55 protein-coding genes and 2 tRNA genes are annotated in these 57,229 nt (G+C 61.1%); 40 read left to right on the top strand and 17 right to left on the bottom strand.

All coding sequences use genetic code 11. From position 1 onward, the window contains the following. Positions 1–670: 670 nt before the first annotated feature. From GYH35_RS29980 to GYH35_RS35545, 3 genes are all read left to right on the top strand, one after another. A complete protein-coding gene (locus GYH35_RS29980; RefSeq protein WP_161830324.1) occupies positions 671–1,222 on the top strand; it encodes a plasmid mobilization relaxosome protein MobC in 552 nt (183 codons plus the stop codon). After that, entirely contained in the window at positions 1,203–2,198 is a 996-nt protein-coding gene (locus tag GYH35_RS29975; protein ID WP_161830323.1) for a relaxase/mobilization nuclease domain-containing protein, read from the top strand. Before GYH35_RS29980 ends, GYH35_RS29975 begins: the two co-directional genes overlap by 20 nt. A 584-nt stretch (positions 2,199–2,782) precedes the next feature. Next, positions 2,783–3,034, top strand: a complete 252-nt coding sequence (locus tag GYH35_RS35545; RefSeq protein ID WP_407700232.1) for a DUF2971 domain-containing protein — start codon at positions 2,783–2,785, stop codon at positions 3,032–3,034. 266 nt (positions 3,035–3,300) lie between these two features. Here GYH35_RS35545 and GYH35_RS29970 read toward each other — a convergent pair whose 3' ends face one another. The 3 genes from GYH35_RS29970 to GYH35_RS29960 are packed head-to-tail and all read right to left on the bottom strand — an operon-like array spanning position 3,301 to position 5,241. Next, complete coding sequence (locus GYH35_RS29970; protein ID WP_161830322.1) at positions 3,301–4,104, bottom strand: ImmA/IrrE family metallo-endopeptidase; 804 nt, start codon at positions 4,102–4,104, stop codon at positions 3,301–3,303. Further along, positions 4,104–4,469 carry a hypothetical protein gene (locus tag GYH35_RS29965; protein ID WP_161830321.1) on the bottom strand — a complete coding sequence of 122 codons (366 nt, stop codon included), beginning with the start codon at positions 4,467–4,469 and terminating at the stop codon, positions 4,104–4,106. The genes GYH35_RS29970 and GYH35_RS29965 overlap by 1 nt, the downstream gene beginning before the upstream one ends. Then, a complete protein-coding gene (locus GYH35_RS29960) occupies positions 4,453–5,241 on the bottom strand; it encodes an RNA polymerase sigma factor (RefSeq protein WP_161830320.1) in 789 nt (262 codons plus the stop codon). Before GYH35_RS29960 ends, GYH35_RS29965 begins: the two co-directional genes overlap by 17 nt. A 62-nt stretch (positions 5,242–5,303) precedes the next feature. Between GYH35_RS29960 and GYH35_RS29955 the strand changes: the two genes are divergently transcribed. The 9 genes from GYH35_RS29955 (at position 5,304) to GYH35_RS35540 (ending at position 11,965) form a co-directional block, all read left to right on the top strand. Continuing rightward, on the top strand, positions 5,304–6,209 hold the full coding sequence (locus GYH35_RS29955) for an AAA family ATPase (RefSeq protein ID WP_161830319.1): 906 nt from the start codon (positions 5,304–5,306) through the stop codon (positions 6,207–6,209). Next, the gene (locus GYH35_RS29950) at positions 6,206–6,691 is read left to right on the top strand and encodes a hypothetical protein (RefSeq protein WP_161830318.1); all 486 of its coding nucleotides are present in this window, start codon (positions 6,206–6,208) and stop codon (positions 6,689–6,691) included. The genes GYH35_RS29955 and GYH35_RS29950 overlap by 4 nt, the downstream gene beginning before the upstream one ends. Next, a complete protein-coding gene (locus GYH35_RS29945; RefSeq protein ID WP_161830317.1) occupies positions 6,688–7,188 on the top strand; it encodes an HORMA domain containing protein in 501 nt (166 codons plus the stop codon). Before GYH35_RS29950 ends, GYH35_RS29945 begins: the two co-directional genes overlap by 4 nt. Further along, entirely contained in the window at positions 7,188–8,087 is a 900-nt protein-coding gene (locus GYH35_RS29940) for a CBASS oligonucleotide cyclase (RefSeq protein ID WP_161830316.1), read from the top strand. The genes GYH35_RS29945 and GYH35_RS29940 overlap by 1 nt, the downstream gene beginning before the upstream one ends. Positions 8,088–8,100: 13 nt before the next feature. Further along, positions 8,101–9,621, top strand: a complete 1,521-nt coding sequence (locus tag GYH35_RS29935; protein ID WP_161830315.1) for an SAVED domain-containing protein — start codon at positions 8,101–8,103, stop codon at positions 9,619–9,621. Positions 9,622–10,090: 469 nt separating this feature from the next. After that, positions 10,091–10,438, top strand: a complete 348-nt coding sequence (locus tag GYH35_RS29930; RefSeq protein ID WP_161830314.1) for a hypothetical protein — start codon at positions 10,091–10,093, stop codon at positions 10,436–10,438. A 7-nt stretch (positions 10,439–10,445) separates the two neighbouring features. Beyond that, positions 10,446–10,745 carry a hypothetical protein gene (locus GYH35_RS29925; protein WP_161830313.1) on the top strand — a complete coding sequence of 100 codons (300 nt, stop codon included), beginning with the start codon at positions 10,446–10,448 and terminating at the stop codon, positions 10,743–10,745. 18 nt (positions 10,746–10,763) lie between these two features. Then, the gene (locus tag GYH35_RS29920; protein ID WP_161830312.1) at positions 10,764–11,162 is read left to right on the top strand and encodes a helix-turn-helix domain-containing protein; all 399 of its coding nucleotides are present in this window, start codon (positions 10,764–10,766) and stop codon (positions 11,160–11,162) included. 32 nt (positions 11,163–11,194) lie between these two features. Next, complete coding sequence (locus tag GYH35_RS35540) at positions 11,195–11,965, top strand: alpha/beta fold hydrolase (RefSeq protein ID WP_161830311.1); 771 nt, start codon at positions 11,195–11,197, stop codon at positions 11,963–11,965. Between the two features lie 10 nt (positions 11,966–11,975). On the opposite strand, the gene GYH35_RS29910 is transcribed toward GYH35_RS35540, so the two are convergent. Both GYH35_RS29910 and ispB read right to left on the bottom strand, forming a co-directional pair. Then, positions 11,976–12,052: transfer RNA gene (locus GYH35_RS29910), tRNA-Pro, on the bottom strand. 66 nt (positions 12,053–12,118) lie between these two features. After that, entirely contained in the window at positions 12,119–13,087 is a 969-nt protein-coding gene (gene ispB / locus GYH35_RS29905; protein WP_161830343.1) for an octaprenyl diphosphate synthase, read from the bottom strand. 318 nt (positions 13,088–13,405) lie between these two features. On the opposite strand from ispB, the gene rplU reads away from it, so the two are divergent. From rplU to cgtA, 3 genes are all read left to right on the top strand, one after another. Then, a complete protein-coding gene (gene rplU, locus GYH35_RS29900) occupies positions 13,406–13,720 on the top strand; it encodes a 50S ribosomal protein L21 (RefSeq protein WP_161816222.1) in 315 nt (104 codons plus the stop codon). Between the two features lie 31 nt (positions 13,721–13,751). Beyond that, positions 13,752–14,009, top strand: coding sequence for a 50S ribosomal protein L27 (rpmA, locus tag GYH35_RS29895; protein ID WP_161816221.1), 258 nt, complete (start codon positions 13,752–13,754; stop codon positions 14,007–14,009). Positions 14,010–14,094: 85 nt separating this feature from the next. Further along, positions 14,095–15,132: an Obg family GTPase CgtA gene (gene cgtA, locus GYH35_RS29890; protein WP_161830310.1), complete on the top strand. Its 1,038-nt coding sequence runs from the start codon at positions 14,095–14,097 to the stop codon at positions 15,130–15,132. Positions 15,133–15,210: 78 nt separating this feature from the next. On the opposite strand, the gene rpsT is transcribed toward cgtA, so the two are convergent. After that, complete coding sequence (rpsT, locus tag GYH35_RS29885) at positions 15,211–15,480, bottom strand: 30S ribosomal protein S20 (RefSeq protein WP_161816219.1); 270 nt, start codon at positions 15,478–15,480, stop codon at positions 15,211–15,213. Between the two features lie 240 nt (positions 15,481–15,720). On the opposite strand from rpsT, the gene murJ reads away from it, so the two are divergent. From murJ to ispH, 5 genes are all read left to right on the top strand, one after another. Continuing rightward, positions 15,721–17,304: a murein biosynthesis integral membrane protein MurJ gene (gene murJ, locus GYH35_RS29880; protein ID WP_161816218.1), complete on the top strand. Its 1,584-nt coding sequence runs from the start codon at positions 15,721–15,723 to the stop codon at positions 17,302–17,304. Positions 17,305–17,371: 67 nt separating this feature from the next. Next, positions 17,372–18,298, top strand: coding sequence for a bifunctional riboflavin kinase/FAD synthetase (locus tag GYH35_RS29875; RefSeq protein ID WP_161816217.1), 927 nt, complete (start codon positions 17,372–17,374; stop codon positions 18,296–18,298). Positions 18,299–18,305: 7 nt separating this feature from the next. Next, on the top strand, positions 18,306–21,110 hold the full coding sequence (ileS, locus tag GYH35_RS29870) for an isoleucine--tRNA ligase (protein ID WP_161816216.1): 2,805 nt from the start codon (positions 18,306–18,308) through the stop codon (positions 21,108–21,110). Between the two features lie 10 nt (positions 21,111–21,120). Further along, positions 21,121–21,669, top strand: a complete 549-nt coding sequence (gene lspA / locus GYH35_RS29865) for a signal peptidase II (protein WP_161816215.1) — start codon at positions 21,121–21,123, stop codon at positions 21,667–21,669. Between the two features lie 2 nt (positions 21,670–21,671). After that, positions 21,672–22,625, top strand: coding sequence for a 4-hydroxy-3-methylbut-2-enyl diphosphate reductase (gene ispH, locus GYH35_RS29860; RefSeq protein ID WP_161816214.1), 954 nt, complete (start codon positions 21,672–21,674; stop codon positions 22,623–22,625). On the opposite strand, the gene GYH35_RS29855 is transcribed toward ispH, so the two are convergent. Together GYH35_RS29855 and GYH35_RS29850 are read right to left on the bottom strand one after the other, a co-directional pair. After that, positions 22,618–23,061, bottom strand: a complete 444-nt coding sequence (locus GYH35_RS29855; protein WP_161816213.1) for a type IV pilus modification PilV family protein — start codon at positions 23,059–23,061, stop codon at positions 22,618–22,620. The two genes, ispH and GYH35_RS29855, sit on opposite strands and share 8 nt — an antisense overlap. A 36-nt stretch (positions 23,062–23,097) precedes the next feature. Continuing rightward, positions 23,098–23,655: a GspH/FimT family pseudopilin gene (locus GYH35_RS29850; protein WP_161816271.1), complete on the bottom strand. Its 558-nt coding sequence runs from the start codon at positions 23,653–23,655 to the stop codon at positions 23,098–23,100. 175 nt (positions 23,656–23,830) lie between these two features. Here GYH35_RS29850 and GYH35_RS29845 point away from each other — a divergent pair, with 175 nt between their 5' ends. Both GYH35_RS29845 and GYH35_RS29840 read left to right on the top strand, forming a co-directional pair. After that, positions 23,831–24,307, top strand: a complete 477-nt coding sequence (locus GYH35_RS29845) for a Fur family transcriptional regulator (RefSeq protein WP_161816212.1) — start codon at positions 23,831–23,833, stop codon at positions 24,305–24,307. 101 nt (positions 24,308–24,408) lie between these two features. Next, positions 24,409–24,484 (top strand) — tRNA-Thr (locus GYH35_RS29840). A gap of 50 nt (positions 24,485–24,534) precedes the next feature. On the opposite strand, the gene GYH35_RS29835 is transcribed toward GYH35_RS29840, so the two are convergent. Further along, complete coding sequence (locus GYH35_RS29835; RefSeq protein ID WP_161830309.1) at positions 24,535–25,605, bottom strand: acyltransferase family protein; 1,071 nt, start codon at positions 25,603–25,605, stop codon at positions 24,535–24,537. 264 nt (positions 25,606–25,869) lie between these two features. Between GYH35_RS29835 and GYH35_RS29830 the strand changes: the two genes are divergently transcribed. Beyond that, the gene (locus tag GYH35_RS29830) at positions 25,870–27,003 is read left to right on the top strand and encodes a S1C family serine protease (RefSeq protein ID WP_161830308.1); all 1,134 of its coding nucleotides are present in this window, start codon (positions 25,870–25,872) and stop codon (positions 27,001–27,003) included. 21 nt (positions 27,004–27,024) lie between these two features. After that, a complete protein-coding gene (locus tag GYH35_RS29825; RefSeq protein ID WP_161830307.1) occupies positions 27,025–27,762 on the top strand; it encodes a lysophospholipid acyltransferase family protein in 738 nt (245 codons plus the stop codon). Here GYH35_RS29825 and GYH35_RS29820 read toward each other — a convergent pair. Further along, positions 27,759–28,733 (bottom strand): cation diffusion facilitator family transporter, encoded by a 975-nt coding sequence (locus GYH35_RS29820; RefSeq protein ID WP_161830306.1) that lies wholly within the window; start codon positions 28,731–28,733, stop codon positions 27,759–27,761. The genes GYH35_RS29825 and GYH35_RS29820 overlap by 4 nt on opposite strands. A gap of 65 nt (positions 28,734–28,798) precedes the next feature. Between GYH35_RS29820 and GYH35_RS29815 the strand changes: the two genes are divergently transcribed. Continuing rightward, on the top strand, positions 28,799–29,536 hold the full coding sequence (locus GYH35_RS29815) for a glycosyltransferase family 2 protein (protein WP_161816207.1): 738 nt from the start codon (positions 28,799–28,801) through the stop codon (positions 29,534–29,536). 297 nt (positions 29,537–29,833) lie between these two features. Further along, a complete protein-coding gene (locus GYH35_RS29810) occupies positions 29,834–32,524 on the top strand; it encodes an EAL domain-containing protein (protein ID WP_161816206.1) in 2,691 nt (896 codons plus the stop codon). On the opposite strand, the gene nadC is transcribed toward GYH35_RS29810, so the two are convergent. Both nadC and GYH35_RS29800 read right to left on the bottom strand, forming a co-directional pair. Further along, positions 32,521–33,372, bottom strand: coding sequence for a carboxylating nicotinate-nucleotide diphosphorylase (gene nadC, locus GYH35_RS29805; protein WP_161830305.1), 852 nt, complete (start codon positions 33,370–33,372; stop codon positions 32,521–32,523). The two genes, GYH35_RS29810 and nadC, sit on opposite strands and share 4 nt — an antisense overlap. Positions 33,373–33,439: 67 nt before the next feature. Further along, the gene (locus GYH35_RS29800) at positions 33,440–33,898 is read right to left on the bottom strand and encodes a urate hydroxylase PuuD (protein WP_129643615.1); all 459 of its coding nucleotides are present in this window, start codon (positions 33,896–33,898) and stop codon (positions 33,440–33,442) included. 150 nt (positions 33,899–34,048) lie between these two features. On the opposite strand from GYH35_RS29800, the gene GYH35_RS35535 reads away from it, so the two are divergent. From GYH35_RS35535 to rnt, 4 genes are all read left to right on the top strand, one after another. Then, positions 34,049–34,399 (top strand): DUF1289 domain-containing protein, encoded by a 351-nt coding sequence (locus GYH35_RS35535; protein WP_308683820.1) that lies wholly within the window; start codon positions 34,049–34,051, stop codon positions 34,397–34,399. Positions 34,400–34,428: 29 nt separating this feature from the next. Then, positions 34,429–34,752 carry a Grx4 family monothiol glutaredoxin gene (grxD, locus tag GYH35_RS29790; protein WP_161816204.1) on the top strand — a complete coding sequence of 108 codons (324 nt, stop codon included), beginning with the start codon at positions 34,429–34,431 and terminating at the stop codon, positions 34,750–34,752. Between the two features lie 82 nt (positions 34,753–34,834). Next, complete coding sequence (gene pyrC, locus GYH35_RS29785; RefSeq protein WP_161830304.1) at positions 34,835–35,881, top strand: dihydroorotase; 1,047 nt, start codon at positions 34,835–34,837, stop codon at positions 35,879–35,881. Between the two features lie 38 nt (positions 35,882–35,919). Further along, complete coding sequence (gene rnt / locus GYH35_RS29780) at positions 35,920–36,513, top strand: ribonuclease T (RefSeq protein WP_161816202.1); 594 nt, start codon at positions 35,920–35,922, stop codon at positions 36,511–36,513. 35 nt (positions 36,514–36,548) lie between these two features. Here rnt and GYH35_RS29775 read toward each other — a convergent pair whose 3' ends face one another. Then, positions 36,549–37,223, bottom strand: coding sequence for an alpha/beta hydrolase family protein (locus GYH35_RS29775; RefSeq protein WP_161830342.1), 675 nt, complete (start codon positions 37,221–37,223; stop codon positions 36,549–36,551). Between the two features lie 150 nt (positions 37,224–37,373). Here GYH35_RS29775 and GYH35_RS29770 point away from each other — a divergent pair, with 150 nt between their 5' ends. Together GYH35_RS29770 and GYH35_RS29765 are read left to right on the top strand one after the other, a co-directional pair. Then, positions 37,374–37,796 (top strand): VOC family protein, encoded by a 423-nt coding sequence (locus tag GYH35_RS29770; protein WP_161830303.1) that lies wholly within the window; start codon positions 37,374–37,376, stop codon positions 37,794–37,796. Between the two features lie 155 nt (positions 37,797–37,951). Beyond that, entirely contained in the window at positions 37,952–39,184 is a 1,233-nt protein-coding gene (locus GYH35_RS29765; RefSeq protein ID WP_161816199.1) for a M48 family metalloprotease, read from the top strand. A gap of 60 nt (positions 39,185–39,244) precedes the next feature. On the opposite strand, the gene GYH35_RS29760 is transcribed toward GYH35_RS29765, so the two are convergent. Further along, a complete protein-coding gene (locus GYH35_RS29760; RefSeq protein ID WP_161816198.1) occupies positions 39,245–39,946 on the bottom strand; it encodes a glutathione S-transferase family protein in 702 nt (233 codons plus the stop codon). 114 nt (positions 39,947–40,060) lie between these two features. Between GYH35_RS29760 and GYH35_RS29755 the strand changes: the two genes are divergently transcribed. Next, on the top strand, positions 40,061–40,399 hold the full coding sequence (locus tag GYH35_RS29755) for a winged helix-turn-helix transcriptional regulator (protein WP_161816197.1): 339 nt from the start codon (positions 40,061–40,063) through the stop codon (positions 40,397–40,399). Positions 40,400–40,434: 35 nt separating this feature from the next. Here GYH35_RS29755 and GYH35_RS29750 read toward each other — a convergent pair whose 3' ends face one another. Together GYH35_RS29750 and GYH35_RS29745 are read right to left on the bottom strand one after the other, a co-directional pair. After that, positions 40,435–40,839, bottom strand: a complete 405-nt coding sequence (locus GYH35_RS29750) for a GFA family protein (protein ID WP_161816196.1) — start codon at positions 40,837–40,839, stop codon at positions 40,435–40,437. A gap of 4 nt (positions 40,840–40,843) precedes the next feature. Then, positions 40,844–42,304, bottom strand: coding sequence for a M17 family metallopeptidase (locus GYH35_RS29745; protein WP_161830302.1), 1,461 nt, complete (start codon positions 42,302–42,304; stop codon positions 40,844–40,846). A 151-nt stretch (positions 42,305–42,455) separates the two neighbouring features. Between GYH35_RS29745 and aceE the strand changes: the two genes are divergently transcribed. The 6 genes from aceE to GYH35_RS29715 all read left to right on the top strand — a co-directional run bounded on the left by aceE (position 42,456) and on the right by GYH35_RS29715 (position 53,643). Continuing rightward, positions 42,456–45,125, top strand: a complete 2,670-nt coding sequence (gene aceE / locus GYH35_RS29740; RefSeq protein WP_161816194.1) for a pyruvate dehydrogenase (acetyl-transferring), homodimeric type — start codon at positions 42,456–42,458, stop codon at positions 45,123–45,125. Between the two features lie 18 nt (positions 45,126–45,143). Next, a complete protein-coding gene (gene aceF, locus GYH35_RS29735; RefSeq protein ID WP_161830301.1) occupies positions 45,144–46,883 on the top strand; it encodes a dihydrolipoyllysine-residue acetyltransferase in 1,740 nt (579 codons plus the stop codon). Beyond that, positions 46,880–48,772, top strand: a complete 1,893-nt coding sequence (gene lpdA, locus GYH35_RS29730) for a dihydrolipoyl dehydrogenase (protein WP_161830300.1) — start codon at positions 46,880–46,882, stop codon at positions 48,770–48,772. Before aceF ends, lpdA begins: the two co-directional genes overlap by 4 nt. A 348-nt stretch (positions 48,773–49,120) precedes the next feature. Further along, complete coding sequence (locus GYH35_RS29725; RefSeq protein WP_161816191.1) at positions 49,121–49,708, top strand: RNA polymerase sigma factor; 588 nt, start codon at positions 49,121–49,123, stop codon at positions 49,706–49,708. A gap of 50 nt (positions 49,709–49,758) precedes the next feature. Further along, positions 49,759–50,817: a FecR family protein gene (locus tag GYH35_RS29720; RefSeq protein ID WP_161816190.1), complete on the top strand. Its 1,059-nt coding sequence runs from the start codon at positions 49,759–49,761 to the stop codon at positions 50,815–50,817. 6 nt (positions 50,818–50,823) lie between these two features. Beyond that, a complete protein-coding gene (locus GYH35_RS29715) occupies positions 50,824–53,643 on the top strand; it encodes a TonB-dependent receptor plug domain-containing protein (RefSeq protein ID WP_161830299.1) in 2,820 nt (939 codons plus the stop codon). Between the two features lie 592 nt (positions 53,644–54,235). Here the strand turns inward: GYH35_RS29715 and GYH35_RS29710 are convergent. Next, entirely contained in the window at positions 54,236–55,609 is a 1,374-nt protein-coding gene (locus GYH35_RS29710) for an MBL fold metallo-hydrolase (protein ID WP_161830298.1), read from the bottom strand. 195 nt (positions 55,610–55,804) lie between these two features. Between GYH35_RS29710 and GYH35_RS34715 the strand changes: the two genes are divergently transcribed. Next, positions 55,805–57,229 (top strand): TM0106 family RecB-like putative nuclease (locus GYH35_RS34715; RefSeq protein ID WP_202624844.1); only part of this gene is annotated, 1,425 nt, incomplete at its 3' end.

The raw sequence follows: 57,229 nt of genomic DNA, 5'->3' as shown, positions 1-57,229 counted from the left end.
TCACCATCCACGTCACTGCCGGCAGACCAGATTGCGCGCTACAGGCGAGTCGTCTCGCGCGCTGCTTCGATAGTCTCCCGATGTCGGGACGAATAAGAACGGTGATCGGATGAGCTTGTAGGAAAGCGACCCAGAGCCGCCTGCGGACAGCTTCCTGCCCGCCGCCCAGCCCACAACTGGCCCCGTAGAGATGGGCATCGCCTGGACGGGGCCCGTCGGCCACGATGCGAGAACGAGTCCCGCTGCTGTATTGGTGACTGGGCAGGGTCTCTTCCTCGCGCAAGCGGCCCCTCGTATGGCCCGTGATGCCAGGCGTCCGACGGGGTGGTGAGCCAAGATCGAGAGGAGCGCTCTGGGTGATCGTTACACAGGCGTCGCGTCGTCTGCATTTCGATGAAGACAGTACGCCGACAAACGGCGGAGCACACCCGGCGATATATTCCAGAACTCATGCGCACCGAATCTCAGTCTCACCATAAAACACACGCGCTCGAGGCCAAAGATCACCGGCCTCGAAAAAATTAGCAAATATCGCCAACGGTCGAACTCTTCCTCCTCGAACTGCCACGCACTCCGCTGGAATCAGCGACTGCGAATGTTTGAGTTTCGATCAAAAAAGCGGCTAATTGCAGGATTGGCCTGCGGCTGCTTTTGTTTAACACTCTGGTCCATGGGCACCACGCACCTCATCGCTGCTCGCGTCTCTGCGGAGACGAAAGCGCGGTTCCGCAGCCTCGCGGAACAGCAGCAGATGACCGAGTCGGCGTTGCTGAAACGGCTCGTCGATATGGCCGTACACACCGGCGGCGTGAACGATGCCGATGTTCTGAAGTCGCCAGAGCGACGCCTGCGAGGCGCTCGGCTGTGTGTCCGACTGCACCCGGACGATCATTTGTTGCTGGCGGAAAGGGCGGCAGCTCGGCAGATGCCGGCGGCCACGTACGTCTCCGTCCTGGTGCGCGCCCATCTGCGGACGCTGTCGCCGCTTCCCAAGGCGGAGCTGATGGAGCTAAAGCGCTCTGTCGCCGAGCTCAGTGCGATCGGTAGAAACCTCAACCAGCTGGCTCGTCTGGCGCACCAGAGACCGGGCTCGGTCGCACCCGGCGGGGATGTTCTGCAAATGATGCTAAAGGTATGCGAAGGGATGCGCGCTCATACCAAGGAGCTGATCAAAGCCAATGCCAGGAGTTGGGAAGCAGGTTATGCGAACGATCAGACTTGAGACAGGTCGACCGATCCTCGACATCATCAGCTACGGCCGTGCAGGTCCCGAAAATCGGCTTTCCCTGACCCCGGCTCAGATCGCGCAGATCCACCGGACGGTCTCGCGAGCGCCTGAAGTAGTGGTCAAGGTGACGGGCGGTGGCGGTTCGACCACTGGCCGAGGCGTCAATGCACATTTTAGCTACATCGGCAGGCGCGGCGAGTTGGAGATCGAGACCGACGACGGCCAGCGCTTGACCGGCCGGGGAGTAGGGCGGCAGCTCGTCGACGATTGGGACTTGGATCTGGATGAAGATCGCAAGCGGCTCGACCTGTTCGCGACTAATCGGCGAAAGCCGCCGAAGCTCGTCCACAGGCTGATCTTCTCCATGCCGGCCGGCACGCCGCCGCAGAAGGTACTGGCGGCTGTTCGCGACTTCGCGCGCGAGGAATTCGGGCTCAAGCACCGATACGCCATGGTGCTGCACACGGATGAGCCGCACCCGCATGTGCATGTGGTGGTGAAGGCTCTCAGCGAAGATGGCGTGCGGCTCAATATTCGCAAGGCGACTCTGCGGCATTGGCGGCAGGAGTTTGCACGTCAGCTTCGGGCGCATGGCGTTGAGGCGAACGCCTCGGAGCGCGCCGTTCGCGGGCAAAGTCGTGCACCGAAGTTGGACCCGATTTTTAGGGCAGCTCAGAGGGGAGAGTCGTCGCACATGGTCGCCCGGGTGAGCGATGTCGCGCTTGAACTGAAAGCGGCGTCTCTAAATAGATCCGGCGCCGCTCGGCTCCATAAAACCAGAATGGAAGTCGTGCGCGGATGGAAAGCTGTGCGGGATGTTCTGCTCGTCGAGGGACGGCACCAACTTGCCAATGATGTTGCAAGATTCGTCAGCCAAATGCCGGCTCCGCGCACCGAAAAGGAGAGGTTGGCACATGAGCTGGTGGAACTGGCTCGTGCGCGTAACAAAGATATGCCCCTCGTTCGCTGATACATTGCGATACCGCAAGGCGCAAACCCAAACTTCTGAAATGACGGGAGTTACAGCAGTGTTCGTGGTCGTGGTCTGCTCGACCGATGTTTCACACGCCTGGCTCAAAGCGGCCATCCTGATCGAGGTTGCCGGGTACACATGCTTGCACGACGTAAGGCTCGTTACTGAAAGCGCATCGGACAGGTCACCGATTTTGGCCTAATGAACACCCGAGAATTGTGGAATTGCATCTCGAGTACACTTTCGAATTGATATATTGCTGCGACCAGTCGCCCATATCGATGGGTAGGAGCGAAGCACGCGTGCGTATCATTGATAATCGGGCGCTCGATATGGCTGAGCCCCTGTGGCGCTACTTCAAGCCTGAACGTTTTGCGGCCCTCATGCAGACGGGTTGCCCGCACTTCGCGTCCGCCCGCCAGTTCAACGACCGCTTCGAGGGCGCCGTCGCAGTACTTCCCCCGGGCTTTCCCGTTGATCCGCGATATGTGTAGCTAGACGGGGCAGAGCGCGCATTCGAGCAGCTCAAGCGCCTTACTGAGATTAGTCGCTGGCACCGCGCTACATGCGAAAGCGACGCGATGTGGCACCTCTATGCCGGCTCACATAAGGGCATTGCCATACGGACCAATGCCGAGCGAATTCAGGCTGCCGCTAAGCCTTTTCGGCTCCACCCAAGCTATGGAACAGAGGATCTGTGGGCTGGCAATGTCAACTATGTTGACCTTCTGAAGGAGCGCTTGCGGGTAAGCATGATGGATCGCTTCTGGTACAAGCACATGGCCTTCTCTTGGGAAGGAGTTTCGGCTCGCGATCTCAGTCCGCATGGCTGAAGAGTTTGGCGTGCAAGTTCCAGAGCTGGGCATCGACGTGGCTTTCAACCTCGATGCTCTTATTGACCGCATATACTGGGGTCCGCTGTTGGGCGACAAGCAAATCGAAGCTATCCGATCAACTGCAGAAGAGGCTGGACTGGGACGGCGCGTTAGAGTTTCCAGTCTGCTTGGGACCCCACGATACACGTGATAGTGCAGCATCAATCTGCCGCACAGAGATGCCGGTCGCTGAACTTTGCGTTGGTGCTACGAAAAATCATCCGTTATCGCTCGGAATAGAGAAGCGTGATCACTCCATAAGCGCCGAGACTCAATACATCTTCAATCATGATGAAGTCCTGCAGACTTCCTCGCCTGACTCTCGGGAACCACGTGCTCAGAGTCGTTCCGCGAGGCTTTGCAGTAAGAGTTGGGTCACCCAGGAGTCGCACCGTCTCTGCATCGCGGGGCAGCCGAGATGGATCCTTGAATGCCCAGTTATTTGTCAGATCGTAGAAGTCTCGGGAAGACCAGCACCACCGCCTAAGCGCTGATGTCCAGCACATCACAATCACCGGCGAGACATTGCTGCGTGCGTATCGAATTGCGGTGCTTGAGAGCGAGGTTCCGAAGGCATCCGCTAGGGTGCGAATCGCAGCAGAGCCCTTGGAGCACGTTCGCGCGTAGCTCAAGAATCGTTGGTTCGGCATCAGCAGGTAGGAAGCGAAGTGATCCGCCTCTCGCTCGACCGACATGTCTGATTGAAAATCAGTCAGACAGGCGACCGCCGCCGATCCACTCTCAAGGGAAAGACGATGCTCATCGATATAGTAATGACCCAACTCGTGGGCAAAGGTGAAGCGCGCTCGGGGGTATGATTCGTCCCGTATCCGATCAGCATTTCCATAGATGTGAAATGCGTGGTCCCGATACTCGAGTAGCCCGTCGAAGGCGTCTTCGTAGTGACCGAAGTTGTAGCTGATCCCGTTCGCCTCCGCCAACTTGTATGGATCGATTTTGTCGTTCGGAAAATAAGAGTCCGCGACGAATCCCGCCAATTCTTCAATTTCGTCGCAACGCGATGTCATCAGGAACGTCTCTTCTGTATCGCCGCGCGGTCTGCGTGCATCCGCGCAAGCAGAACATCATTGAGCTTTCCACCGTTGCGCGCCGCAAGTGCAAACTCGCCATCAACATGCGAATCTTGTTGACTCGACGTTCCTGGCATCAACGACAAGCCTTCCTTCTCTACGCGACGACCACGCTTTAACAGCTCGGCTGGATCTCTAAGTTGCTCCGGCAACTCTTCTAGCTCGACGTATGCTCGAGACGCGACAACCATTTCCTCCGTCGTTGGCAACAGCAAGCCGGAGTGTTCCAACGCCTGCTCAAGCTTTTCGAAGGCTAAATGAATCGCTTCTAACTGGTTTCGGAGCTTATCTAGCTGTGCCATGTTTAGCTCCTTTCGAAGGCATGCATTGCTGCAGTTTCTCACTAATCGCCTTCATCCCTTTGTAGCGGATGCGGCGCAGATTCTCGGGCGTGATTCCCAGTCGTTCAGCAAGCAGGGCAGCGGTTCCGCGATACATGTAGGACTGGCCGGGTGATTTCGACCGCTGCAGCAATGTCTCCAGCAGCACTCGCTGGCACCTCTCATCGAGTTCTTGGAAGGCCGCAGCCACACGCGTCCAATGCTCCCTTGTCGCAAGTGGACTTTCGAACTGGTGATACAACGAAGCAAAGTCTTGAGCTGAATAGATCTCAGCCCCCAGATCGGAGTCTGACCCGCTACCAATGCTGCTCGGTCGATGTGGGTTCCGATGGGCGTCAATGAGTGCATTGCGAGCAATCTTGCACAGCCACGCCATGGTCCGCGCTGACGTTCCTGGTCCGCGGTAGGTCTCTGCCCGGTCGAGTGCACGGGTTAGCGTCAGCGATACCAGGTCCTCAGCGAGGCTCGTGGGTTGACCCAACCGCCGACACAAATCGCGACAGCGCGAGTAGAGTTCGGCGGCGTAGCGACGATGAACTTCGGCGAAGGCTGCCTCCGCAACCGGCCGGTCCGATGCGTTGTCGATGAACGACATATATACGAACAGATCCTCATCGGACTGTTCCCTCATGTCGATCAATCCCGCCATTTTCTTCTGCCCACCCAAATCCCGTCGGGGCTGTTCTTCTTGGACACCAGCATATACGCCGAAGCGTGATTTCGCTGCTTTCACGCTTGAGCGTAATTCGGTCTGAGAGCCGGAAAGTGTGACTGAGTTATCAATAAAGGAATTATGTGAAATCTGAAGACGCCGCCCAAGCCAAAGGCATCCACCAATCACGAAAATTGCCTGCCCCGGAGCTCGCTGAACTCTGGGACTCGATCGTCCTGGACCCGGCGATCAAGGACCAGTTGCTGTCCCAGGCCGTCGTAAACTTCACAGTCCGACCGAAGGTCGCCCGCACGGTCTTGCCGTTGCACGGCGCGATCCTTCTGGTCGGTCCCCCGGGCACAGGCAAGACTTCGCTCGCGAGGGGATTGGCGCAGCGAACAGCTGAATCGTTCAAGGGCTCTCGTTTCACATTGCTCGAGGTGGACGCGCACGCCCTTGGCAGCTCCATGATGGGGAAGACGCAGAAGGCAGTATCCGATCTTTTTTCACAGTCGATCGCCGAATCGGCAATGGCCGGCGGCTACACCATCGTTCTGCTGGACGAAGTCGAGACGCTCGCCGCGGATCGAGCGAAGCTGAGCCTGGAAGCCAATCCCATCGACGTCCATCGAGCAACCGATGCTGTCCTCGTGCAACTCGACGCACTGGCTGAGCAGCATGCCAACTTGCTGTTTGTCGCCACGAGCAATTTTCCACAAGCGGTGGATTCGGCGTTCACCTCACGTTGTGATCTCGTGCTAGAGATCCCATTGCCCAACAAAGCGGCATGCGAGCAGATCCTCGCCTCATGTCTTGAGGGATTGGCGGCCACATTTGCACCCATCAGGCGCTTACCAGCGAGCGAGGGGTTCTCCAAGGTGGTCAGTGAGCTCGTCGGCCTCGACGGGCGGACAATCCGAAAGGTGGTCGCGAATGCGTTGACGGTACGCAAGCAGGTGGCACTGCGCCCAGAGGAATTGACAATGTCCGATTTGCTTGAGGCGGCACGAGCGGCCAAGGCCGCCAGATCAGTGCGGAGGTCATCATGAGCGCCACAGTCGCAAGCCGGGTCATCCGTAGCTCACCATACCGCGACACAACACAAACATGGACCGCGATAATCGAGTTACTCACTCGAGGAAAGGCGGGAGCGGAGCGCGATGAACTGCTCTCGGTCGCAGGAGTCGCGAGTGCGTTGATCGCCGAGCGCAGTCCGAAGGACGCTGCGATCGTCGTGATCTGCGACGGCCCGCGCACGCGCATCTATTGTTCCTACGACGAGGACGCGATTGCCGGCCATGACGCCCGGGAAGACGCTCTGGGATATGACCCGCTTTCCGGAAACTGGACGATCTCTTTGCCATGTCCCGCCGACGACCTGTCCTGGGTGCAGCGTGCGCTCAAGACGAAATCATCGCGCATCACGGCTAGAGACGCCACCCAACCAGTGAATGCCGCGACGTCGGATGAAAAATCCTTCGTGAAAGATCAAGACCTGGCCATCGACACCGAGGCATTTCTCCGCTCATGAGCACCGTCGCCGTCTATTCTTATACGCATTCGGTCACGTACGTTGCCGACAACATCCTGAAGAGCCTCAAGGACATCATCCGGCTAAGTGGACTTGATCCACAGAAGTTGATAGGCGACTGGGAGGTCTTACTGCGCGGGATAAGCCGTTGGATTGAGTCGCAGCACTTGCGGAGTGTGACCTTGGAGATTTATGAGCCGTCCACGAACAAGCTCATTACCCGCTGGGATGTTAGCGTCTCGTACCAGTGGGATCTCAATGCTGGGACCTTTTGGACCGACACAGATCAACTCAGGTACGCCATCAAGAAATCCGGTCTTCTGCCCGCACAGGCTCAGTATCGCGTACTCGTGCAGAACAAGCCGGGAGAACCCGAGGTTGCTGGTTGGTCGAACACGTCCTACCTATCCACGGACGGCATGGTGCGTCAAAGCCTCGGCACAACCATCGAGCACAATGGACTCGGCGCCAACACAAGCTACTGGAGAAAGCACTGATGCTCACGATCGACGAAGCCTTCCGAAAGTTCAAGAGCCGGCTCGAACTCACGAACGGTGAGCAGAAGAACGCAACCAAGCGGCACAACGAAGTGCGCGAGTACGTTCGCACCAGGTACGCGATTGACCGGGACTTCCTCACTGGCTCATATGCTCGATACACCAAGACCAAGCCGCTCAAGGACATCGACATCTTCTTCGTCATGAAGGAGAGCGAGAAGCACTACCGTGGCAAGGCCGCCGGCCTGGTGCTTGATAACTACAAGGCTGCGCTGAGCGAGAAATATGGGGAAAAGGCCGTACGCAAGCAAAGTCGCTCCATCAATATCGACTTCGGGGTGAGCGTCGATGCGGAGGACAACGCCAACGAACAGATCTTAAGTGTCGATGTCGTGCCCGCCTTCAATAGTGGCAACGACTACGAAATTCCAGACGGTGATACGGGCAAGTGGATCAAGACGAACCCTGACATCCATGCGGACAAGGCGACGCAAGCACATCAGGCGTACGGAAATGAGTGGAAGGGACTAGTCAGAATGGTCAAATACTGGAATAACAATCCGAAGCACGGCGAGAAGCCGATTAAGCCGTCCTTCCTGATCGAGGTGATGGCACTCCAATGCCTGTTTTGCGGTTGGGGCGGGCAATATGATCGGGAGATCCAAAGCTTCTTTGCGACGTTGGCCGATCGCATCGGCGACACGTGGCCGGATCCTGCGGCGCTGGGGCCGCCGATCAGTGCGTCCATGGATCAGAAGCGCGTCGATCGCGCCAAAATTCTATTGACCACCGCGGCTCGTGAGGCAGGTCTCGCCATCCATCACGCGCGCCAAGGAAGAGGCGGCGAGGCTCTTAAGACCTGGCGACAGCTATTCGGCCCCCTTTTCCCACTTTCCTGAGCGCACGCAAGTCATGGCGAACGCTATCGGCGCACGGCGCGATGGAGATGATTTCCAAGCGAGGTTGTTCTGGCTCAAGGCAGCACACCTACTGGACGACGAAGGCCCAATACAACGCGTTGGCTTTGAATGCGGCCCGCGCGGATTCGACGATCTTTGGGTCGAATACGATCCGTCGCATCGCCCCAAAGACCAGTACGGGGTACCACTCGCGAAAGAGTTCTTTCAGTGCAAGTGGCACGTCTCTCCAGGTCTTTATACGCACAAGGACCTGACCGAACCCCAATTCATTAATGCGAGCACCAAGTCACTTCTGCAGCGTGCATACGCGGCGCTCCTCGATCACTCGACAGCAGACGAGTGTGCATTGAGGCTCAAGTTCGTGACCAATTGGCGCCTAGACCCTAACGATCGTCTGTCGTCACTGATCCGGAGTCGGTCACATACTCTCAAGGTTGACGAGCTATTCGAAGGAACAACCGCGAGAAGCGCAACAGCACAGATCCGTAAGCTCTGGCGCGAACATCTGCAACTCGACGAGATCGAACTGCGCCGACTTGCCGCAGCACTTGGTTTCTCGTATTTCGGCGAATCGCTGGATGACATGAGAGAACGTCTCGATGTGACGTGCAGGGCGTTTGGCCTAAGGCGCGTGCCTGCAGAGAGTAGCGCAGTGCTCTATGACGATATCGTGCGCCAGTGGGCAGCCCAAGGTCGCAACGTCTTCGATCGAAAGCTCTTTCGCAAAGCGTGCGTACAGGATGGATTGTTCGAGGGGAAGGGCGATCGCAGCGTCGCATTTGGAATCAAGTCGTTCGAGCATCCGATCGATCGTCTTGAGGATCGGTGTACGGAAGTCCTAGATCTGGTTGCGGAGTTTGACAACCGATTCATTCGAGAGGGCGCGACCTGGAATGCGACGCTTCTGCCGACGTTGCAGACTTTTCTGTTGCGAGCTGCGCGATCACATGACCGTATTCGTCTCGCGATTGACGCGCATACCACGCTGGCATTTGCGACAGGGGCCGTCCTCAATCGCAAGAGCGGCAGAGTCCTGGAGATTGAGCAGCGAACGCCCTCGCGACGGTTGTGGTCACCCGACGACGAATCGGATGTGATCAGACCATCGTGGGAGGTCGCGGAATACGAGTTCGCAAGCGCCGGAGCCGACATGGCTATCGCTGTGTCCCTCACGCATGATGTTGAACCGAAGGTTCGGGCGTATTTGAGCGCACTGCCACTGCCTCCGCGTACCCTGCTTACGTTCAAGCCCGTCGGGGGGGCCTCGTCCAGCGCCGTGGCCTCAGGACACCATGCATATCAGTTGGCGGAGGCACTTGCGCGTCGAGTCAAGGCGCAGCGCGAGTCGCAGCCTGAAACACAAAGCCGCGTCCATCTGTTCGTCGCGGCACCGAACGGATTCACCTTGTACCTCGGCCAGCACTGCCCATTGTTGGCGCCCCTTACGCTTTACGAATTTGACTTCGAGGGCGCACGCGACGGTTCTTACCGACCATCACTAGCGCTTCCCTAGGAAATTCAGAGCCGCTGAAGCGTCATCCGGTCAGAACGTGCGGCGGGTGACAGCGGCAGCATTGGATGTACGCGCATGTGAAGCCTTAGGTGCGGCGACCCAGCTGCTGTTCCGCTCTGATTGTCTGGACTTCCAACTCGATATCGGAATAGTGTCAGTCCTGCGGCCAGTGATCCGCCCGAGGGCGGCCCCCGCCGGTGCTACCAACACCGACGAGGACCTAACCACAACGCCTTACGCGAGGCAGTTATGGCTTCCTGCATTATGGCGCACCCGGCGCTTGCGCGGGGATGTGCGCACGTATCTCACAGAACAAACGGCTTTGCCGTGCTCCACCGAGCTTCGTCGGGTAGGGCGCGGCCATGAACCGGCGGCGAGAATGCGTTCGCAAATACTCGCCGGTCTCTTCTAAGAATCGTTCAGACCGGCTCAGTTCACGCCCCGGCGTATCGCGCGCGAGGTACGAGCCATGACCCGCGCCAGCCGCGAAGACATGGTCGTCCTCAGCATGGGCCTTAACACGCTGCTCGCCAGCGTGCGGCAGACCGAGGCGTGGTGTCGATCGCAGGGTGACGTGGCATCGCTCCGGCGCACCCGCCTCCTGATACACGCGATCCTCATCACTCGCAGTAAGTTCTTCGGAAGCTCAAACGCTGGCGAAGCGAACGACGACGTCACCGAAGCGCTCTTCGTCGCTGACGGCCTTCGCGACGCCGCTCAGCAATGTCACGAAGGGCAGGCGGCCCTCCACGAACGACTAATCGGTGGCGCAGAAGCCATCGAGCGGTTGTGCAGCTCACCGCTCCGCAAGAGGTAAACAACTCATGGCGGAGAAGGAAACATACGAAGCACTTCCCGCCGGCAGCTCTCTCGAAGAACTCATCGAAGCGGAGCGCGTGAACCTAATGCAGGTTCAGGGAATGGCCAGGGTTCTATACGACGTCTTGCTGTACTCCGACGACGATGACGGAACGATGCACGCCGACGTGGCGAAGGTCATCGCGAGACTGATTGAAGAATCGGTTGATGCGCTCGAGAAGATCGTCAGGCGCTTCAAGGCCGGCGAGTTCAGCCCGCCACCAAACAAGGCACCGGGCGACGCTGACTCCGGAAGTTCGAAGTAGAGCAGGCAGGGCGCGCACGTGAGCGACACGCAACCCGCATCGCCGAAGTCGCCGCAGATCAAAAGAGAAAGTCGTGCCTACTTCGCCGCGCTCGGGAAGCGTGTTACGCAGCTGCGAAAGTCACGAGGTATGACGCAAGCGGAGCTGGCTCGCGCGCTCGGCGTTTCTCAACAGGCAGTGTTTGCTTACGAGATCGGCGACAGGCGGATTTCGGTCCTCATTCTCGAACGGCTCGCGAGGCTGTTCCGTCTCAACATCGACCAGTTCCTCGGCTTCGCTCCGGAGCCGCCAGTCAGGAAGCGCCGGCTCTCACCGAGAGCGATGCGCCACGCGGAGCGCCTCCAGGCGCTATCCAAAACGCAGCAGCGCTTTGTCGTCCGAATTATCGATGTGCTGGAGGGGTACAACAAACGATAAGATGAGGAGCAAGAGAGGCCACGAATGCTTCAATGAGCAACAGCTTGCAGCTAGTGCTTCTGCCCGGATTCGACGGAACAGGCGAGCTATTCTGGCCCCTGCGAGCGGCTCTTGGCGAAGACGTAGCTTCCGCGACGGTCCGGTACGATGCCGAGCGGTCACTCGATGAGTACATAGACAGTGTTGCCAGGATCCTGCCGCACGAGAATGCAGTTCTGGTAGCGGAGTCATTCTCCGGGCCGGTCGCGCTATCGCTCTTTGCGAGATATCCAGCTCGCATCAAATGCGCGGTGCTCTGCGCTACATTCGCGGTGAGTCCCTTTCGAACGCTAACGCACGCGGCGAGGTACATGCCGACATTCCTGTTCACTCCGACTCGGATGCAGAAGCCATTGTTGCGAGGCTTTTGCCTGAATGGCGAAGGTGACGACGCCCTTGTTGATCGAGCGGCATCTGTCGTTCGTTCCCTGTCTGCAGCAACGATTCGGAACCGATTACGGGTGCTATCAGGAATCGACGTGACAGCGCTGCTTCCCCGGATCACGGCGCCCGTGCTGTATCTGCAGGCCACCCGAGACCGGATCGTGAGCGACCGCCTGAGCCGACAGCTCACGCAGGCGCTTCCGCGAGCTACGGTGCAACAGATCGACGGCCCGCATTTGCTGCTTCAGAGTCGGCCAGCTGAGTGCGCCACCGCCATTAAGCGATTTCTTGCGCACCAGGAGGTGAAAGCGCAAACACCCCACTCGGACCCCGAGCAGAGTTACGCCGGAACCCCAGCGTCAATCAGAGAAGAAACTTGAATGTTCTGAATGGTCGGGGTGACAGGATTTGAACCTGCGACCTATACGTCCCGAACGTAGCGCTCTACCAGGCTGAGCTACACCCCGAAATCCGAAATACGCGGCCTCAATAATCTAAGTAAGTCCGTCCTGACTTACCCGCACGAACGCCATCTAATGCGTCCGTTCCACCGCGAAATCAGCGAGTTCGCGCAAGGCTTGCTTATACGCCGAGTCGGGCAATACGGCGATTGCCTCGATGGCGAGGGCGGCCTCCCGCCGCGCGAGCCGCGCAGTGTACGCAAGGCCTCCAGTAGATTCAATTGCGGCGGTGATATCGGCGAGGCGATCGATGCTGCCCTCCTCGATACTGCGTCGGATCAAAACCCGCTGCTCCTCGGTTCCGGTGCGGAGCGCATATATAAGAGGAAGGGTGGGCTTGCCTTCGGCCAGGTCGTCGCCCAGGTTTTTGCCGAGCTCCGCGCTGTTTGACTGGTAATCCAGTACGTCATCGACCAGTTGGAAGGCCGTGCCGAGGTGGCGGCCGTAGGCCGCCATCGCGGCTTCAACAGCGGGCGAAGCCCCAGCCAGAAGCGCGGCGATCTGCGCGCCGGCTTCGAAGAGCTTGGCGGTCTTCCGATAGATCACCTCGAAATACCGCTCCTCGGTGGTGTCCGGGTCGTTGGCGTTCAGGAGCTGCAGCACCTCGCCCTCGGCGATTTTGTTGGTGGCGCTGGCCATCACGGCCATGATCTTCATGCTTTCCAGGGACACCATCATTTCGAAGGAGCGCGAGTAGACGTAATCGCCCACCAGCACGCTCGCCTCGTTGCCCCACACTTCATTGGCGGTGTCGCGGCCGCGGCGCAGTTTGGAGCCGTCGACCACGTCGTCGTGGAGCAGGGTGGCGGTATGAATGAATTCGATGATGGCCGCGGCTTCGGAGTGCTGTGCACCTCGATAGCCGCAGGCACGGGCGACGACCACGACCAGCAAGGGTCGCAGGCGTTTGCCGCCGCTGCCGACGATGTACTCGGCGATCTGGTTGACCAGGACTACATCGCTGGCGAGGCGATTGCGGATGACCGCATCGACCTGTCGCAGGTCGTCTTCGACCAGCGCTTTGACGGACTCGAAGCTCATGGATTCCAAGGGGAAATAGCCGACGCGCGAATGGTAGCCGATCGGGGGCGCAAGCTGTCGCATGTCACAGACTTAGTTCGCTTCAGCGCCTTCATGAGGTCGTGAAAAGCATGAAACTCGCCGGTAAAGTGCGAGGCCGCGCATGCGCTCGCCGCCGCGAACATGAGGCGAATGCCGACGGGAAAGCCATCGGAAGGGCATTTCGCAGCAGTTTTTGGCCTGGATGCGGCCTCGGCTGTTGCTTAGAACCCGTCCGCTCCGTACACTTCACGCCCTTTTCAGCCGGGGTCTTCCCGGTCCCCGGAGCTTGGGTCAAACATGTACGCCGTCATTTCCACGGGTGGTAAGCAGTATCGCGTCAGCGAAGGCCAGGTCGTGCGCGTCGAGAAGCTCGACGCCGAGGCCGGCGCCGATGTCGAGTTCGACAAGGTGCTGCTGGTCGGTTCGGGCGATCAGGTCAAGATCGGCGCGCCGTTCCTGAGCGGCGGCAAGGTGACCGGCACCGTGCAGAGCCACGGCAAGGGCGATAAGAAAGTCATCGTCAAATTCCGTCGCCGCAAGCATTACCTGCGCCAGGGCACGCACCGTCAGCCGTTCACGGAAGTGAAGGTGACGGGCATCGTCGGCGGCTAACCCCTTTATTTGATTTCGGAGAGCACACGCCATGGCACATAAAAAGGCAGGCGGCAGTACCAAGAACGGCCGCGATTCAGAGTCCAAACGACTCGGCATCAAGAAGTTTGGCGGTGAGCACGTGCTCGCCGGTAACATCATCGTCCGTCAGCGGGGCACGGTTTATCGCGCCGGCGACGGCGTCGGCGTCGGCACGGACTACACGCTGTTTGCGAAGACTGAAGGTCGCGTGTTGTTCCGCAAGCGCGGCGTCGAGCAGAAGACGTTCGTGAGCGTCGTCGCCGAGTAAGCGCGGCCGCTTTCGCAAGATCGAAGGAGCCCCGGCCTGCGCCGGGGCTCTTTTTTTAAGCCCGCCGCGCACCCAAACTAGCAACATGCGTTTCGTCGACGAAGCCACGATCAAGGTTCAAGCCGGTAACGGCGGGCGCGGCTGCGCGAGCTTTCGTCGCGAGAAGTTCATTCCGTTCGGCGGCCCCGACGGCGGCGATGGCGGCAAGGGCGCGGACATCTATCTCGTCGGCAAGGCGGGCATCAACACGCTGGCCGACTTCCGCTACAACCGTGCCTTCCGCGCGCCGCACGGCACCGCAGGCTCTGGCAATGACTGCACAGGCGCCAGTGGCACCGATCTCGTCGTCGAGGTGCCCATCGGCACCGTCGTTATAGATGTGGACACGGAAGAGCAGTTGGGCGACATCACCGAGGCGGGCCAGCGCCTGCTGGTCGGCAAAGGTGGCAAGGGCGGCTGGGGCAACACCCGCTTCAAGACCAGCACCAATCGCACGCCTCGCAAGGCCATGCCGGGTCTGCCCGGCGAGAAGCGCGACCTCCGGCTCGAGCTCAAGGTCATGGCCGACATCGGCTTGCTTGGCTTGCCGAATGCGGGCAAATCGACGCTGATTCGTGCGGTTTCGGCGGCGAAGCCGAAGGTTGCCGACTATCCGTTCACGACGCTGCATCCGAATCTCGGCGTGGTCCGCGTCGGCGTCCATCGCAGCTTCGTCATGGCGGACATACCGGGTCTGATCGAAGGCGCGGCGGAAGGGGCGGGGCTCGGAATCCAGTTCCTGAAACACCTTCAGCGCACCCGAGTGCTGCTGCATCTCATCGATGTGAGCCCGCCGGACCCGGACGCCGATCCGGTGAAGGATGCCCGCGCGATCATCGCCGAATTGAAGAAGTTCAGCGCGGAACTGGCGGAGAAAGAGCGCTGGCTCGTGCTGAACAAGGTCGACCTGTTGCCCGCGGATCAGGCCGACAAGGTCTGCAAGGACATCGTGCGCCGGCTGCGCTGGAAGGGGCCGGTGTATCGGATCTCGGGCTTGGCGCACCAGGGCACCCAAGAGCTGTGCGAGTCCATCATGAAGCGGCTGGAAGAGATCGACGCGCCCAGCGAAGCCGAGGTCGGCTAGAGCGGCTCGTCGCAGATGGAGGCCGAAATAAAAAAGCCGGGCATTGCCCGGCTTTTTTATTCGAATCCAGCAGTCGGCTCAGCCGGCCGACAGTTCCTTCACGCGCGCATTCAGGGCGCTCTTATGGCGAGAAGCCTTGTTGCGATGGATCAGGCCCTTGTTCACGGCCGAATCGATGATCGGGCCGGCGGCCTTGAGCTTGGCAACGGCGGTTTCCTTGTCGCCGGCTTCCACCGCATTCACGACGCCCTTGATGGCAGTACGCAGCTTCGAGCGGCCAGCCACGTTACGGGCACGGCGCTTGACGGTCTGGCGGGCGCGCTTTTCGGCGGACTTGATATTGGCCACGGTCGTGAAGGCTCCAAAAAAGAGGCCGCGAATTCTGCCGGCCGATCAGCCGTAAGGCAAGGGCAAAGTAGCGGTCCGCCCGGAAAATAGCCAATTTCGTCAGCCGCCCGCCGGGAAATCGCCGGCGCGCGGCCATAATCCGGTGCGAAAAGGCGATAGTTGGTCAGCCAGTCCGCTTCTTCACTACCATTGCCGCCCCATGACCTCAGCCCAGTTCACCCCGCTCGAGCCCGGCCAGCCATGAGCCGCGGCTTTTTTCGTAGCACCGCCATCGTCGGAATCACCACGCTGCTGTCCCGGATCACGGGGCTGGTGCGCGACGTCGTCCAGGCCGTGATGATCCCGGCGGTGTATCTGGAGGTGTACGTCCTCGCGAACCAGATCCCCAACCTGCTGCGACGATTGTTTGCCGAAGGCGCGTTCTCGCAGGCGTTCGTGCCGGTGGTCGCAGAGTACAAGGCCAATCGCTCCAAAGAAGACGTGCGCGAGCTGGTCGATTCCGTCTCCGGCACGCTGGGCGCGTTTCTCGCCGTCGTTTCCGTGATCGGCGTGATCGCCGCGCCGATCGTCGTGACGATCTGCGCGCCTGGCTTCGCCTCGAAAGAGGTAGGGCAGTTCGGGCTCGCCGTGGAAATGCTCCGCTGGACGTTTCCTTATCTGTTGTTCGTCTCGCTGACCGCGCTCGCCGGCGGCGTGCTCAACAGTTATCAACAGTTCGCGCTGCCGGCATTCACGTCGGTCGTGCTGAACATCGTTTTGATCGTGTTCGCGGCCTACGTATCGCCGTATTTCGAGCAGCCGGTCGTGGCGCTCGCCGTCGGTGTGTTCGTCGGCGGCGTGATCCAGCTGATCATTCAAATCCCGGCGTTGATCAAGCTCGGCGTCATCCGTCGACCGCACTGGAATTGGCAGCACGAGGCGGTGAAGCGCATTGCCAGGCTCATGGGCCCGGCCATCATCGGCTCGTCCATGGGGCAGCTCAGCGTGATGATCAGCTCGGGCATCGCGTCCTTACTTGCCGATGGCAGCATGACCTGGCTGTACTACGCGGACCGGCTGGTCGAGTTTCCGCTCGGCGTGTTCAGCATTGCGCTCGCCACCGTGATCCTGCCGAGCCTGTCCTCGCAGCACGCGCGCAAGTCGCCGGATGAGTTTTCGGCGACGCTCGCCTGGGCGGTGCGCCTCGTATGTCTCATCGTGATCCCGGCGTCCGTCGCGATGTTCGCGATGTCGGGGCCGTTGACCGTCGCGCTGCTGCACTATGGCCAGTTCAAGGCGACCGACGTCGCGATGACGCGAATGGCGCTGATGGCGTTCTCCCTGGCGCTGCTGGGTTGGAGCATGATCAAGGTGCTCGCGACCGGCTATTACGCCCAGCAAAACACCAAAGGTCCGGTGAAGGTCGCCATGCGAGCGCTCGGCGTGACCATGGTCCTGAACGTAATCGTGGTGGTGGCGCTGTGGCTCACCGGAAACCTCAAGACCCCCGGCGCGCACACGCTGCTCGCCCTGACCAATGGCGTCGGCGCCATCATGAATGCCGGCTTGCTCTACCTCGGGCTGTTGCGCAGCCAGGTGCTCCGGCGCGGCCAGGCCATGCGGGGGCTCTTGATCCGGATCGCGGTCGCGAGCGTGCTCATGGCGGCCTTCCTGTGGTGGTTCGGCGGCGATATCACGACCTGGCTGGTCACCCCGACGCTCCAGCGCGTGGTCTGGCTGGCCGGACTGGTCGTCGGCGGAATCGGGGTTTATTTCGCGGCGTTGTGGGCGATGGGCGTACGCGCCGGCCAGTTCCGACTGCAGTCGCCCGCGAGTTCCCTATAATCGACTCCACTTCAAGTAGACTCGTCGGTTCACCTTAATCTTGGACTTGCGGAGCACGAGGGCCGCGGTGGAGCTCATTCGGGGCCTTTATAACCTGCGTGCCGGGCAGCGGGGCTGCGTGCTGACGATCGGGGCGTTCGATGGCATCCACGTCGGGCACCAGGAGATGATCCGCGTGCTGCGCGAGCGCGCCGCGCAGCACGGCTTGCCGGCGGCCTTGATGTCGTTCGAGCCGACGCCGCGCGAGTTTTTCGCCAAAGGCACGCCGCCGGCCCGGCTGACCCGGTTTCGCGAGAAGTTCGAGGCGCTCGAGCGCTATGGGGTCGACCGTTTCGTCTGCCTGCGTTTCAACGAGCGCATGCGCCGGCTCGGCCGCGAAGAGTTCGTGAACGAGGTACTGGTAAAAGCGCTCGGCGTCCGCCACATCGTGGTAGGGCACGATTTCCGCTTCGGCCGCGACAACCAGGGCGACATCGCCTGCTTGCGCTCGCTCGGAGCGGCGGCGGGCTTCGAGGTTACCGAGGTGCCGCCGTTCGAGATCGACGGCGAGCGCGTCAGCAGCTCCGGAATCCGTGAGGCGCTGGCGGTCGGCGACATGGCGAAGGCGGCGAAGCTGCTCGGTCGTCCCTACCGGATGACCGGCAAGGTGATTCATGGCGAGAAGCTCGGCCGCAAGCTCGGCTTTCCGACCGCGAATCTGCGCTTGCATCGGCGCGCGACGCCGCTGGCCGGGATATTCGCGATTCGAGTGACGGGCGCTGGACTGAAAGACGCGCCGGGTGTCGCGAGCCTCGGCACGCGCCCGGCGGTGAACGGCAAGGAGCTGCTACTTGAAGCGCACGTGTTCGACTTCGAGGGCGACTTGTATCGTCAGCACGTGCACGTCGACTTCGTTGCCTACCTGCGCGCGGAGCGCTGGTTCGCCGATATGGACGCTTTGATCGAGCAGATGAATCGAGACGCCGCGCAGGCGCGGCAGATATTGGGTTCGTGAATCGAGTATGGACTATAAGCAAACCATCAACCTGCCCCAGACCGACTTCCCGATGAAGGCCGATTTGGCCCGTCGCGAGCCGGACATTCTCAAGCGTTGGGAAGAAACCCAGACGTATCAGAAGCTGCGCGAGATCGCGAAGGGCCGGCCGACGTTCATTCTCCAGGACGGCCCGCCGTACGCGAACGGCGCGATTCACCTCGGTCACGCCATCAACAAGGTGTTGAAGGACATCGTCGTCAAGTCACGCTCGATGGATGGCTTCGACGCCCCCTACGTGCCCGGCTGGGATTGTCACGGTCTGCCGATCGAACATCAGATCGAGAAGACGCGCGGCAAGGAAGTGAAGTCGCTCGATCCTCGCGCGTTCCGTCAGGCATGCCGCGAATTTGCGCAGTCACAGATCAACGGCCAGCGTGAGGACTTCAAGCGCCTGGGCGTGATGGGCGACTGGGATCGTCCGTACATCACGATGGCGCCGAAGTACGAGGCCGAACAGCTGCGCTCGTTCGCCGAGATCCTGCGCAACGGTCACGTCTACAAAGGCTTGAAGCCGGTGCACTGGTGTCTCGACTGTCGCTCGGCGCTCGCCGAAGCGGAAGTCGAGTACGAAGACAAAGTATCGCCGGCCATCGATGTGCGTTTCGCGGTCAAGGACGCTGGCGACCTCGCGAAGCGCTTCGGCGTGCCCGCGTCGAAGTCGCCCGCGAGCGTGATCATCTGGACCACCACGCCATGGACGCTGCCCGCCAACCAAGCCGTCGCGCTGGGGCCGGAGCTTCGTTACACGCTGGTCGACACCGGCACCGAATTGTTGGTGCTGGCGAGCGCGCTCGTCGATGCAGTGACGAAGCGGGCGGGCGTCGAGAATGTCACGCGCCTCGCCGAAGTCGACGGCGCGAAGCTCGAAGGCGTGAAGCTGCAGCATCCGTTCTACGAGCGCGTCGTGCCGGTCGTCCTCGGCGATCACGTCACGATCGACGATGGTACGGGCGCCGTGCACACGGCTCCTGGCCACGGTGCGGAAGACTTCGAAGTGGGCTTGAAGTACAAGCTCGAGGTCTACAACCCGGTCGGCAGCGATGGCCGCTTCGTCGCCGGCACGCCGATCTTCGAAGGCGAGCGGGTGTTCGATGCGAACAAACATGTGATCGAAGTGCTCAAGGAGCGCGGCGCTCTGTTGCACGAGACCAAGCTCAATCACCGCTATGCGCACTGCTGGCGTCACAAGACGCCGGTGATCTATCGCGCGACCGCGCAGTGGTTCATCAGCATGGAGCAGGCGGGGCTGCGCAAGGGCGCGCTGCGCGAGATCGCGAAAGTGAAGTGGGTGCCGGGCTGGGGTGAGAACCGCATCAACAGCATGATCGCCGATCGTCCGGACTGGTGTATCTCCCGTCAGCGCGCGTGGGGCGTGCCGCTTGCTTTGTTCACTCACAAGGCGACGGGCGAGCTGCATCCACGGACCGTGGAGTTGCTCGAAGACGTGGCGAAGCTCGTGGAAGAGGGCGGGATCGATGCGTGGTTCGATCTCGATCCGGCGGCGCTGCTCGGCGGCGAGGCGGCGGAATACGAGAAAGTGCCCGACATCATGGACGTGTGGTTCGACTCGGGCAGTGCTCACCACTGCGTGCCTAAGATGCATCCGGACGTGAAAGATCCCGCGGACTTGTATCTCGAAGGCTCGGATCAGCATCGCGGCTGGTTTCATAGCTCGCTTTTGACTTCGATCGCTCAGCACGATCGCGCACCGTACAAAGCGGTGCTCACGCACGGCTTCACGATCGACGACAAGGGTCGCAAGATGTCCAAGTCGCTCGGCAACGTCGTCGTACCGCAGAAGGTCATCGGCACCCTCGGCGCCGACGTGCTGCGCTTGTGGATCGCGGCCACCGACTACGCCAACGAAATGGCGCTGTCGGATGAAATCTTGAAACGAGTCGCCGAGTCGTACCGGCGCATCCGTAACACCGCGCGCTTCCTGCTCGGCAATCTCGACGGCTTCGATCCGGCGACCGACAAAGTGCCGGTGTCGGATATGGTCGCGGTCGATCGCTGGGCCGTGTGGCGCACGCATCAGTTGCAGGAGGAAGTGATCGCGGCGTATCGCAGCTATCAGTTCCACCTCATCTATCAGAAGGTGCACAACTTCTGCAGCGTCGACCTGGGTGGTTTCTATCTCGACATCACCAAGGATCGCGTCTACACGACCGGCAAGAAGAGCCTGCCGCGCCGCTCGGCGCAGACGGCGATGTTTTATATCGCCGAAGCGCTGTCGCGCTGGCTCGCGCCCATCCTGTCGTTCACGGCCGAGGAGATCTGGCGTTACATGCCCGGCGCCCGCAGCGAGTCGGTGTTCTTCAACACCTTCTTCGAGTTCCCGAAGGAGCTGACGCAGCGGCCCTCGATCGATTGGGATGCGATCCTCGATGTTCGTAGCGCCATCTCGCGGGAGCTCGAGAAGCTGCGTAACGCGGGCTCGATCGGTGCGCCGCTGGATGCGGAAGTGGATGTCTATACGAAGGCGCCGTTGCTCGAGACGTTGCAGTCGTTCGGCGAGGAACTTCGTTTCGTGTTCATCACTTCAGCTGCGCGGGTGCATTCTGCCGACAGCCGGCCGGCCGATGCGGTTGCCGCGGTGGAGGGCGAAAGCAATACGACCTGGATCGCGGTGAAGCCGACGACAGCGACCAAGTGCGTGCGCTGCTGGCACAAGCGTCCGGATGTGGGGCAGCACCCCAATCATCCGGAACTTTGTGGCCGCTGCGTGACCAACGTAGACGGGCCCGGCGAACAGCGACGCTTTACTTGAGGTCGATGCAATGACCAACCCTCTGGCGAAAGTCTGGTTCACGCCCACGCGCGGCGGCAGCAACTGGCTGTGGCTGTCCTTTTTCGTGGTGATCCTCGACCAGGCGACCAAGGCGCTGGTCATCAGCACCGTGAAATTCCAGGACAGCATTTCGCTGCTGCCCATCCTCGATATCGTGTACCTGGAGAACACCGGCGCGGCGTTCAGCATCCTGGCGCAGGCTTCGGGATGGCAGCGATGGTTCTTCATCACGCTCGCGGTGGTGGTGAGCCTGACGTTGATGATCTGGCTGCGGCGCATCCGCTCGGATCAGACGATTCTGGCGATCGGACTGTCGCTGGTGCTCGGCGGCGCGCTCGGCAATGTGATCGATCGCGTGATGCACGGTTACGTCGTCGACTTCATCTATTTCAACTGGCGCACCTGGGATTTCCCGGCGTTCAATATCGCGGACACCGCGATCTCCATCGGCGCCGCTTGCCTGCTCATCGATGCGTTCCTCGAAAGCGGGCAGGACCGTCGTCCTGCCGACAGTACTTCGCAAACACCGAGCAAGTGACGATGCAGATTCTTCTCGCCAACCCTCGCGGATTCTGTGCCGGTGTCGATCGGGCGATCGACATCGTCGAGCGTGCGATCGAGTTGTTCGGCGCTCCGATCTATGTGCGGCACGAAGTGGTTCACAACCGCTACGTGGTCGAACGTTTGCGCAGCCTGGGGGCGGTGTTCGTCGAGGAGCTCGATGAAGTGCCGGACGATGCGACAGTGATCTTCAGCGCGCATGGCGTGGCGCGTGCGGTTCAGGAAGAAGCGCGTCGTCGCGATCTGAAGGTGTTCGATGCGACGTGTCCGTTGGTGACCAAGGTTCACATGGAGGTCTCACGCTATGCGCGCGAAGGCCGTGAGGTGATCCTCATCGGTCACGAGGGCCATCCTGAAGTCGAAGGCACGATGGGGCAGTTCGATACGCAGTACGGCGGTCGCATCGTGTTGGTCGAGACACCGGAGGATGTGGATCGGCTCGAGATCAAGGACGCGGCGCGCCTCGCATTCGTGACGCAGACGACGTTGTCGGTCGACGATACGCAGAAAGTGGTCGATGCGCTGCGCCGTCGCTTCCCGACGCTCACGACGCCGCGCAAGGAAGATATTTGCTACGCGACGCAGAATCGTCAGGACGCGGTGAAGCGCCTGGTCGAGCGTTGCGACATCATCCTGGTGGTGGGCTCGCCGAGCAGCTCGAACTCGAATCGCCTGCGCGAAATCGCAGAGAAGGCGGGCATTCCCGGCTATTTGATCGATGGTCCGGAAGACATGCAGCGCGAGTGGTTTGAGGGCAAGCGCGTCGCAGGTGTGACTGCGGGTGCCTCGGCGCCGGAAGTGCTCGTCGAACGCGTGGTCGCGCGGTTGAGAGAGTGGGGCGGACAATTGCCCGAGAACCTGCAAGGGCAAGTGGAGAATGTCGTGTTCAGCCTCCCAAGAGAGCTGAGAGAAAAGCAGCGGCCCGCTATCTGATTTCCACCCGCGTCACATACGACGCGGCGCCCGTGCCGGGCGCGGACCAGCTCACGGCGACGACATAGCTCGCTGGCGTCATCGACGTATCGCGTGAGATCGAGCCCAGGCCACTGGGCAATGAGCTTTCGACCTCGTCTTCCCAACACGCTGCGATCTGCGCGGCCTTGTCCTGTGGCGTTCGAGTCTTCGCCTTGTCGTTGCAGATCACGCCGACCGTCGTCGCAAAGCCGTCTCGCCCTTCGGCAGTCGCGCGAATGCGATCGGCCATTTGCTCAGCAAGCTCCGCGGCTCGCAGCGGCAAGCGCGCGTCCGCCGGAATGTGAGTTTGATCCGAGTAGAGCGCCGCAATGCCGACGATGGCCACAGCCATGACCAACAAGGCGGCAAGAATCTCGACGATGTTGAAGCCGCGCTCGCGGTGAGCGCCGCGCAAGGGCGTAATTGGTCCTCCCATACGCGAGCATGATGGCTATCCGTTCGGGCACCGTAAAGGGCGATTGTTGGCGTCTCGTGTCGCCAAGCGCGGACGGCCGAGGATGTTGATGATGATGGCGCGTGCGTGCGCCGGGCCGCGACGGTCGCAGAACACCAGCGTGCCGTTGACGGCGTATTGATAGGGAGTGAATGAAAAGCTGCGCCGGTTCGCCGTCACCGTTCCTTCGCGCCAGGGCGCTTGAACGGAGAGAATCCGTTCGTTCGGGTCACGCAGCGGCGGCTCGTCCCGATCGGAATTCACGAACACGATCCAGCCTTCCTGCCAGTTCGCGGTGCCGTGACTGCAAGTGTCGCCGTCCGTCGAGCGGCAGATGGCGACCTCGCGCCACTGTGTGGCCGCGGTGCTTCGAGCCAGGTAGACGTCGTGGACGAACGAATTCACCACTACGGTTCGCTGCGAGTCGAGCATCAATCCGCGGAAGGAAGGGGCCGCCAGCCCCAGCAGAATTCCGGCGATCGAGAGGGTGGTCAGCAGTTCCAGCAGACTGAATCCCGCCGGGCGGGTGGGGAGGGGCGGACAGGCGGGAGACATGGGCGCGATCCTTCGCTGCAAGGGCGGCCACCATAGCGGCCCGCCTCAGCCCCCAAATGTCGATTTCGAGGCTTTTCTACCTAGTTTCTCGCCTCCAAGCGCATGCCGAGGTATGCTCGGTCCCAAGTTGATTGCCCTGGGTATTTGCCCGGATTTTTCAGTGGCGGGTTCCTAAGTGACTTCCGAGTACAGCCCTCAGCAGGGCCCCGCGGTCAGCGCCGAGGGTCCGACGCGCGATCGGATCATCGAGCAGCTGCATCTGCATGGCCTCAAGCCAACCCATCAGCGCGTGCGAGTCGCCGAGATCCTGATGGCGGCGCCGACCCATATGACGGCCGAGCAGATCCTGGCGGAGATCCGCCGGGCTGGCGAGCGTGTCTCCAAGGCCACGGTCTACAACACCCTCAAAGTGCTGGCCCAGCGCGGCCTGGTGCGCCAGATCCACCTGGATCCGGAGCGCTCGGTGTATGACTCGACCATCGTGCCCCATCACCACTTCCATGACCTGGAAACCGGCGAGCTGCGGGATATCGACCCGAACGACATCGCCTTCAGTCGTTTCCCGACATTGCCCGAGGGCATGGAAGCCGAGGCCATCGAGGTCGTGATCCGGCTGCGCAAGAAGCGGCCGGTCGAGACGCCGTCGGCCTGACTCGGCAAGTTCGTTGCAGCGCCTGTTCGCTCGCAACTTCTTCCCCTATACTTCGCACCCCGCCGCACCGGGGCTCCCCGGTGCCGCATCGGTTCTTCGGTGCCGACTTAGCTCAGCTGGTAGAGCAACGCATTCGTAATGCGTGGGTCCGCGGTTCGATTCCGCGAGTCGGCACCACTCCATTTCTAAGCACCGTCAATAGCTTAGCCCCGGAGTGCGCGCCGGCTTTAGCCTTCCGCCGACGTGGCGCCTCCAAGCGCAGTTCCGGATCGGTCGGCAGTGCTCCTGCTCGCGTTCTTCCGCAGTAGGAAGTAAGGGCGCTCGAGCAGCACGAAGCTTACCGAGGCCATCGCCATGCTCAGTGCAAAGCCGATAACGGCGAGGGCCAAGAGCCAGCTCCAACCTTCCAGGTGCAGGGGAGCGATGAGCATTCGTGCAATCAGCAGCGCCGTTGGGTGCAGCAGGTAGAAGCTGTACGAAATGTTTCCGATCAGCCGCAGCGGGCGCCACGTAAACAGGCGGCTCAAGGCGCCGCCAGCGTGCAAGGTGTTATCGACTAACAGGTAGCTGACGACACCGAACCCGGCAACGTAAGCCCACGTCGGCATCTCGTGGTGTACGCCGATGGTGAGTGTCGTGAAGGCCAGGTAGAGCGCGATCACGACCGGCGTCGGGATGCGCAGCGTGCGTTCAGGATGAAAGCGCAGCCACACACCGAAAAGAAACATCGCGAATCTGCTGTATCGGGAATCGAAATCGTACACGCACGCAATGATCACCAGTGCAGCAAGCAGCGCCCATCGTAAGCCGAGCGCGCGATACAACAACGGGAACACGGCATAGAACGCGAACTCGAAGAACACCGACCATGTCACGTAGTCGATCGGTTTGATGTTGAGCGGGAAGATGCCATTCAACAGGAAAACGTTCTGCACGAACCTCAGCGGGCTGATGACTTCGCCTCGCAATACAAACAGGCCCAACGAGCACAACAACAGCATCGCAAGCAGGGCGGGATAGATACGCGCGACGCGATGCCCGAGATAGCTCCAGTATCGGAAATCCGATTTCCGGACCATCCCTGCGATGAGATAGCCGCTCAGCAAGAAGAATATGTCGACGCCGTGATGCCCGTACGCAAGCCATTGGACGGCGAAGGTGTCGCGCAACTCCGGCGGTGCAAGCAGCGCAACGTGGAGCAGGAACACGACGCCGGCCGCGTAGGCGCGCAGTCCTTCCATTGATGAAAGGCGGCCCGACTGATTCGGCACCTCGAGCAGCGACAGCGAAATCCTCATCCCGTCCACTCCGTTGACAGCTCTTCCGTGCAGGGGGAAGCAAGCCTGTTCTTTTGTGCAGGTCAATTTAGCGTCTTCTCAATAAGAAATCGCAATTTTGGTCACATAACGTGGGTGTCGGATTTGTTAACGGACGGTCTCGGCAGCGGCTTCGTCGAAGCGGCCGTCGGGGCGGGAAGCCGTGACTTTTCCGTGACTCTCCTGTGCTAACCTGCGGTTCGATTCCGCGAGTCGACACCGTTTCCCATCAAGCACTTACGCCCCATGACGTTGCAAGCTTCCGAGCGCTCGCGTTGGCGGAATGTCGCCCGGCTCATCGTGCTCGCACTGGCGGCGTATGGCGCGTGGTACCTGGGCACCGACACGGTCCGCAGAGTCACCGCGGATGCCGCCCCTCGACCTGTCGTGCCCCGGCCCGAGCTCATGTCGAACGAACGAGCCATCATCGGTTTGTTCGAAGCGGCCAAGGGCTCGGTGGTCTTCATCTCGACCCAGGAGCGCGTGCTCGACTACTGGACGCGCAATGTCATGACTGTGCCGCGCGGCACCGGCTCGGGTTTCATTTGGGATGAGCACGGCCATGTCGTCACGAATCTGCATGTGATCCAGGGCGGCAGCAGTGCGACCGTGAAGCTCGCGGATGGTCGCGATTTCGAAGCGACTTTCGTCGGCGGCAGCGAGGCGCATGACATCGCGGTCCTGAAGATTGCCGCGGCCAAGGAGGCGCCAGCGCCGATTCCCGTGGGCAGCAGCGGCGATGTCCAGGTCGGGCAGTCGGTCTTCGCGATCGGCAATCCATTCGGGCTCGACTGGACGCTGACGACGGGCATCGTCTCGGCGTTGGATCGTTCGCTCAGCGAAGAGGATGGCCGCGTCATTCAACATCTCATCCAGACCGATGCCGCCATCAATCCAGGCAACTCGGGCGGTCCGCTGCTCGATAGCGCCGGTCGGTTGATCGGCATGAACACCGCGATTTTCAGCCCCTCGGGCGCGAGCGCGGGCATCGGTTTCGCGGTGCCCGTGGATACGATCAATCGTGTCGTGCCGGAGCTCATCGCGACGGGTCGTTATGCGCCGCCGAGCCTCGGCATCGATGTCGATGAGACGCTCAGCCGCGCGGTCGCGCGACAACTCGGTGTGCAAGGCGCGGCGGTTCTCAGAGTTCAGCAAGGAGGCACCGGCGAGCGTGCCGGGCTGCGCGGGGTTCGCGTCGAGCGCCGGAATACGATTGTCCCAGGCGATGTGATCGTCGCGGTCGACGGCAAGGAGGTGGATAGTGGCGCGCTGCTGTCAGCACGCCTGGATGACTACAAGCCGGGCGACACAGTACGCCTGAAAGTGTGGCGCGAGGGCAAGGAAATCGAGCTCACCGCCGAGCTGCAGCAGGGCAATTAGCCTTTCGGTAAACTTGCACGGATGTCAGCAGAAGAAAGTGCGCCGCCGCCGCGGCCTTCGCGTACCAAATCTCAGCGCCAGCTGACGGCGGGGCGCATGTTCGTCTATCGGCTCGCCACGTATCTTGGCGCGCTGATTCTGGAAGTGCTGTGGCGGACCAGCCGGCTGAAGATCGTCAACCTGGATCGGCTGGAAACATTGCTGAAGGAGCAGGACGCGGTGGTGCCGGTGTTCTGGCATCAGCATCTGTTGATGGCCGCTCGCTTCATCTGCTCGAGCAAGATCAAAGGCATGAAGCCGGGCTTCATGATTTCACCGTCGGTCGATGGCCAGGCGCCGACCATGCTCGCCGAGATGTACGGCGCGCACGTGGTTCGCGGCTCGGGCTCCTACACCGGCGTGCGCGCGGTTCGCGGTGTTTACAACGCGATCGTGAAAGAAGGCATTTCGCCGACCATCACACCCGATGGCCCGCGCGGTCCGCGTTTCGTCATGAAGCCAGGAGCCATCTTCACAGCGCAGATCAGCGGCAAGGCGGTCGTGCCGATTGCCTATGCGGCAAGTCCCGCGAAGTTGCTCAGGACGTGGGATAAGTTCGTGATCCCCTTTCCCTTCGCACGCCTGCGCATCGCGATCGGCGAGCCTTACTTTCCGCCGAAGCGAATGACCGAAGAAGAAATGGAGGCCGCGCAGAAGGAATTAGAGCGGCGTCTGCACGAGACTTTCAAAATCGCCGAACGCGCGTTGCAAGAGCGTTAGCCGCGAGCACGCTTGATCGGCGGCTCTTCCGCGCAATCCTTGTCGACGCAGTCTTCCACTTCGATCTGAATCGTCGCGTGCGTGATGCCGAAGCGCTCCGCCAGCAGCGCCTTCGTGTCTTTCAACACCATCGCCTGATCCGCCGAGCCATTCACCAGCGCGTGCATGGTCAGCAGCGTTTCATGCGGCCCGACCGACCAGGTGTGCACGTGGTGGACGTCCCGGATCGCGGGAATCTTCTGCTCGAGCGTGCGACGCAGTTCGCCCTGATCCAGCCACTCGGGCGAGCCTTCCATCAGAATGTGCGCTGACCGGCGCACCAGCGAGATCGCGGTTTTCACGATCAACGCGCTCACAAAGAGCGACAACAGCGGGTCGATCGGCATCCAGCCGGTCCACAGAATGACCAGCGCTGCGACGATGGCGGCGGCCGAGCCCAGCAGATCGCTGAGCACGTGCATCGTGGCGGCCGACACGTTCATGTCGTGCGAGTCGCCCCGACGCAGCATCGCGAACACGAGCAGGTTGACGGCGAAACCGAGGGTGCCGATCCACAGGATCGCGCTTGCGTTCACGGGCACGGGGTTCAACAGGCGCGCGATGGCCTCGAACGCGATCCAGGCGACGATGAAGAGCAATGCGCAGCCGTTGACGAACGTGGCGAGCACTCGCAGGCGTTGATAGCCGAAGGAGCGCTTGGCATCGGCAGGGCGCGTGGCGATGCGGACTGCCGCCCAAGCGAGCGCCAGGGCGGCTGCGTCGGTGAGCATGTGGCCGGCGTCGGCGACCAGGGCGAGCGACCTCGCCAGCAATCCGCCAGCAAATTCGACCAGCATGAACGATGCGGTCAGCGCGAAGGCGACACCCAGGACCTTGCCGCTGGCGCCAGCGCTGTGGTCGTGATCATGGTCGTGGCTGTGGCCGTGATCGTGCGCATGGCCATCGCCATGCTCGTGCCGGTGCTCGTTCATGGGATCAGCATAAGTCGATTGATTTTGTGCGGCCAGACGTCCTACCTGCCTGGTCTATAATTCGCATGCGCATGAAACTCTCCGTCGTCATCCCAGTCTGTAACGAGGCTGACAATGTCGGGCCGTTGGCCCGCGAAATCCAGGCCGCCCTGGTCAATCATCAGCCCTTCGAGATCATTTTCGTCGACGACGGCAGCACCGACGGCACCGTCGCGGCCATCCAGGCGGCGCGCGCCGAGGGCATCCCGGAAATCCGTCTGCTGGAGCATTCCCAGCGCTGCGGCCAGAGCCGGGCGGTCTGCACCGGCGTCGAAGCGGCCCGCGCCGAATGGATCGCGACCCTGGACGGCGACGGTCAGAACGACCCGGCCGACATCCCCGAATTGATCAAGGCGGTCACGGCGGGCGATGAGTCTCTGCGGCTCGTGATGGGCAATCGCACCACACGAAAAGATACCTGGTTGCGCCGGATTTCTTCGCGTGTGGCGAATCGAGTACGCGGCGGACTGCTTCGCGACGGCACCCCCGACACGGGCTGCGGTATCAAGCTCATGCATCGGGCCACGTTCATGCGGCTGCCCTGGTTCAACCACATGCATCGCTTTCTGCCGGCGCTGTATCAGCGAGCCGGCGCCCGCGTGGTCTCCGTGCCCGTGCGCCATCGTCCGCGCACTCGGGGGGTCTCGAAGTACGGGCTGAGCAATCGATTGTGGGTGGGGATCGTGGATTTGTTCGGGGTGCGCTGGCTGATCCTGAGGAACGCGCCGCCCATTCGCATCCGGGAATCCCTGCCCCACGAATGAGGCAGGCATCTGACGGGGGTTCCGTCGGATTGCGTACGGCCTGCACAGAGAAATGTCGCTGTTTGGCGTCGCGAATTGGGTGCGACACTTGGCAGTCTGCTTTTCATCGCATATTTTGCTGTGCCACAATCGGATGATCGCCGCATTGCTATTCATATTCGCTCAGCAGTGCAGTGCCGGCGACGCGCAAGAAAGTTTCGATTCGGGAGGGTGCCCTGAATGAACGATACGAATCGCGGCCCGTTGTCGAGTCCGCGTAACTGCCGCTTGGCGCCCGCCTGCTGACGCACGCCGCAAGTGGCAAGCAATCCGACAGAGCATGGACCGCTGATCTCCGCGCCGAGCGGTGACACGCTGTTTACTGCACGACCTCGCCGTAACACCAAGGTGGGCCTGGACGTGCTGCTCACCAAGGCGTCCATCGATTTCCAGAACCTCACGTCGGATCACGACGATCCGCTGTTGAAGCAGAACCTCGAGGCGCTGCGCGAATCGGCCGGCCTGGACGCGGTCGTGATCGCCACGTTCGATGAACCTCAGAAGAGCATCGAGCACGTGGTTGCCGCGAGCGGCCTGTTCGCGACCTTCAATCCCATCGTGTTCCATGGCGAGCCGCTCGAGCGCTTGCCGTATCTTCGTAGCAAGCTCGGTCATCTGCGCATCGTCGAGATTCGCGATACCTCGCGTCCCCGGCGGGAGCTCGCGGCCGAAGGGGCGCGCCTCGCGTCCTTGCATATTGGCGCCGCGTTGATCGTCGGCGTGGCCATTCAGGGACGCGTTCAGGCGTTCATCGCGCTGTGCTCGACGCTGCCGCGCGATTCGTGGGATGCCAACCTGCACTTGATGCTCAAGCTGCTCGGTTCCAGTTATTCGAGCGGCATCGAAAGGTTGCGCTACCAAAGGCACTTCCATCAGCTCGAAGAGCGCAACGAGCTGGCGTTGCATGGCGCGAACGACGGCTTGTGGGACTTCGAGGTCGATTCTCAGAAGACCTGGTTCTCGCCGCGCTGGAAAGCCATGCTGGGCTACAGCGACGACGAAGCTGAGCCGCTGGTCGACTGGCAACAATTGTTACATCCGGATGACACGGTGCGCGTGAGCACGGCGTTGCGCGATCACTTGTCCGGCAAGGAGCCCTTGTTCGAAAGCGTCCACCGGCTGCGCCATCGCGATGGCGTCTGGCTGTGGGTGGAGAGTCGCGCCAAGGCTCGTCTCGATGAGCAGGGTCGCGCGCGGCGCATCGTCGGCGTCGACCTCGACGTCACCGAGCGCAAGCTGTACGAAGAAGCGCTGTTCAAGGAGAAGGAGAGCGCGCAGATCACGTTGCAGTCCATCGGCGACGGCGTGATCACCACCGATTCGAAGTGCCGCATCGAGTATCTGAACCCGGTGGCCGAACAGCTCACCGGCTGGCGCCTCGAGCATGCACAGGGTCGCGTCATCGACGAGATCTACCGCAGCTTCCACGAAGAGACCTGCGAGCCGCTGGAGAATCCGCTGGCGGTCGCGATCCGGCGCACGCGGGCGATCAAGTCGGTCCGCCCGACGCTGCTGATCCGTCGCGACGGCAATGAGCTTTATATCGAGAGCTGCGCCTCGCCGATTCGCGATGGCGCGGGCAATGTGTCCGGCGGCGTGCTGGTGTTCCATGACGTGAGCGAGAGCCGCGAGCTGAATCGCAAACTCTCCTATCACGCGAGCCACGACATTCTCACCGGTCTCGTCAATCGTCGTGAGTTCGAGTCGCGGCTCGAGCGCGCGCTGAAGAGCGCCAAGGCTCGCGAAGCGTCCTACGCGCTGTGTCACATCGATCTCGATCAGTTCAAGATCATCAACGACAACTGCGGCCATAGCGCGGGTGACGCGTTGCTCGGCCAGGTCGGCGCATTGCTCAAGTCGAAGATTCGTTGGCGCGATACGGTGTCACGTCTCGGTGGCGACGAGTTCGGCGTGCTGCTCGAAAGCTGCTCGCTGGAAGAAGCGGTGCGTAACGCCGAGATGCTTCGCGAAGCGATCCGCAACTATAAGTTCGTTTGGGAAGAGCGCACGTTCCGTCTCGGCGCCAGCATCGGCGTCGTGCCGCTCTCGCCCGAGAATGAAGACGTTGCGTCCCTGATCTCCGCCGCCGATAGCGCCTGCGCCGCCGCGAAGGAAAGCGGTCGCAACCGCATCTACAGCTTCCAGGAAAACGACATCGATTTGATGCGCCGTCGCCGCGAAATGCAGTGGGCCGCGCGCATCAACAACGCCCTGGAAGACAACCGCTTCGAGATTTTCCGTCAGGTCATCCAGCCGCTACAGCAGAAGGATGCGCACGGTCTGCACTACGAGCTGCTGCTCCGCATGCGCGATGAGGCGGGCAAGATCGTGGCGCCGGATCAGTTCATCGTCGCCGCCGAGCGCTACGGCCTGACGCCGAATATCGACCGCTGGATGATCGAGCACGCGCTGCGCTGGCTGGTGTCCGAAGCGGACGAGCGCGAGAAGCTGGAGCTGTGCTCCATCAACCTGTCGGGCCAGAGCTTGGGCGACGACAAATTCCTGCCGTTCGTCATCGATCACTTCCATCGCAGCGGCATCGACGCCTCGAAGATCTGCTTCGAGATCACCGAGACCGCGGCCATCGCAAGCTTCTCGCAGGCGAATCGCTTCATTCATGCGCTGAAGGAGCTGGGCTGCCGCTTCGCACTCGACGACTTCGGCACCGGCCTGTCGTCGTTCGGTTACCTGAAGCACTTTCCGGTCGACTTCCTGAAGATCGACGGCAGCTTCGTGAAGGAAATCCTGCACGACCCGATCGATCGCGAGATGGTGCGATCCATCAACGAAATCGGTCATCTCACCGGCAAGCAGACGATTGCCGAGTTCGCCGAGAACGTCGAGATCATCGAGATGCTCCGCAGTATCGGCGTGGATTACGCCCAGGGCTACGGCATAGCGACGCCGCAGCGAGTGATGAAGCTCGCCTCGGGCAGCGAAGCGTTCTAGGCGAAGCGCATCGACAGATCCACGGCTCTCACGTGCTTGGTGAGCCCGCCCACCGAGATGAAGTTCACGCCGGTCTCTGCCACGGTGCGCAGCGTCTCCAGCGACATATTCCCTGACGCTTCCAGTTCAATGCCTTTGTTCTCGTGCTCGCGGGTGATGCGCACCGCGGTCTTCATGTCTTCGCTGGAGAAGTTGTCGATCAGAATGCGATCCACCTTCGCCGCGAGCGCCTGCTGCAGCTCATCGAGATTCTCCACCTCGACTTCCACCATCACCTTGCTGTTGACCTTGCGGGCCTCGGTGACGGCTGCCGCAATCGAGCCCGCCGCCGCGATGTGATTTTCTTTCACGAGGATGGCGTCGAACAAACCGATGCGATGATTCGTGCCGCCAGCGCATCGCACGGCGTATTTCTGCGCCAGTCGCAGGCCAGGAATCGTCTTGCGCGTATCGAGCACGCGGCACTGCGTGCCCTTCAGTGCGTCGACATAGCGACTCGTCTCGGTCGCCACCGCAGACAGGCACTGCAGGAAATTGAGCGCCGAGCGTTCGCCCGTCAGCAGCGAGCGTGAGGGGCCGGATAATTCGCAAAGCAGTTGGTTCGCGCGCACGCGATCCCCGTCCGCTGCGTTCCAACGAACCTGCACTCTGGGATCGATTTGACGGAACACTTCGTCGAACCACGCGCGGCCGCACAGCGTCGCGTCCTCACGCGTGATGACGGTGGCTTTCGAAACGCGATCAGCCGGAATCAACTGGGCAGTCAGGTCGCCCGTGCCGACGTCTTCTTCGAGCGCGATTTTGACGGTGCGGGCAATGTATTCCGTGCTGGGCAGGGCAATCGACATGAGGAGTCCTCGAGCGCAATACGTCGAAGACTATCAAAACCCAGCCGAAGCTGGGTTTGAGGCTGACTTAGAAGGGTAAGCCGTGACTCTGGCCGCCCATGCACATCAGCATCGGCACCGACAGAATGAAATTCACGCGCGAGGCGTACAGCGCCACTTTGCGCGCCTTGGCCTTTTCCTCGTCGGTGGCGGGCACGATGCCGAGTATTTTCTTCTGGTTCCGCCAGATCAGGCCCCAGACGTTCAGCAGCATGATGGTGCCGAGCCAGGCGCCCACGCCAATGGTCACGAACCCTTCCTGCAGCAGAAAAGCCTTATGCATGGCCACCGGGCTGCCATAGCCGAACAGCAGGAAATACGCACCGGTGACCCAGGTCGCCACCGAAGCCCAACGGAACCACCACAGCGCCCGCGGGGCGACATATTTCGTGATGCCGGCGCCGCCCGGGCCGCCCTTATCGGCGGTGGCATCGCCCAGCGCGGGGACCTGAACGACGTTGAAGTAGTAGAGCAGGCCGATCCACATCACGCCCGAGACGATGTGCAGCCAGCGATCGATGCGCGTGTGGTGCAGGCCCAGCCCGTCGGCGCCGACGATCGTGGTGGTGAGGATGACGGAGAGAACGATGGCAAGCACAAAGGCCGAAATAATGGCCCCGCGCACCGTAGTCAGTGGATGCATGACCTGAACTCCTCGCTAAACCCGCCGGTTATTCGTTCTTGTCGCCGCGTCCGATGCGACCGTGCCAGTCCGCGGACTACGGCATTTGTCAGCAAAAAGCGTTTGAAGAATAGGGGAGGCATCCCCATAATTCAATTGTCAGCCCCTTCCGTCATGACGTTGCCGCCCCCACTTCCGGCTATTGCTTCTCCCTGTATCAAGGTCTGTGTACTCGATGCACAGCAGGTCTGCGTTGGCTGCGGGCGCACCCTTGACGAGATCGCTCAGTGGTCGCGAATGACGGAGGAGCAGCGGGGCCAGGTCGTCGACCGGGCACGCCAGCGGCGCAGCCAGGCCGCCCCGTGAACCGTCTTTGGCTTTAATTCGAGGTTTGTATGGACGTCATCGAACGCATCAAGTCGCAGCTGTCCTCCAGCCCGGTCGTGCTGTACATGAAGGGCACGCCTGACTTTCCCCAGTGCGGCTTCTCCGCAGCCGCCGTGCGTGCCCTGGGCGCAGTCGGCGCCGAGTTCTCGCACGTCAACATTTTCGAGGATCCGGAGCTGCGCGAGGCGCTGAAGCAGTACTCCAACTGGCCCACCTATCCGCAGCTGTACGTGAACGGCGAGCTGGTCGGCGGCTCGGACATCATCATCGAGATGTACAAGAGCGGCGAGTTGCAGAAGCTCATCGGCGAGGCGGCCAAGGCCACCGGTTGATCCTTTCCTTTTTGCCCTCCGCCAACAGGCGGAGGGCATCACGGGCCCAGCTTCCTCCGCTCGGGTCCGTTAAACTCCCCGCATGACCCAGCTGACTCTGCTTCGTCCCGACGATTGGCATTTGCACGTGCGCGATGGCGCCCACCTGGCCAGCGTCGTTCCGTTCACCGCCCGCCAGTTCGCGCGCGCGATCATCATGCCGAATCTCAAGCCGCCGGTGACGACTGTCGCCGCTGCGGCAGCGTATCGCGAGCGCATCCTGCAGGCGGTGCCTGCGGGGCTGAGCTTCGAGCCGTTGATGACGTTGTATCTCACGGACGCCACGTCGCCGAAAGAGATTCACGCGGCCAAGGCCAGCGGATTCATCGTCGGCGCGAAGGTATATCCGTCTGGCGCGACGACGAACTCCGATGCCGGCGTGACCGCAATCGAAAAGATCTTCCCGGTGCTCGAGGCCATGCAGGAAGTCGATCTGGTCTTCCAGGTGCATGGCGAAGTCACGGAGCACAGCGTCGACGTGTTCGATCGCGAGAAGGTGTTCATCGACCGCATCATGTCGGGCATCGTCGAGAAGTTCCCGAAGCTGCGCGTCGTGTTCGAGCATGCGACGACGCGTGAGGGCGTGCAGTTCGTGAAGGGTGCTCGTGCCGGCGTCGGCGCGACCATCACGCCGCAGCATCTGCTGTTGAACCGCAATGCGATCTTTCAGGGTGGCATTCGTCCTCACAACTATTGCCTGCCCGTGCTCAAGCGCGAGCACGATCGCCAGGCGCTCGTTGAAGCGGCGACCGGCGACGATGCTCGATTCTTTCTCGGCACGGACAGCGCGCCGCACGCGCGTCACACGAAAGAAAATGCTTGCGGATGCGCCGGTGTGTTTTCCGCGCATGCGGCGATCGAGCTTTACGCTGAGGCGTTCGAAGCGGCGGGCCGATTGGACCGCCTGCAGGCGTTCGCATCGGAGCGCGGGCCTGACTTCTATGGCCTGCCGCGCAATACTACGAAGATCACATTGAATCGCACCTCGTGGACGCCGCCCGCCGTGTACCGATTCGGTAACGACGAGCTGACGCCGTTCCGTGCGGGCGAGAGCGTTGCCTGGCAGCTGGCCGAGGAAATTCCGTCTTGAGCGATGTAGCCGGTGTCGAGGTTGACGGGAAGCTGCCCATGGCTCGCCGCTTTCGCGGCTTTTTGCCCGTGGTGATCGATGTCGAGTGCGGCGGCTTCAATCCGAACACCGATGCGCTGCTGGAGATCGCCGCGGTGCTGCTCGAAATCCAGGGTGACGGCTCGCTGCTTCCCGGCGAGAGCTGGCGCTATCACGTGCAGCCGTTCTCGGGTGCGAATCTCGAGCCGGCGTCGCTCGCGGTGACCGGCATCGATCCGTTTCATCCGCTGCGTCCGGCCATTCCGGAAAAAGAAGCGCTGACCCGGCTGTTCAAGGAAATCCGCCGTGCGATGAAGGACAACGATTGCACGCGCGCCATCCTGGTCGGTCACAACGCGTACTTCGATTTGAACTTCATCAACGCCGCGATTGCCCGTACGGACATCAAGCGGAATCCGTTCCATCCGTTCTCGAGCTTCGATACGGCGACGCTCGCTGGCGTTGCCTATGGGCAGACCGTGCTCGGCAAGGCGCTGCAGGCGGCGGGCATCGAGTGGGACTCGAACGCCGCGCACTCGGCGGCTTACGATGCGCAGAAGACGGCGGAGTTGTTCTGCAAGATTTGTAATTCGATGAAGGTGGCGATCGGCTGATTCTGTTCGGTCGAAAGCGGCCGAGGCCCTTTCGACTAGAGTTTCGCGGCCCAGCTCGCGATTGTGTCCGCGAGCTCCTCCATCACTTCACGATCCTTTCTTCCTGAGCGCGCCAGCACGTGGAAGGAATGATCCGCACCTTCGATCCGCTTCATCGTCGCGCTCGGGTTGAGCTTCTGCACGATCGGCTCGAGCAGCGTCAGATCGGCCAGATCATCACGCGTACCCTGCAGAAACAACATTGGAATCTTTACGTCCGAGAGGTGCGTCGCGCGTTCGGTGGAGGGCTTCTTTGCTGGATGCAAGGGAAAGCCGACGAATGCCAGCCCCCGCACCTCGGCTAACGGTTTCGCCGCCTGAGCCTGCGAAGTCATCCGACCTCCGAATGATTTGCCTCCCGCAATCAATGCCACGCCCGGCGCTAGCTTGCGTGCTTCCTCGACTGCCGCGCGCACGGTTGCGTGACACAGTGCTGGCGGGTCGGGGCGCTTCGATCCGCTCTCCATGTAAGGGAAGTTGTAGCGCAGCGTGCCGATCTGTCGTGCTTCGAGGGCGTTGGCGAGGTCGGCCATGAAAGCATGCGTCATGCCGGCGCCCGCTCCATGACCCAGCACGAAACAAGCGCGAGCATTCGGCGGAAGTTGAAGTAAAGCTGACATGCGTAGGCCGCTTTTAACTTCTATGCTTAGCGGTGTCGAAGAGGCTGTCATGGCGGCAGTATGAACTTTCGCGGCGCTGAATGGCACCCGCGGTACTGCCGAACCTAAAGGCCCTCGATCAACTTGCTTTAGCCAGCAGCACTGTCGCGCCAAGGCGCGCACCTTGGCCGTTCTTGTTTAGCCGACGTTGGAGGATGAAACATGAAACCTCGCATCACGCTCATCACGCTCGGCGTCGACGATCTCGACCGAGCCGTCGATTTTTACGGCCGCGGCCTTGGGCTCAAGACCGAAGGCATCGTCGGCAAGGAGTTCGAATACGGCGCCGTCGCGTTCTTCGAATTGGAAGGCGGGCTGCGTTTGGCGCTGTGGCCGCGGAAGAGTTTGTCGCGCGACTGTGGCTTGCCTGTGTCCGCGCCAAGCCCGACGGACTTTTGTCTGGCCCACAATGTGAGTTCGCGTGCGGAAGTGGATACGGTGATGGATCAGGTTCGGAATGCCGGCGCGCAGATCGTCAAAGCCGCGCACGATACGTTTTACGGCGGGTACTCAGGGTATTTTCAAGATCCGGATAAGCATCTGTGGGAGGTGACTTGGAATCCGCAGCTGCTGCCGAAGGAGTGAAGCTCACAATTCGACGTTTCGATGCAACGTTCGGCTCTCGGGGAGCCGTTCTCCAGTCGCACCGGCATGCTAATCTCCATGCGCGGGTGCCCGGCACTGTCGGCGCACTAATTCAAAGAATAAGCCACTGTGACACTTAGGGAGAAGTACGTTCTATGGATCTCGTATATAAGTCCGAGAAGCCGTTGTTTGTCCTGTCGATGGTGATTGGAACGATTGTGTGGCTGGCGCTCGTCGTTGGCACGTTCGGCGTCGCCCTGGTCTATGTCCTGTTATTCCTGATCATCTATTTGTTCGCTCATTCCGGCTTCATCGCCTATCTGCGCGGCAACACGCTGGAGCTGAGCGAAAGCCAGTTCCCGGATCTCTACAAGCAGTACCTCGAAGCCTGCGAAAGACTCGAGATCGAGGAGATTCCGACCGCGTACCTGATGATGAGCGATGGCATTCTGAACGCGCTCGCGACGCGCTTTCTGCGCCGTCACTATGTGGTTCTCTATAGCAGCGTGGTGGAGGCGCTTCGTTCGCGACCCGACGCGTTGCGCTTCTACTTCGGGCACGAGTTGGCTCACATCAAGCGCGGCCATCTCAACCTGCAGTGGCTGAAGATGCCGGCTTCGATCCTGCCGTTGCTCGGCGCAGCTTATCGGCGCGCCCAAGAGTACACGTGCGATCTTCACGGGCTCGCCGCATCGAACTCGCGCGAAGATGCGCTCGCGGCGCTGGCGGTGCTGGGTACAGGTGGAGAGAAGCTGGCCGACGTGAACGTCAACGGCTTCATCGACCAGCAGCGCTACACGGGCGGGTTCTGGATGTCGTACCACGAGCTGACCAATGACTATCCATGGTTGTGCAAACGGTTGGCGCACATCGCGGCCGTGAGTGGTGCGCGCAATGGCCGAGCATCGGAATACAAGGCGCCGTCACGCAGTTTCTTTGCTGGAGTGTTCGCAGCGTTCACACCCCGCTTTGGAGTCGGTGGCGGCGCATCGGTCCTGGTGTTGGTTGCGATCATCGGTGTGCTGGCCGCGATCGCCATCCCGGCCTATCAGGACTACACCCTTCGCGCGCAGGCCTCCGGCGCGATGCCTCTTGTGGAACAGGTGGAGAGCGCCGCCGCCGAGTATGTCAATGAACACAAGGCGTACCCCGAATCGCCCGCCGACGTTGGATTGCCCGAGGAGATGGAGACGGGGCCGGTGAGTCACGTTGCCGTGATCGATGAGGGCTTCGAGTTGACCTTACGAAGCAGCAACGCACTGCTGAACGAGAAGACCATCGTGGTGGGCGCCTATCAGAACGACGACGGCAGCATCCAGTGGCACTGCGTGGGCGGCACGCTGGATCAGAAGTATCGATCGGCGAAATGCAGGTCGCAGCAGCCCTGAGCTGCTTAGGCCCGTGCTCGCGCCCGGACTCTTTTCCGGGCGCGAAGTCTGCGGTAGCGGTCAAGCGGCCAGACGCGGGCGCAAATCGTCGATCGAAATGTGACCTAAAAAGCCACCGCTGCTTGCGGCGGGCACTTCGTCCTCGATGGCATGAGCAAAGATCACCGCGGGATCCGCTTCGAGCCGATCGATCAGTCGATCGAGCTTCGGATACTGCCCAGGCGCGACGACGCGGTGGTATTTGCCCCAACGAGCGAGGCCGATGAAATACGCATCCGCCAAAGACTTCCGCGGGCCCATCAGCCACTCACCCTCGCCAAGCATCGACTCCAGCTGTTCGCTCGCTTTGGCGACGGTCTCCCGGCCCACCTCACGCAGAACGCCGGGCACCTGACAATTCTCATCCATCTTGTACGCATGCCACAGCGGCCCGAACGCGGCGAAATACGTCGTGGTCAAGAATGCGATGCGCTGATTGAGGCGATCGTATTCGCGCGTGCCTTGCGTGAACCCGAGGCCTTTCGAGATTCCGCGAGTGGCGATGTTCTGCAGGATTGCGGCGCTTTCGGTGAGCGCCGTGCCGTCTTCGAGCAGCAGTACGGGCGTCTTGCGACCCGGATGGAATCGTGCATACAGATCCGACTGCATGTCCTGGAACATGTCGATCCGGCACAGCCGGTACGGCTGACCGAGCCATTCCAACGCAACGATCGATCCGAACGAGCATCCCTGTGGGACGCCATATAGCAACACGGGCTCCATGAAATGAACTCCGACATGTAGAAGGGAGCCCTATGTTATTGAGCACATTCGCGCTGTAAATTACGAACAAATTTGTGACTGGAGTCCACGAGTGGGCACAAATTTGTTACTGCCATGAAAACCACGGTTTCCGGTTGTCCCATCGAAGACGCCATGCGCTTGTTGAGCGGGCGCTGGCGTACGCTGCTCGTCTATTACTTGATCGATGGCAAGAAGCGCTTCGCGCAGCTGCGGCGTGACAACCCACGAATCTCACATCGCATATTGACGCACGAGTTGCGGGCGCTGGAAGGCGCAGGTGTGATTACGCGCACCGTCGTGCCTGGAAAGATTGCGCACGTCGAGTACGAGTTGACTGAAGGCGGCCGCAAGCTCGTGCCGCTGATCAACGCATTGGGCGACTGGTACGAAGATCTACAGCGTCAGCGCGAGCCGGATCGAGCAGCAATTTGACAGTGGCGTTTCTGCGGAAACGCCTGGCGTGAAGGTCAGTCCGGATCCTTCGCGAAGGCTTCCACGCCCGCCGGCAACGCCACCCACGAGTGCCGCCGACTGTCGTAGACCGAAACCTGCGGCGCCGGAAAGCTCGGATCCGCAAACGCGCCGACCGCGACGCTGACTCCGCCCTCTACACCTTCTTCCGTGTGAAACACCGTCGATCCACACACCGGACAAAACCGAAACCGGAACTGCGCTCCCTGATCGCCAGTGCGCACGTACTCCGTCGCCTTGCCTGAAACTCTGAACGGCGCCGAGAAGCCGGCGAGGGCAGCGAACACACTTCCCGTGCGTTGCTGGCACGCGAGGCAGTGGCAAACACCTACGCCGCGAGGTTCGCCGTCGACTTCGATGCTCAGCTGACCACAACAACACGACGCCGTCCGAGTCACCACGGCACTACTCCCGACGCGCGCGCTTCATCCGTCCGCCGGTCAGCAGGCCCTGCTCGAGCAAGAGCTGAGTCGTGTATCGCACGCCGAAGCCCGTGAAATCCGTCGGCACGTGCGCCAATCCGCCCGGGCGATTGCCAGCGGCGAGATCGATGTGAATCCACGGAATCTCCGCCGGCACGAACTTGCTTAGGAACCGAGCGGCGAGGATGTGATCGCCTTTGCTATCCGGCGTGCACTGAAGGACATCGGCGATCGATGATTCGAGATCGCTGTCGAAGTCCTCATCCATCGGAAACGGCCACACGCGCTCGCCACTCTCACGGCCTGCGGCCTCGATCGCGCCGTGCCACTCGGGCCGGTTCGTGAACGCACCACAATAGCGCTCCGTCAGCGCCGTAACACACGCGCCGGTGAGCGTCGCGAAGTCGATGATCAAATCCGGCTTCTCGCGCGAAGCGATGGTGAGTGTATCCGCGAGCACCATGCGACCTTCGGCGTCGCTGTGCGCGACTTGGATCGTTGTGCCATTCGCTGCGCGCACGACTTCTTGCGGGCGAAAGGCGTTCGGGCCGATCTGGTTTTCGGTGATGGCGAGCCAGCAGTCGATGTCATAAGGCACGTTGAGACGGGTCAGCGCGAGCAGCGTGCCGACGGCGACGGCGCTGCCCTGCATGTCTTCGTGCATCTGATACATGCTCTTGTGGGGCTTCAAATTAATACCCCCCGTGTCAAAACAAATACCTTTGCCGACCAGGGCCAGTTTCTTGCGCGTGGAATCGCCGGCGGCGCGATAGCGGAGGCGCACGATGCCCGCGTCACGATGCTCATTTGCGCGTGTTACCGCCAGAAATGCGCCGGCATTCAGCTTCTTCAGCGCGCGCTCGTCGAGGAACGAGAACGCCCAGCCTTCGCGTTTCGCGAGGTCACGCAACGCTTTTCGATAACTCGCCGTGTGCAAGACGTTCGGTGGCAACGTGGTCAGCCAGCGCGCCAGGTGATTGCCACGGTCGATTGCGATCGACTGCTCCGCATCGATCTCCGGGCCATCGCCGCTGAGGGTGAGTTGCGGCGGTTCTGGCGCCTTTGGCGTCTTCGACTTGATCACCGGCATCGGCGCGGTCGCGGCCAGCGCAGCGGCGGTCAGCGCTTCGAGCATCGCTGCGCTCACAGCGGCGTCGAGCCCCTGTGTCGCGAGCAGCACTTTTGCGCCGGAAACAGGCGCTAACTCCTTCCAAATGCGGGTCGCGAGCGACAGCCGCTCGAAGGGCAAGCTTGAAGCTTTGGCCAGCGCCACCACCATAGGTGATGCATCGGCTGCCAGTCGCGCACTGAGGATAGATACAGGTCCGCGTGCCTTGGCTTCGCGATACAGCCGTTGCCAGGCCGCCCCGTAGGGCAGCTTGGTCAAGCGCTGCTCGGCCTGCTCCTTATCGATGACGACGATGCAGGCATCGTGTTTTTGCATTGAGCTTTCGCTCAGCTGCGCACGACGCTGAAAAATACGGATGTCGCGCTCTGCGGGAAGCAATTCCACCACGAGTAGTCCTTACTGGGTTCCTTGACCGAAAATTCTCAAACTCCGATGATACGCGGCCTACTTTTGCAGCACACCCGACATGTCCGAACCCTCCAGGTTTGATGATCTCGATCCCGAAGAAACCCGGGAATGGCTCGAATCGATTGACTCGGTGATCAAGGCGCAGGGCGCCGGCCGGGCCCACTTTCTGCTCGAAAGGTTGATCGATTTCACGCGCCGGAGCGGCGCGTACCTGCCGTTCAAGCCCAATACGGCCTATGTAAATACAATTTCACCCGGGCAGGAGCAGGAGTACCCGGGGGATCGCAGCATCGAGCGGCGCATCGAAGCGTTCATCCGCTGGAATGCGATGGCCATGGTGGTGCACACCAATCGCCAGAGCTCCGAATACGGCGGCCACATCGCAAGCTATGCCTCGTCGGCGACCATGTATGAAGTGGGCTTCAACCACTTCTGGCGTGCGCCGTCCGAGAAGCATCCCGGCGACATGGTGTACATCCAGGGCCACGTCGCGCCGGGCATCTACGCACGCGCGTATCTCGAAGGGCGTCTGTCCGAAGAGAATCTGCGTTACTTCCGTCAGGAAGTGGCCAGCCCGGAAAAGGGACTGAGCTCGTACCCGCATCCCTGGTTGATGCCGGACTTCTGGCAGTTCCCGACCGTCTCCATGGGCCTCGGTCCGATGATGGCGATCTATCAGGCGCGCTTTCAGCGCTACCTCGAAAATCGCGGCATCGTGCCGGAGACCGACCGCAAAGTGTGGGCGTTCCTCGGCGACGGCGAGATGGACGAGCCCGAATCGATGGGCGCGATCACCATGCCGGTGCGCGAGAAGCTCGACAACCTGGTGTTCGTCATCAACTGCAACTTGCAGCGCCTCGACGGTCCGGTGCGCGGCAACGGCAAGATCATTCAAGAGCTCGAAGCCGCTTTCCTCGGCGCGGGCTGGAACGTCGTCAAAGTCATCTGGGGCTCGCGTTGGGATCCTTTGCTCGCGAAGGACACCAAGGGCCTGCTGCGCCGGGTGATGGAAGAGTGCGTCGACGGCGAATATCAGAACTTCAAGGCCAAGGGCGGCGCTTACACGCGCGAGAACTTCTTCGGCAAATATCCCGAGCTGAAGGAGATGGTCGCCAACATGTCGGATGACGACATCTGGCGCTTGAACCGCGGCGGCCACGACTACAAGAAAGTCTGGAACGCCTACAACGCGGCCGTGAATCACAAGGGCGCGCCCACCGTCATCCTGTGCAAGACGGTCAAGGGCTTCATGATGGGCAAGTGGGGCGAGAGCCAGAACATCACCCACCAGCAGAAGAAGCTCGACGACGAAGCGCTGAAGGAATTCCGCAAGCGCGTGCACATCAATATTCCGGATGAGCAACTCGCCAAGTCGCCGTTCCAGCGGCTGCCGGAAGACAGCGAAGAGATGAAGTATCTGCGCGAGCGTCGCGAACGGCTCGGCGGCCCGCTGCCGCAGCGTCGCTCGAATGCGCCGTCGCTCACCATTCCTCCGCTGGAGACCTTCGATTCGCTGCTGCAGTCCTCGGGCGATCGTGAGTTCTCCACCACGATGGCGTTCGTGCGCATCCTGCAGATGCTGGTGAAGGACAAGAACATCGGCAAGAACGTCGTGCCGATCGTGCCCGATGAAGCACGCACCTTCGGTATGGAAGGCATGTTCCGTCAGGTCGGCATCTATTCTTCGGCGGGGCAGCTGTACACGCCGCAGGACGCCGATCAGCTGATGTTCTACAAGGAAGACAAGAAAGGTCAGATTCTCGAAGAGGGCATCAACGAAGGCGGCGCGCTCGCTTCGTTCATCGCGGCCGGTACCGCGTATGCCAACAACAACGTGAACATGATCCCGTTCTACATCTATTACTCGATGTTCGGGTTCCAGCGCGTTGGCGACTTCATCTGGGCGGCTGGCGACAGCCAGGCTCGCGGCTTCCTGTTGGGCGGCACTTCGGGCCGCACGACGCTCGCGGGCGAAGGCTTGCAGCACCAGGACGGTCACAGTCATCTCGCGGCGAGCACGATTCCGAACTGCGTCGCCTACGATCCGACGTATGCATACGAGCTCGCGGTCATCATTCAGGATGGCATGCGCCGCATGTTTGCCGACCAGGAAGATGTGTTCTATTACCTCTCGGTGATGAACGAGAACTACGCGCACCCGGCCATGCCGAAGGGCGCGGAGGCGGGCATCCTCAAAGGCATGTATCTGCTGCAGGCCGGCGGCAAGGGCAAGGTGCGTGTGAACCTGATGGGTTCGGGCACGATCCTGCGCGAAGTCCTCAAGGCTGCCGAGATTCTCGAGAAGGATTACGGCGTGCCAGCCGACGTGTTCAGCGCGACCAGCTTCTCCGAGGCGCGTCGCGAGGCGCTCGACGTCGAACGCACCAACATGCTGCATCCGGATGCGCCGCAGGCGGTGCCGTATCTGCGGCAGGTGTTCGGCGATCGCACTGGTCCGTTCATCGCGGCGACGGACAACATGCGCATCGTGGCCGATCAAATTCGTCAGTGGGTCCCTGGACGTTTCGTCGTGCTCGGCACCGACGGTTACGGCCGCAGCGACTCGCGTGCCCAGCTTCGCCGGCACTTCGAAGTGGACGCGCCGCATATCGTGGTGGCCTCGCTCCGCGCGCTCGCGGATGAAGGCAAGCTCGACATGGCGACCGTCAAGGCGGCGATCAAGAAATTCAACATCGATCCGGACAAGCCGAATCCGGTCACGCAGTAAGGTCCCGGTCAAGCAAGCATGGCAACAGATATCAAAGTCCCGGACCTGGGCGACTTCAAGGACGTCGAGGTCATCGACGTCCTGGTCAAGCCCGGCGATCAGATCGACGTCGACACTCCATTGATCTCGATCGAGACGGAGAAGGCGACCATGGACGTGCCGTCCACGGCCGCGGGCGTCATCACCTCGCTCGCCTTGAAGAAGGGCGATCGTGTTTCCAAAGGCAGCCTGATCGGTCAGATCGAAGCCAAAGGCGGCGCGGCCCCGGCCGTGGCTGCTCCGGCGGGCGCGAAGAAGACGAGCGGCGCGGTCGAAGAGCCCGTCTCCACGCCGTCGATCAGCAAGGAACAATCGGAGCGCAACGCTGGCGCGCCGGCAAAGGCTGAAGCTCCGAGCAAGCCGGCGTCGGGCGGTGGCTCGGCGGGCGGCGGCGAAGTTCGTGTGCCCGATCTCGGCGACTTCAAAGATGTCGAAGTCATCGATGTGCTGGTCAAGCCCGGCGATCGCATCGAAGTCGACACTCCGCTGCTGACGCTCGAGACCGAGAAGGCGACGATGGATGTTCCGTCCACGGCCGCCGGTGTGGTCAAGTCGCTCGCGCTGAAGAAGGGCGATCGTGTGTCCAAGGGCGCACTGATCGGCTTGCTCGAAGGCGGCGCCGCTCCTGCTGCGAAGGCCGCGCCGGAAGCGCCGAAGGCTGCGCCTGCTGAACCCGCAAAGGCCGCCGCACCCGCTGCGGCTCCAGCGAAGAAGGAGCCGGCACCTGCGCCAGCTCCTGCAACGCCGGCTCCGGCCGCGACGAAAGGTTTGCCGCAGATCGACGAAGCCGGTTTCGCTCGCGCGTACGCGAGTCCATCGGTTCGCAAGTTCGCGCGCGAGCTAGGCGCCGATTTGAGTCGTATGAAGGGCACGGGACCGAAAGGTCGGATCACGCCCGAGGACGTGAAGGCGTTCGTCAAACAGGCGCTCACTTCAGGCGCGCCCGCAGGCGCCGGTGCAGCTGCTGGCGGCGGCGCGCTGCCGAAGATTCCAGAAGTCGATTTCTCCAAGTTCGGCGAGATCGAGGTCAAGCCGCTCAGCCGCATCCAGAAGATTTCCGGTCCGCATCTGCAGGCGAGCTGGCTGAACATTCCGCATGTCTGGCAGATGGACGAAGCGGACATCACCGAGCTGGAAGAAACGCGCAAGAAGCTCAAGGGCGAAGCCGAGAAGCAGGGCATCAAGCTCACGCCGCTCGCGTTCGTGCTGCGCGCTTGCGTGCTGGCGTTGAAGCAGTTCCCGAACGTCAACAGCTCGCTGGAGTCCTCGGGCAAGAACCTCATTCTCAAGAAGTTCATCAACCTGGGCTTCGCGGCGGACACCCCGGGCGGTCTCGTCGTACCTGTGATCAAGGATGCCGACAAGAAGGATATTTATGAGATCGCGCGCGAGCTCGCCGACCTCTCTGCGAAGGCGCGCGATGGCAAGCTGAAAATCACCGAGATGCAGGGCGCGACCTTTACTGTGTCGAGCCTCGGCGGCATCGGTGGCGTGGGCTTCACGCCCATCATCAATGCGCCGGAAGTGGCGATCCTCGGTGTCGCGAAGTCGAGCTTCAAGCCGGTTTATAAAGACGGCCAGTTCGTGCCGCGCCTGATGCTGCCATTCACTCTGGCCTACGATCACCGCGTGATCGACGGTGCTGCCGGCGTGCGTTTCACCACCTTCCTGGCGGAGAAGCTCGCGGATGTCCGTGGGCTGATCGAGGCCGTGCCGTGACCAAAGTTAACGTTCCCGATATCGGTGACTTCAAAGATGTCGAAGTCATCGATGTGCTCGTCAAGCCGGGCGATGAGATCGCGCTGGAAACTCCGCTCGTCACGCTCGAGACCGAGAAGGCGACGATGGATGTGCCCTCGTCCGCGGCGGGTGTCGTCAAGTCGATCTCGTTGAAGAAGGGCGACCGCGTTTCCAAAGGCAGCCTGATTCTCGAAGTCGAAGCCGCCGGCGCCGCCGCCGCACCCGCACCTGCGCCGGCCCCGGCTGCTAAAGAGACAAAGGCCGCAGCACCTGCGCCTGCCAAGGAAGAAGAGGACGTTCCGTTCACGGACACCATCGTCCGCGAGCAACGGGCGAAGGCAGCTGCCGCGAATGCGCCTGCGGCCGCTCCCACTCCGGCCAAGGACACATCGGGCGGCACATACGACTTCGACATGGTCGTGCTTGGCGCCGGCCCCGGTGGTTACACGGCTGCGTTCCGCGCCGCCGATCTCGGCATGAAAGTCGCGCTGGTCGAGCGCTGGCCGCAACTCGGCGGCGTGTGTCTCAACGTCGGCTGCATTCCTTCGAAGGCACTGCTGCACGCTGCGAAGGTGATTGAAGAAGCCCACGAGATGGAGAGCTTCGGCGTTACCTTCGGCAAGCCTCAGATCGACGCGGTCAAGCTGAAGGGTTGGAAAGAGAAGGTCGTTAGCAAACTGACCGGCGGTCTCGGCATCCTTGCGAAACAACGCAAGGTCGAAGTGATCCGTGGCATCGGCAAGTTCGTCTCTCCGCATGAGATGCAGATTGCGAACACCGATATGACGCCGCTCTCGACGGTGCTGTCGAAAGGCGAGAACGCGCCGGGTGAAGGCGCGCGCAAGATCTCGTTCAAGCACTGCATTATCGCGGCCGGCTCTGAAGTCGTTCGCTTGCCGGGCGTCCCCGACGATCCGCGCATCATCGATTCCACCGGCGCGCTCGAGCTGGATCTGCCGAAGCGCATGCTGGTCGTCGGCGGCGGCATCATCGGCCTGGAAATGGCTTGCGTGTACGACGCGCTGGGCACGAAGGTCAGCGTCGTCGAGCTCACCGACGGGCTCATCCCAGGTTGCGATCGCGATCTGGTGCGTCCGCTCGAGAAGCGCATCGGCAAGCGCTACGAAAAAATCATGGTGAAGACCAAGGTCACCAAGATCGAGGCGCTCAAGGAAGGCATTCGGGTCACGTTCGAGGGCGAGCAGGCCATCGAGCCGCAGATGTACGACAAGGTGCTGATCGCCGTCGGCCGCAGCCCGAATGGCAAGAAGATCGGCGCGGAAGCGGCCGGCGTCGTCGTCAACGAGCGCGGCTTCATTCCGGTCGACAAGCAGATGCGCACGAACGTTTCGCACATCTTCGCGATTGGCGATATCGTCGGCCAGCCCATGCTCGCTCACAAGGCGTCGCATGAAGGCAAGCTCGCGGCCGAAGTCGCCCACGGAGAGAAACGTTTCTTCGATGCTCGCGTGATTCCGTCGGTCGCTTACACCGATCCGGAAATTGCATGGGTCGGCGTCACCGAGACCGAAGCGAAGGCCAAGGGCATCGCGTTCGAGAAGGGCAGCTTCCCGTGGTCGGCCAATGCCCGCTCGCTCACGCTCGGACGTGACGATGGCATGACCAAAGTGTTGTTCGATCCCGCCACGCATCGTGTCATCGGTGGCGGCATTGTCGGTCCCAACGCCGGCGATCTGATCTCCGAGCTTGCGCTCGCGATCGAGATGAACACGGATGCGGCCGACCTGGGCCTGACCATTCATCCGCATCCGACGCTGTCGGAGACGGTGATGTTCTCGGCCGAAGCGTACGAAGGCACCCTGACCGATCTGTACGTGCCGAAGAAGGCAGCTCGCCCCGCCCACTGATCGACGTTTAGTCAAAACGTCATCGATTAGAAATATTCGTGAAAAAGGCTTGTCCCCCTGGGGCAAGCCTCCCGAGTGCGCTGCTTGTGAGGAAACAACTGCGCTCGTTTCTGCCGTTTACTCCTATTTCAGTTCATCACGAATAGATAACTGAACGGAACCGCGATTGCGTGGCGGCCTCCAGGGTTAGTTCCCGGACCATGACCGGTCCACCTCAGTGGAAACCCCTTTTGCATAGCTCGCCGACGACAGGATACAAGTAGGGCGCGATGCATAAAGAGTGGTCGGGCAAGACACGTCGCTTAGGGAATGCTCGTGATCGATCGCCGGAGTCATGGGGAAGTCAAGATGACCTCGCCTGCGCGCACTGTGGACGCGCGACGAGAAACCGTGGCTTCACCGGCGCCGGAGCCTGTCGATCAGAGCAACCCAAAGAATCGCTTCGCACAGTGGTTCAAGGACTGGCGCAAGCCGGTGAGACATTGGCTGTCCCGGCGCGCCTCGGTGCCTGCCGCCGAGCTGGACGATCTCGCGCAGGAGGTTTTTCTGCGCTTGCTTCGTTATAGCGAGAAGACGGCGGTCGAGAACCCTTTGGGATATCTGTTGCGCATCGCGGGCAACGTCGCCAGCGAATGGCGCGAGCGCGCCCGAGTTTCCAAGCCGCACGATCAAGAATGGCTCGAAGATTTGCTGATCGAGCCCGATCAGGAGCCGGAGAATTCTGTTAGTCAGGCCGGCAGCGATGCAAACGTGCAGGCCGCCGTCGACAAGCTGCCGCCACGGCAGCGTCAGGTTCTACTGTTGCGAGTGAACGAGGGGCTGACCTACAAGCAGATCGCCGAGCGGCTCGAGTTGTCGCCACGAGTCGTGCTGCGTGATCTGTCCCGCGCCTACAGCCAGCTGCGGACGCGACTGGATCCGGAAGACCTCAAGTGATGGATGCACAAGAGGAACGCAACGTGCCAACAGCAATGGACCGAAAACGCATGGTTAGCCAAGAAGCTGCCTACTGGTATATCCGCTGCTCCGACGAGCGGTCGATGTCGCGCTACGACCGCAAGCTGCTGCTGGCGTGGCTGAAGAAGTCGCCGGAGCACGTTGCGGAAATCCTGCGTATGTTTCAATTGGATGGGCAATGCGCTCGGCAGCGATTGCGCGATGTGGTCAATGGGCTGTGCGAGTCCAATGTCGTCGAAGTCGATTTCGGCGGCGGTGCATCGCAATACGACTATCAGCCCAGCAGAACGGTCAGCGACAAGGTTCCACGCAAGGCCGCCGAGTCGAAGTTCAAGCCGTTGTGGAAAGTGGCGGCGGCGATCGGCACCTTTTCGGTAGCGGGGCTGCTGGGACACGCGGTGCTCGATCGTCCCAATGGCGTCATCGAGACCGTTGCGAGTGAATGGCAACACAAGTCGCTCGAGGACGGCAGCTCGATTCACCTGGATGCGCGAACTCAGTTGAAGGTCGAATTCACCGACGGACAGCGCATCGTTTATCTCAATCACGGCCAGGCGGCCTTCGATGTGGCCAAAGATTCGCGGCGGCCCTTCATCGTGCGGACGCCGCTGGTCGATGTCGTTGCCGTGGGCACTCGCTTCAGTGTCGATATCGGCCTGGATGCAGGTGTCACGACGGTCGTGGAAGAAGGGGTCGTCAAAGTAATCAAGCACGGCGAGACGGATTCGTCTGCGGTGATGCTGGCTCGAGACGAACAGTTGTATATCGCTCCGCCTTCCGTTGTCGAAGTCCCGCGCATTTCCGCACCAAACAAGATTCACGTCGATGCCAAGGCCGAACTGGAGTGGACCACCGGCTGGGTCCATTTCGACGAAGGGGCCACGGTCCGCGAGATGGTGAAGCAGTTCAATCGCCGTCATGAGGTTCAGGTCAACATCGTCGATCCTGTCGTGGCGGAGAAGAAGGTTCGTTATGCGCGCATGAAAATCGATTCAGTCGAAAACTTCAGAGACGCGATGGACAACCAGGAGGGGGTTGCAGTGAGTGAAGATCGCGAACATAAAACGCTGCGTCTGCGGTCGGAATGAGCCACCGTGCCTTTCAGCCGCTGGCACGTTCCAAGTACGCTGGCCATCGTGCTTTTGTGCGGATGGGCACCACTGTCATGGGCGCTGGACGATTCGACGAGCAATGAATACGAACTAAACATCTCCGCCGGATTGCTCATCGAAGCAATCAAGCAATTCTCCCAGCAAACCGACGTTCAATTCACCGTCGACATGCAGGCGACGGAAGTCGATTTCCTGCGGACGCAGGGCTTTCGGGCGCGCCTCTCGGCTCGCGCCGCGCTCGCAAGAATCCTGGAGGGGAGTGGTCTTGCCACGGAGTGGCAGGGGGACCATACGGTTCGCATTTATCCGGGGATTGTGCGGCCGCACGGGGAGAGCGGGGAACGGGAAGTGGAGGTGACGGGGACGCGGCTAAGAGGGGGGGAAGGGCCGGCGCCGATTCGTGTGTATAACCGGGAGCAGATCGATCGAATGGGCGTCTCGTCGCTGTCAGGAATGGCGACCTACTTGACCCAGCAGCCGTTTTCTTTCGGGCAATTTGTTCAGCGTAGCGGAGCTCAGCATTTTCAACTGCGCGGGCTAGGTGTGGATACCACGCTTGTTCTCATCAATGGACGCAGGGTGTCGCCAAGCGCAACCAGCGTTAGTTTGAATGCCTTTGACCTGAACATGATTCCCCTTACGGCCGTGGAACGTATCGAAATCATGTCGGATTCGGCCTCGGCTATTTATGGCTCCGACGCCATCGGTGGCGTCGCTAATATTATTCTCAAGGAGGCAGGTGCTGGGCCAGACGTTCATCTTCATTACGGCGGGGCGGCTGGCGGAGCCGAGGAGCGGCGGATCGCGGGCTCTTTGGGCACTTCCGGGCAACGCTTCAGGTCCTCGCTCACGCTCGATTACTTCGACCGCTCCGCGCTCGTCGGGGCGGAGCGTGAGCTCTGGCGAAATCAGGACTTTCGGCGCTTTGGGGGCAAGGACTATCGTATAACTGCGGCACCGCGAGCCAATATTTACTCACTAACCGGTGCGCTGCTTTCGGGATTGCCGACCTCGCAAGCATCGGTGCCGGTGGGTAGTACCGGCGTCGGTCTTCGATCGGAGGATTTCCTGGCAACAGCTGGAGAGGTCAGCTACTACTCCTCTAGGGAAACCGCATCTGTTGACCTTGATCTGAAACAGCTGTCCGCCATCGGCTCGGCGGAACTCTCCCTTGGTGCGCGTTCCGTCATGTTTGGCGAGATGCTGATAAGCACGAGCGATATCGTGAACCAGAACGCCTTGCCTGCCGTAACGGGACAGGTCGTAGCCGCCGAGAATCCATTCAATCCATTTGGTGAGCCGGTCAGGGCCGACTTTTCACTGACTGGGACGAAACCCCTATCTCAGGAGACGGGGGCGCGGTTCTCACGATTCGTGCTTGGAGCTCGCGGCGGATTGAGTAGCTGGGATTGGGAGTTAGCGCTGACCAGCAGCGACGAGAGCGCTGACGTGACAGTGGGTGATCTGGATCTAGCACGTGTTGAGGCGGCATTACGATCGACCGACGCCCAGACGGCACTAAATCCGTTTGCAGATGGTCCCGCAGGGGGCGATGCGCTGTTGTCGTCCCTAGTGCGTGACCAAAAATACGGATATTCCTCGCGAGCGTGGTTGCTCTCCGGATTCCTGCGAGGCTCGTTGTTTCGCATGCCAGGCGGAATGAGCGAACTTGTCGCAGGAGGAGAGGTGCGGCGAGAAGAGGTGAAAACCGTCGACATGTCGCCGCTAAAGCAAGAGCGCGACATCGTTTCTGAATTCGCGGAACTCAAGTTGCCACTATTGAAGGAACTGTCGCTGAAGCTGGCCTTGCGAGCAGATTTCTATGAGCACGCAGAAGACTCGGTGAACCCGCAGTATGGCCTCGTGTGGCGTCCGAGTCCGGACTGGTTGGTCCGAGCCGCCTATGGCACGAGCTTTCGGCCGCCGTCGTTGGCCGAACTATCCTTCCCAAGATCGGTGTTACAGTTCCCTCTCGCGGACCTTCGGCGCGGCGGCTCGATATCCCCGGTCTGGCTCATAGTCGGTGGCAATCCCGGCCTCGAAAATGTGGCGGCGCATTCTTTTACCACGGGCGTCGCTTATCGAGACAGTGATAGGCCGGGGCTGCATTGGGGCGCTCACTACTGGCGGGTGGTTATGGACAACCGCATTATCCTGCCCGGTGCCCTGAACGTTGAGAAACTGAAAGAAGTGCCCGGCCGTGTTACGCGCTCCGCACCGACGGAGGCCGACAGGTTGGTTGGCTGGCCTGGTGCGCTTCAATCAATAGATATCTCGCTCCTCAATTACGGTCGGCTGGAGACCAGCGGTATTGACCTTGATCTCTCACATCGCACTACAACGAGCTTAGGCCGCCTGCAGTTGGCGCTGTCAGCCACTTGGGTGGATGAGTATTCTTCGAAGGATTTTGCTCCGCTCGCCACGTCGGATCGCGTGGGCGTCGCGAATTATCTGGGCACAATTCCCGAGTGGCGTCTGATCGGGTCGCTGACGTGGGAGGGCAATGGCTGGGGCGTTTCCACGACGGCGACGTTTACGCCAAGCTATCAGGATTCAGATCTGACCGGGGCGCTAGATAGAAGTCTGCCATCCCGCACAGTCATCGACTTACAGACATGGCTGGAATTGGACCGATTCTTCGACCCAGCTTGCTTTGATGGCATGAAGATCACGGGCGGGGCAGTGAATCTCTTCGATGAGGATGTGGACTTCGCAAATGCTGGCTTGATGTTCGGCTTTGATATATCGCAAGCGGATCTGAAACAGCGATTCGCGTATTTCCGGATTACGAAGAGCTTTTAGCCGCATCGTGGATAGCCAAGAGGGCCCGTCACTGAGCGCGGGCCCCCGTCCTGCGCTTTCTTGCTATTCGCCGTATGTAAACGTGCAGCAGGAATCTGTTATGAACGGGACGCCGTTCTGCTTCGTCTCCACCCTCGCATCACCCAAATCGATCACTTCAATCCCTTGAACCTCCTCGTCCTTTCTTTCCTCTGTTTTCTGATTCATGACGGTTCCTTAAAGGATTTATGACCATCCTCCTGCCCGTCGGTAAATATCCTTTCCTATTGGTTAACGGCAATTAGGCAACTTCCGGAGCTCAAAAAATAAATGGGTTTACCATCCGTAAAGAGGGGGGTTAAGCTCGCCCGGTGATCCGGTCAACGTGAGCAGAGACCGATAAGATCATCAGGACCTAGGTGCTTGGTTCGCCCTTGGTGGTTTGTAGTGGGCCTCATGGATGAGGTCTGCTGCAGATCTTCGAACCAGCGCCGTCAGAGCGTGAGAATTTGCAGCCCTGTTAGGGAGGATGGGGCTGCAAGCTCCATTGATCCCGCCCGCGGGGTCGTGCGATCCCCCTATTGCCACTTCTTTCTACGGAAGCCGCCGAACATCACGCCGTGAAGCGCCGATAGCTGCGCCGTGCAATTTTATAAAGCGCGGGCGTTGCTGACTGGAGCGTGGCGAGAAATGTGCGGCGGAGCTTGCGGGAGGAGTCCACGCGAACTTGATCGAGCCAGCCGTGGAAGCCGGAATCCTTGCGGTAGGCGCGAAAATAATCATGCAGCTCGCCGACCGTGAAAGCTCGGCCGTTGTCGCCGTACTTGGCGACATAGGGAGTGAAGTCCGGATAGAGCGACCGCACGCCACCGTGCAGCACGGTCTTCGTGAAGTTGGAGATCAGCAGGTCATCGAAGATCTCGTAGTTGATCGCGGTCATGAGGGAGTGACGGGGCGCCTCGAAGGTAATGCCGCGGCCCTTCGGGCCGCCGAGGTCCACGAAATTGTCCTGGCCGCCGACGCGTACATCGATGAATTGGAATTTTTGTCGCAGGTGATCGAACTTCTGAAAGTACGCGCGCACGGTTTGCACATCCTGCGGGTCGAGCGGTTCCGACCAGTCGTCGCCGAACTCCTGCGGCTCATGGAATTCTCGTGGTGCAAGCTCCATCGCCGTTTCGGTGATGCGATCCTTGGTCACATCGTACGAAAAGTAGCCAGGAATGAATTCCCCCCGCGCGTGGTTGAAGTTGGTTCCGTGGGCCTCGATGGGGACCTCATAATCCGATGCCCAGCGCGAATCGGTCCGCGCGAACACATGGTTGCAAGAAAACGGCGCCGTATGCGTACCGGACCACTTCTTCAGCAGCCCGCTGTAGGAATAGCCGAGCGGCTTCGATTCGGGCGGCAGCGGCTCGATTCGCTGCCCGTCTTCGGTGAAGAAGTTCACCATGTCGGCCGTGCCGTTGTTGAAGAGCTTGAGCACGAACCGACGCTTGAACGCTTGGAATCGGGTGTGCAGCGTTGCTCGGGTGCCAAGCGCGGAGCCGTCGTTGAGATTCAGAACGGCGCATTGGTCGCCAAGTGCGATCAGCAGCGCCGCATCCTGATTCCAATCCGCACAACAAAGAATTCTGACGTGCCGTGAAATCTGCAGCCAGGAATCGTCTGCAAGCTCGTGGGCGCGGTAGCCGGCGGCCTTCAGATCGCGAAGGATCCGCCCGCCGTGGTGGCGAGGCACCAGCACGGTCCTGTCGTGGAACTGCGCGAGAGAATCGAGATTCAGATGATCCGGATGTCCATGGGACAGCCAGACATGTTGAGTTGCAGCGAATGCTTCGCGCTGCTCCGGCGTGAATCGATAGGGCAGCATCCAGGACCCGAAGTATTGCGCGCCCGAGATCCAGGGATCGGTGACGAGCACGGGGATGCCGCCGTCATAGACGATCAACGTTGCGTTGCCACATGTCTCGAATCCGAGGTCCATTGAAGCCTCCCGCTCGGGCAGATCGAACCGGGATCAATCCGGCCAGCTTCTTATTCCAGTGACAACCGGGATGTGGGCGGCAGTGTGTTCCCTTGATCGCGTGGGTGTCCATTTCGATCGCCGCGATATCGCGGCGCCGGAAGCGGGGTGTAGAGTCGCGCCTCGTCTAATAAGCGTCGGCAAAAAGGGCTTGCCTTGCTCAAACGCGGTCACGCGCTGCAGCTCAGCGCATCCGATCTGGTCGGCTATCTCAACTGTCATCATCTGACGCACCTCGACGCGCAGGTCGCCTCGGGTGCGTTGTCGAAACCCGATGTGTGGGATCCCTCGCTCGAAGTGCTGTGGGAACGCGGCGCTGCTCACGAGCGCGCGTACGTCGATCACTTGCGCTCGCGCGGTTTGAAGATCGTCGAGATCGAAGGTGTCGGTGTCTCCCAGACACAGGTAGAGCAAACAATGATGGCCATGCGCGCCGGCGCTGAGGTCATCGTGCAGGGTGCTTTTCTCGAAGGAGTCTGGAGCGGACGCACGGACGTGCTCCTTCGCGTGCCGGGAGCGAGCGCGCTCGGCGATTGGTCGTATGAAGTAGTCGATACGAAGCTGGCGCGCGAGACCAAGGGCGGCACGGTGTTGCAGCTGTGCTTGTACTCGGACCTGTTGGCTAGCGCACAAGGGCGGACGCCTGAGCACATGCATGTCGTCACACCGGGCTGTGGCTTCGAACCGGCGGGCTACAGAACAGCCGCGTACGCGGCCTACTATCGACAGGTGCGCACGGCGTTGGAACGATCGCTCGCGCAAACGGAAGGCGCACCGACCTATCCGAATCCGAAAGATCACTGCGACATCTGCCGTTGGCGGCGAGACTGCGACGCGCGGCGGCGACGCGACGATCATTTGTGTCTGGTCGCCGGCATCTCGGCGACGCAGATCGCAGAACTGGCTCGGCACAACATCACGACACTGACGGGCCTGGCGCATCTGCCAGTTCCCTTACCCTGGAAGCCCGAGCGCGGTGTGGCGCAGTCGTTCGAGCGCAGTCGTGAGCAGGCACGAGTCCAGCGGGAAGGCCGGCAGAGTGCGCAGCCGATTTATGAGGCGCTGCCGCTCACGCCGAACACCGGGCTTTATCGACTGCCGGAGCCGTCGCCCGGTGACATCTTTCTCGACCTCGAGGCAGATCCATTCGTTGGCGAGGAAGGGCTGGAATTTCTCTTTGGCTACGTGACCGCGGATGCCACTGGCGCGCGCAACTACGTTGCGGAGTGGGCGTTCTCGCGGGCGGAGGAGCGTCGGGCGTTCGAGCGATTCGTCGATTTCGTGATGGATCGATGGGCGAAGTATCCCGGGCTTCACATCTATCACTACGCGCCTTATGAGCCGAGCGCGCTGAAGCGGCTGATGGGCCGATATGCGACGCGTGAAGATGAGATCGATCGGATGTTGCGCGGCTCGCTGTTCGTCGACCTTTACACTATTGCGCGACAAAGCATTCGCGCCAGCGTGGAAAGGTACTCGATCAAGAATCTCGAGACCTTCTACGACTTCAATCGCAGTGTGCCGTTGATCGAGGTCAGAAGCGCGCTCGCGAAACTGCAAGCCCGCCTCGAGCTCGATGAC

Origin of the sequence: Steroidobacter agaridevorans (assembly GCF_009932555.1) — a bacterium.
GTDB lineage: Bacteria > Pseudomonadota > Gammaproteobacteria > Steroidobacterales > Steroidobacteraceae > Steroidobacter > Steroidobacter agaridevorans.
Note: the sequence above shows the minus strand (reverse complement) of the source record. Positions and strands in the feature narration are given on the sequence as shown.

Coding starts and splice junctions, on each gene's coding strand:
- murJ (WP_161816218.1), top strand. CDS start 15,721: ATGAGCCGCGGCTTTTTTCGTAGCACCGCCATCGTCGGAATCACCACG.
- GYH35_RS29850 (WP_161816271.1), bottom strand. CDS start 23,655: ATGTCTCCCGCCTGTCCGCCCCTCCCCACCCGCCCGGCGGGATTCAGT.
- GYH35_RS29815 (WP_161816207.1), top strand. CDS start 28,799: ATGCGCATGAAACTCTCCGTCGTCATCCCAGTCTGTAACGAGGCTGAC.
- GYH35_RS29770 (WP_161830303.1), top strand. CDS start 37,374: ATGAAACCTCGCATCACGCTCATCACGCTCGGCGTCGACGATCTCGAC.
- GYH35_RS29820 (WP_161830306.1), bottom strand. CDS start 28,733: ATGAACGAGCACCGGCACGAGCATGGCGATGGCCATGCGCACGATCAC.
- GYH35_RS29825 (WP_161830307.1), top strand. CDS start 27,025: ATGTCAGCAGAAGAAAGTGCGCCGCCGCCGCGGCCTTCGCGTACCAAA.
- GYH35_RS29760 (WP_161816198.1), bottom strand. CDS start 39,946: ATGGAGCCCGTGTTGCTATATGGCGTCCCACAGGGATGCTCGTTCGGA.
- GYH35_RS35545 (WP_407700232.1), top strand. CDS start 2,783: ATGTGGCACCTCTATGCCGGCTCACATAAGGGCATTGCCATACGGACC.
- GYH35_RS29710 (WP_161830298.1), bottom strand. CDS start 55,609: ATGGACCTCGGATTCGAGACATGTGGCAACGCAACGTTGATCGTCTAT.
- GYH35_RS35540 (WP_161830311.1), top strand. CDS start 11,195: ATGAGCAACAGCTTGCAGCTAGTGCTTCTGCCCGGATTCGACGGAACA.
- grxD (WP_161816204.1), top strand. CDS start 34,429: ATGGACGTCATCGAACGCATCAAGTCGCAGCTGTCCTCCAGCCCGGTC.
- GYH35_RS29930 (WP_161830314.1), top strand. CDS start 10,091: ATGACCCGCGCCAGCCGCGAAGACATGGTCGTCCTCAGCATGGGCCTT.
- GYH35_RS29775 (WP_161830342.1), bottom strand. CDS start 37,223: ATGACAGCCTCTTCGACACCGCTAAGCATAGAAGTTAAAAGCGGCCTA.
- GYH35_RS29725 (WP_161816191.1), top strand. CDS start 49,121: ATGACCTCGCCTGCGCGCACTGTGGACGCGCGACGAGAAACCGTGGCT.
- GYH35_RS29765 (WP_161816199.1), top strand. CDS start 37,952: ATGGATCTCGTATATAAGTCCGAGAAGCCGTTGTTTGTCCTGTCGATG.
- GYH35_RS29925 (WP_161830313.1), top strand. CDS start 10,446: ATGGCGGAGAAGGAAACATACGAAGCACTTCCCGCCGGCAGCTCTCTC.
- GYH35_RS29980 (WP_161830324.1), top strand. CDS start 671: ATGGGCACCACGCACCTCATCGCTGCTCGCGTCTCTGCGGAGACGAAA.
- GYH35_RS29835 (WP_161830309.1), bottom strand. CDS start 25,605: ATGAGGATTTCGCTGTCGCTGCTCGAGGTGCCGAATCAGTCGGGCCGC.
- aceF (WP_161830301.1), top strand. CDS start 45,144: ATGGCAACAGATATCAAAGTCCCGGACCTGGGCGACTTCAAGGACGTC.
- GYH35_RS29755 (WP_161816197.1), top strand. CDS start 40,061: ATGAAAACCACGGTTTCCGGTTGTCCCATCGAAGACGCCATGCGCTTG.
- nadC (WP_161830305.1), bottom strand. CDS start 33,372: ATGTCGATTGCCCTGCCCAGCACGGAATACATTGCCCGCACCGTCAAA.
- GYH35_RS29970 (WP_161830322.1), bottom strand. CDS start 4,104: ATGACATCGCGTTGCGACGAAATTGAAGAATTGGCGGGATTCGTCGCG.
- ileS (WP_161816216.1), top strand. CDS start 18,306: ATGGACTATAAGCAAACCATCAACCTGCCCCAGACCGACTTCCCGATG.
- cgtA (WP_161830310.1), top strand. CDS start 14,095: ATGCGTTTCGTCGACGAAGCCACGATCAAGGTTCAAGCCGGTAACGGC.
- lspA (WP_161816215.1), top strand. CDS start 21,121: ATGACCAACCCTCTGGCGAAAGTCTGGTTCACGCCCACGCGCGGCGGC.
- aceE (WP_161816194.1), top strand. CDS start 42,456: ATGTCCGAACCCTCCAGGTTTGATGATCTCGATCCCGAAGAAACCCGG.
- ispH (WP_161816214.1), top strand. CDS start 21,672: ATGCAGATTCTTCTCGCCAACCCTCGCGGATTCTGTGCCGGTGTCGAT.
- ispB (WP_161830343.1), bottom strand. CDS start 13,087: ATGAGCTTCGAGTCCGTCAAAGCGCTGGTCGAAGACGACCTGCGACAG.
- GYH35_RS29965 (WP_161830321.1), bottom strand. CDS start 4,469: ATGGCACAGCTAGATAAGCTCCGAAACCAGTTAGAAGCGATTCATTTA.
- GYH35_RS29745 (WP_161830302.1), bottom strand. CDS start 42,304: ATGCAAAAACACGATGCCTGCATCGTCGTCATCGATAAGGAGCAGGCC.
- pyrC (WP_161830304.1), top strand. CDS start 34,835: ATGACCCAGCTGACTCTGCTTCGTCCCGACGATTGGCATTTGCACGTG.
- GYH35_RS29950 (WP_161830318.1), top strand. CDS start 6,206: ATGAGCGCCACAGTCGCAAGCCGGGTCATCCGTAGCTCACCATACCGC.
- rnt (WP_161816202.1), top strand. CDS start 35,920: ATGGCTCGCCGCTTTCGCGGCTTTTTGCCCGTGGTGATCGATGTCGAG.
- GYH35_RS29935 (WP_161830315.1), top strand. CDS start 8,101: ATGGCGAACGCTATCGGCGCACGGCGCGATGGAGATGATTTCCAAGCG.
- GYH35_RS29945 (WP_161830317.1), top strand. CDS start 6,688: ATGAGCACCGTCGCCGTCTATTCTTATACGCATTCGGTCACGTACGTT.
- rpmA (WP_161816221.1), top strand. CDS start 13,752: ATGGCACATAAAAAGGCAGGCGGCAGTACCAAGAACGGCCGCGATTCA.
- GYH35_RS35535 (WP_308683820.1), top strand. CDS start 34,049: ATGCATGACCTGAACTCCTCGCTAAACCCGCCGGTTATTCGTTCTTGT.
- GYH35_RS29720 (WP_161816190.1), top strand. CDS start 49,759: ATGGTTAGCCAAGAAGCTGCCTACTGGTATATCCGCTGCTCCGACGAG.
- rplU (WP_161816222.1), top strand. CDS start 13,406: ATGTACGCCGTCATTTCCACGGGTGGTAAGCAGTATCGCGTCAGCGAA.
- GYH35_RS29830 (WP_161830308.1), top strand. CDS start 25,870: ATGACGTTGCAAGCTTCCGAGCGCTCGCGTTGGCGGAATGTCGCCCGG.
- GYH35_RS29940 (WP_161830316.1), top strand. CDS start 7,188: ATGCTCACGATCGACGAAGCCTTCCGAAAGTTCAAGAGCCGGCTCGAA.
- GYH35_RS29800 (WP_129643615.1), bottom strand. CDS start 33,898: ATGTGGATCGGCCTGCTCTACTACTTCAACGTCGTTCAGGTCCCCGCG.
- GYH35_RS29975 (WP_161830323.1), top strand. CDS start 1,203: ATGCGAACGATCAGACTTGAGACAGGTCGACCGATCCTCGACATCATC.